Source organism: Pseudomonas sp. Sample_20, from assembly GCF_004307585.1.
Taxonomy (GTDB): Bacteria; Pseudomonadota; Gammaproteobacteria; order Pseudomonadales; family Pseudomonadaceae; genus Aquipseudomonas; species Aquipseudomonas atacamensis.
In genome coordinates this window covers 1-55,965 of sequence record NZ_RCOA01000082.1, presented here as the reverse complement: position 1 = coordinate 55,965, position 55,965 = coordinate 1, and the positions used below count along the sequence as shown (strand labels likewise).

Here is a 55,965-nt window from a genome sequence, read left to right as displayed (position 1 = left end):
CGGACAACCTGTTCGAAGCGCAGCCGGATCGGCATCAGATTCGCGGCCGCTTTATCGGCCGCTCAAAGGACGCGGCACTGGCCTTGACTTCGACTCAAGTGCTGGCGGTATCGGCAGTGATTGCCGTACTGGTGGGCGTGGTTCTATTACAGCTTTGATTGTTCCCCGGTTGGTCAGGGGTTGACGGATTTCAGTGCGCCAGCGGAGGGCTTGAGTTTTTCCTGCAGGTCGCGGGCAGTTTTTGCCTGTTTCTCGATGTCCGGCAACGCGGATTGGGCGAAAGCCTTGAGCTGCGGATTTTGTGATGACAGCGCTTCTTTCTTGAACAGCATCAGCTTTTGCTCAAGGGTTTCGGCCTGGCTGTCGATGTAAATGCGGTCGAAGGCGTCATCCCTTGATTCAAGGCGTAGCTGCTTGGCTTTGGATGCCACCGAGGGTTCGGTGGGAACCGCCATCTGCTGGCTTTGCCCCAGCTGCCTGATTTGTTTATCGAAGCGCTCATGGTCGGCGATCATTTGTCTGGCGAACGCTTTGACTTCGGGCAAGGTTGCCTTTTCCAAAGCGATGCGCGAACTGTTGTGCTGGAACAGGCTTTGCTGTGCCGCCTCTTCGATGAAGGCGTCGATGGTGTCTGCATGGCCTGGCTGGACGCTCATAGCCAAGACCGCAAGGCAGATCGCGGCGAGTGATTTCATGGCGCGTAACCTCCGCAGCATCGATGGATGGTGGCGGCCCGGGATAGGCTCATGGCTGCTGATAGTGGCCGGGGACGTTGTCGCCTTCGTCGGGCCTGGTGCGTTTCTGCACCTGGACGTCGCTCAGTGAAGCGGTCTTCAATTCGGCGAAAGCGGTCTTGACCAGGGTTTCAGCGAGACCCGGATCAAGGGTCTCGCCATCGTGGATCAGCGTGCGGCTTTGCGGCTGGTTGTCGACGATGAAACTGACGAGGTAGCGGTGCTCATGGGACATGGCTGAAATCCTTGGGTGCATGGCAGCAAAAATTGCAGTACATGCACCTTTGATGAACACCGCTGACAAGCATTCAAATAAACCCTTTGAAGGGCGACAGACGGTGCCGCTTTGCAGATGAAAAGGGCGTCGCTCAAATTTCCTTGATCGGCGTCTCGCCCTGTACGGCTTTGATCAGATTGATCACGTGCAGGCAATCAGCCTTGTTCACATACGATTCGCCACTGGCCACGGTCTCATGGTTGCGCGCGCGCAGACGCCAGCGCCATTGGCCTTTGCCAGTGCTCGGGGTGCCTCGGGTTTGTCGGTAGATTTCGAAATACATGGGGTTCGCTCCCTGCGATGGATGTGCGCGCCAACCGGTGTGGCGCATCGACGCAAGCCTAGCGCAGCGGGTTTTTTTGGCTATCGGGGATTTGTTTCCAATCGTTCGCGAATGTTTCTGAAAGACCCTGCCCAGAGCGCCGCGACTGCCCGGCGAATTGGCCGATATGACGCCGTGTCATGCTTGCACGTGCGTGCCTGCTACTGCTTAATACGGGACGGCTCATGGCCTCGAAAAACTTTCGATGACCGACAAACTATAAAAAGAGCACTCCTTTGACTGAGCACGGAACGCAACAGGCCGGGCAGGTGACGTTGTCGCTGGTGATCCCCGTTTTCAACGAGGCCGACAGCCTCGACAGCTTTCTTTCGCGCATCGACGAGGTCTTTCAGGCGCAGGCGCTGATCGATCTTGAACTGGTCTTCATCAACGATGGCAGCACCGACACGACCCTTGAGCGCTTGCTTGAACGGCAGCGGCAAGACTCGCGTCTGCGCATCGTCGACCTGAGTCGAAACTTTGGTAAGGAAGCGGCGTTGTCGGCCGGTCTGCAAATGGCCGGCGGGCAGATCGTGGTACCGATCGACGCCGATCTGCAGGACCCGCCGGAAGTCATCTTGCAAATGATCGAGCGCTGGCGTGAAGGTTACGAAGTGGTGCTGGGGCATCGCGTCAGCCGCCGCAGCGACACGTGGGCCAAGTCGACCTCGGCCCACTGGTTCTATCGCCTGCACAACCGCATCGCCGAACAGCCGTTGCCGGAGAACGTTGGCGACTTCCGCCTGATGGACCGCTGCGTGGTCGATGCGTTGCTGACCCTGCCTGAGTCGCGGCGCTTCATGAAAGGTCTGTTCGCCTGGGTCGGTTTTCGCACCACCCACGTCGACTACGAGCGCCCCGAGCGCGTGGCCGGGCAAAGCAAGTTCAATGGCTGGCGGCTGTGGAATTTCGCCCTCGAAGGCATCACCAGTTTCAGCACCGAGCCGCTGCGGGTCTGGACCTACCTGGGGGCGACGGTTTCGCTGGTGTCGTTTGCGTTCGCCATGTTCATTGTCCTGCGCACACTGATCCACGGCGTCGACTTGCCCGGTTATGCGTCGCTGATGGTCGCAGTCACGTTCCTTGGCGGTCTGCAATTGATCGGCATTGGCGTACTCGGCGAATACCTCGGCCGCACCTATATCGAATCCAAACGCCGACCGGTTTTTCTGGTGCGTCGCGTCTACGACCCCAAGGACTGACAGATGGATCTCAAGGAAACCGACATCCTCGGCGACAGTATCGATGAGCATTGGTATTACTGCTGCAAAGCGGCGGCGACCCGGCGATTGCTGGGTGACATGCCGATTCGGCGAATACTCGATGTCGGTGCCGGCTCGGGGTTTTTCTCGCACCATCTGCTGACCCACACCGACGCGCATGAGGCATGGTGCGTCGACATCAGTTACCCCGCCGATTCGAGCGCCACCAGCGCGTGCAAACCGGTGCATTACCGACGCGGCATCGACAGCATCGATGCCGATCTGGTGTTACTGATGGACGTGCTCGAGCATGTCGACGACGACCTCGGCCTGCTCAAAAGCTACGTCGATAAAGTGCCTTCGGGCAGTCGTTTTCTGATGACGGTGCCAGCGTTCCAGTTTCTCTGGAGCGGTCATGATGATTTTCTCGAGCACAAGCGCCGCTACACCCTCGCGCAATTCGAAACCCTGGCGGGCGATGCCGGTTTGACCGTGCAGCGCGGCGCCTACTATTTCGGTGCGGTGTTTCCTATCGCCGCTGCGTTGCGCCTGATGCCTCAAGGTTCGCAAACCGCAGAGCCACAGTCGCAACTCAAGCGTCATCACCCGTGGGTCAACAGCGTGCTCAAGACTCTGTGCCGGCTGGAATTGCCGTTGATGGGCAGAAACCGGCTGGCCGGTTTGAGCGTCTTCGTGCTGGCGCAGAAACCGTGATCGGCAGTGATCGTTCAGCGTTGGTCCGCCGTGGTCTGCGCTTTGCCCTGACCGGGCTGTTCGTCACTGCGCTGCATGCGCTGGTGGCTGTGCTGTTCATCCGCTTCATCGCGCCCGAACCGCCGCTGGCCAATGGTTTCGCCTTTGCCGTGGCGACCATTGTGTCTTATGTGATCAACACCACCTGGAGCTTTTCAGCTCGCCTGCACGGGCGCACGTTACTGCGCTTTGTGTCGGTCTCGGCGGGCGGTTTTCTATTGGCGATGCTGGTTGCCTGGGCGGCGCAAATGGCTGGGTTGCACTATCTGCTCGGGATCGGCGCCGTGGCCCTGACGGTGCCGGCATTTACTTTCGTTTTGCATAATTTCTGGACGTATCGATGAAGCCCTGGAACAGATCTTCAGCGTTGACGATTCTGCCGTTGCTGTTGGGCGTGCTTGCTTTTTTCATGGTGATCGGTCCGCGTGCACTCGATCCGCAGAACATTGCCTGGCTCAGCGAGGGCGATCCGGCTACGCATTATCTGGGCTGGGTTTTTTTCCGCCAGTCGCCGTGGACTTTTCCCCTCGGGCTCAACCCGTCGTACGGCATGGAGTTGGGCAGTGCGATCATCTTTTCTGACTCCAATCCGCTGCTGGCACTGCTGTTCAAACCGTTCAACGCCTGGCTGCCAGAGACGTTCCAGTATTTTGGCTTGTGGTTGCTCATCTGTTTCGTACTGCAAGCGTGGTTCGGCTGGAAACTGCTCGGCTTGATCACGGATAACGTCGTAATCCGGCTTCTGGCCACGGGACTGTTGCTGTTTTCCCCGCCGATGTTTGTTCGTGCCGGAGGACATCTGTCTCTGGCCGGGCACTTTCTGCTACTGGCGGCACTTTACCTGGCGCTGCATCCCGCGTTGCAACGGCGGCGGCTGGCCTGGGGCTGTCTGCTGGCGGCGACAGCTCTGGTGCATGCGTATCTGTTGGTCATGGTGGCGTTGATCTGGTTTGCCGATCTGCTCGGCAAAGTCATTTTTGACCGATTGACTCGCCGTCAGGGGCTGATCGAGTTCGGCGGTCTGTTCGCACTGGTCAGCGTGTGTTGCTGGCAGGCCGGATACTTCAGCATTGCCGACGGCGCCGGCAGTGGGGGGGTCGGTTTTTACCGGATGAATCTGCTGGCGCCATTCGATTCGGATGGCTGGTCGCAGGTATTGCCGGACATCCGCACCGGCGGCGGCGATTATGAAGGCTTCAATTATTTCGGCCTCGGTGTGCTGATGCTGTTACCACTGGCGGCGGTGGCAGGGTTGCGCGGCGGGATTTCGCCGAGGGCTGCGCTGGGCGATCGGTGGTGGCTGGTGTTCGCAATGATCGGCCTGACCCTGTTCGCGTTGTCCCATCACATCGGTGTCGGGACGCAGACTTTCAACTATCCTTTGCCGACATTCATCGAGCGGCTGGCCAGTATTTTTCGCGCTTCAGGGCGCATGTTCTGGCCGGTCTTTTATGCAATCGAACTGTTCCTCGTGTACCTGCTTGTGCGGGGCTTTCGCGCGCCAGTTGCCATAGGGTTACTCGCCTTGGCGCTGGTGGTGCAGGTGGCAGATACGCACAACGGCTGGGCGGGGCTGCGCGCATCAAGGATGGTAGCCCCCGCATCGGACTGGGTCAGTCCGATGCGCGACCCCTTCTGGAACAGCGCGGCCGGCCACTACGGGAATGTTCGCGGGTTGCTGCCGCAAAACCAGCCCGAACGCTGGCAAGCGATCGCTGATTTCGCTGGAGCACATGGTCTGAAAACCGACGCGGTGTACATGGGGCGCATGAGCATTTCGGCGCTCGACAAGGCGCAGCGCGTGGCTCGGCATCGGCTGCAAACCGGAGAGTACGAAGCCGATTCTCTATATATCCTGGACGATGAAGCGCAGGCTCTGGCGGCCAAAAGCGTTCACAGCGATAGCGATCTGCTGACCCGGGTCGATGACTTCGTTGTGCTTGCACCAGGCTGGAAGCGTTGTCAGCAATGTCTGCCGATGATCGATGAGGGGCGGGCGCTGGCATCCATCGCGCTGAGCCGTCCGGGCGTTGTCTACACATTCGATCGCAAGAGTCGACAACTGATCAAAGGCTGGGGGGCGCCGGAAGCGTGGGGCACCTGGAGTGAGGGCCATGACGCGGAAATGGCGCTGCGCGTGCCAGCGCGAGCTAAATCGATTTCGATCCAGGCGCTGGCGTTCGTCATGCCGCCAACTCTTGCTCAGCGAGTCATCGTCAGGCTCAACGGCGTTGAAGTTCTTTCGACTCGGCTGACAGCCTTTCAGGGCAATTCTCTGGAAATTCCGTTGAATGAACAGGTCAGGCAAACCCTGCCGGAGGATGGCGCGCTGAGACTTGAACTGCATTTGCCCGACGCCGTCAGCCCGCGCAGTCTCGGAATGAGCGATGACGCACGCATCATGGGCCTGGGCGTGAAATCCGTGAGTGTGCAGTAAACCGCGCAAACGTTGATGGACGCCGGGTCCCGGGCTTTTCTACACTGCCGCTATTCCGGGAGCAGGGGCAATGGATGAACCGCAATGAACTACGCAAGGCCGACATCAACCTGATGGTGGTGTTCGAGACCCTGATGCTCGAACGCAACGTGACCCGCGCGGCGGAGAAGCTGTTTCTTGGCCAGCCGACCATCAGTTCGGCACTCAACCGTTTGCGCACGATGCTCAATGATCCGCTGTTCATCCGCGTCGGCCATCGCATGGAACCGACGGCCCGCGCCGAAGACATTTATCGCCATCTCAAACCGGCACTGGATTCACTGTCGGCGGCGCTGAGCCTGACCCGCGATTTCGATCCCGCCACCAGCACCATGACCTTTCGCATCGGCCTGTCCGACGACGTCGAATTCGGCCTGCTGCCGCCGCTGTTGCGCGCGCTGCGCCAAGAGGCGCCGAGCGTGGTGTTCGTGGTGCAGCATGTCGATTACTGGCGCATTCCCGACCTGTTGGCCGCCGGCGATATCACCGTCGGCATCAGCCAGACCCGTGGCCTGCCGGCCAACGCCAAACGCAAACTGCTGCGGCACATCCAGCCGAGCATCCTGCGCGCCGATGCCTCTGATACGCCGCTGACCCTCGACGAATATTGCGCTCGCCCGCATGTGCTGGTGTCGCACACGGCGAATGTCAGTGGCTACGCCGATGAGTGGCTGGCGGAACTGGGCCGCACGCGGCAGGTGGTGTTGTCGGTACCGCAATACAGCGCATTGCCGGCGTTGCTGGCCGGCACCGACCTGATCGCCAGCCTGCCGGATTACACCGCAGCGGCGATGGCGGCGTCGGGGGCGCTGTTCCAGGAACCGTTTCCGTTCAAGACGCCGACGCTGGACCTGTCGATGGTCTGGCTCAGCCACGTCGACAGCGACCCGGCCGAACGCTGGCTGCGCTCGCGGCTCGAAGCGTTCATGAGTGAACGGCCGCTGATTCCGTCCTGACAAGCACCACACAACCCTGTGGGAGCGAGCCTGCTCGCGAAGCCGTTCGGCAGGCGCGGATGTGCAAACTGAAAGGACGCTTTCGCGAGCAGGCTCGCTCCCACAAATGACGCTGTGTGATTGTGGTATATGTACGCCCCCGCATCCGCCGCCTGGAGATCCGCAATGCCACACCTGCACATGGAATACACCGCCAACCTGACGCAGTTGAACGCTGACATCGCCCTGATCCGGCTCAACAACACGCTGGTCGGTTCCGGTCAGTTCGGCGCAGAGTTCGATATCAAGAGCCGCGCGGTCAAGATCGACAACTTCAAGGTCGGCACGGCGCAGGGCGAGCGCGCCTTCGTCCATGTGAAACTGGCCTTGCTCAGCGGGCGCTCGGCGGAGATCAAGAAGCAGCTCTCGCAAAGCCTGCTGGCGGTGTTGCAGGAACTCTGCGACTGGCCGGCCGGGCTCGAAGTGCAACTGTGTGTCGAACTGCTCGACATCGATCGCGAGTCCTACAGCAAAGCCGCGATCGGGGTCTGACGCTCAGGCGTTTTCCAGCTCGCTGCACACTTGAATCACTTGCTCGCGCAGCCAGACGTTGGCGCTGTCCTGATCGGCGTTCTGGCTCCACTGCATGTCGAGGGTGAAACCCGGCAAGCCATTGGGCGCCTCGCAGTGGTTGAACACCGCGTCGTTGGTCAACAGACGCTGGATACGCCGGGGCAGGGTGAGGATGAAATCGGTGCCGGTGATCATCTTCAACGCGGCGCTGTAGCTGTTCGAGCGCGCGACGATCTGGCGTTTCTGCGCCTGCCGCGCCAGCCAGCCGTCGACCATGTTGGTGCTTGAAGTCCACGGCGTCGGGAACACATGCCGACGTTCGGTGAATGCTTGCAGGCTCAACCGCGGTTCGAGTGGCGTGGCGCGTTTGTCGAAGACGCAGACCAGGTCATCTTCAAGCAGCATCCGTGATTTCAGATCCGCATGCTGGCGGTGAAAGTGCGGGCCGAAACTGATCACCAGATCGAGGCTGCCGTCGCGCAACTCTTCGGCCGGAACGTCGGTTTCAAACTTGTGCATGTTGACCATCACCGGCAAGTCATCGAAGTCGAAGCGCTTCAACAGGCGCGGCAGAATCAATTGCTCGAAGTATTCCGGTGCGCAGATGTTGAAAGTCACCGCCTGCCGACTCGGGTCGAAGGCCGGGGCACCGGCGTGGCAGAGGTTGATGCTTTCGATGATCTTCTGCACGTGGCCGTACATGCTGCAAGCCTTGTAGGTCGGGCGCATGCCGGTGCGGGTGTTGATGAACAGTTCGTCTTCGAAACTGGTGCGCAGTTTCTTCAGGCAATAACTGACGGTGGACTGGCTGACGAACAGGGTTTCCGAGACATCGGTGACACTGCTCTGCTCGTACACGGCGACGAATACCATCAAGTCCTGCATGTCGAGCTTGCGAAGCAAATTACTGTTCAGCATGAGTTCCGTCTCGCTGTGCCCCCTTGCGCAGAATTCGCGCAAACGTGTGCGTACGATCCTAACGGAACGATGGTGCCAGGAGAAACCCTTGTAGGACATTTCACGGACACATGTGGGACAGAAACTTTTAGCAACACGACGTTGCTGATTTCGTGCGGGAAAGATGGCCAGAGGCCTCTAGATTGCACTCTGGAAGTGGCGTGCGTAATGGCGAGGGTCGAAGCGCATCACCATCAGCAGCATGATCACCATCACCGCCGTCAACGCCCACCACGCGCCTTCGAAACTGCCCAGCCGATCGCGAATCATCCCTGCCAACAGTGGCGACAGTCCTGCGATCAGATAACCGATCCCCTGCACAAACGCGGTCAGGCCACCGGCGCGCTGCGGCTCGTCGCAGTGATCCAATGCAACGATCAGGCTCATCGGAAACAGACCGCCAATCCCCAGCCCCAACAGACAGGGCCATAACAAGGCCAGAGTTATCGGAGCGAGAATCAGCCCGCAGAAACCGCCGATGATCAGCAACAGCAGAACCGCCAATATCCCACGCCCGTCACGGCTGCGATTGGCGATCGCCGGCACTGCCAGGCCGGAAATGACCTCCATCGCTGTAAGAAAACCCAACAGCAGCCCGGCGTTCTGTTCACTCCAGCCTTTTTCCACGTAATACGGGGCAAGCCAGGCGAGGACACAGGTGTAGGACGCCGTACCGAGGCCAAAGAACATCGCCAGCAACCAGGCGCGAGGGCGCGTGATGAAAGACTCCCGCCTGGTCACTGTCGATATGGCTTGCGCGGGCTGCAAGCACCAGACCAGCAACGCGACCAGTGCCAACGCCGCCCAGATGGCCAGCCCCACGCGCCAACTGCCGGCCTGTACCATCACCAGCGGCGCGAAAGATGCGGCAATCGCAGCGCCGCCCATGATCGAAGTCACGTAGACGCCCATGCACAACGCCACGTTGTCAGCAAAGCGCGATTTGATTAGCGCCGGCATCAATGCCTGAATCAGGGCTATGCCAATGCCGGCCAGCATCGCGCTGACGATCAGCTCGGCCGCCGAATCGATAAACAGCCGTGACAGGCTCGCCAGCCCGATGATCAACAGCGACAGCAGCACCGTGCGTCGGTCGCCCAAGCGCTGGCTGATGCTCAGGCCGAAGAACATCGCCAGTCCCATGGCCATCACCGGCAGCATCGTCAGCAGAGAGGCAAGCGTGAAGCTCAACGGTATATCGCCACGGATCGCCGACAGCAGCGGCCCGATGGCTGCCATTGATGGGCGCAGATTAAGTGCGACAAGGATGATCGCGAGCATCAGCCAAGCGGCGGGGCGGGTGTGATTCATCAGCGGGCCTTCGAATGCAGGGGCTGATGATTACGCGTCGCGATGCGCGCATCGGCAAATCAGAAAACCCCGGGCCAGACCTAAAAACTCGATAACACCCCTGTCCCGATGTGGGAGCGAGCCTGCTCGCGAATGCGTCACTCCAGACAAACAGTTATTGACACTGCGCTTTCGCGAGCAGGCTCGCTCCCACAGAGGACAGTGCGAAGTGCCTGAAACTGAATAAAACCTGAACCATTCTCAAATACTCGCAAACTTTCACGTTCGTACTCCGAGGCAACTAATCATTAGCATCTTTTTCACGAAAAATTGATCCATGGCTGCCTAAAGTTTGGCATGCCTCGGTGAATGAAATTTTCACACTTGACGAGGCTCTTTTTTCAGGAACAGTCACTCATCATGTTGAAGTTAAAAGCCGTGCGCCCGGAATGGGTGACGTTGTTCGCCAGCGCCTTTTTGTTGCTCGGTTTCAATCTGGTGCTTTGGCAACATCTGTTCGAGATCACCGCCGCCGATGGTAAGGGCATCGCCATGCGCGTGGCGTTTGGCGTGATGATCTTTGCCGCGTTCAACATAGTCCTGACGTTATTCGCTTTCCGGCCACTGCTTAAACCACTATTGACCCTGTTGTTTTTAGTCAGCGCCGGCGTGGCTTACTTCATGAGCCAATATGGCGTGATGATCGATGCCGGCATGTTTCGCAACTTTGCCGAAACCAATGTGACGGAAGTGCGTGATCTGCTCTCGTTGAAGTTGTTCGCTTATATTCTCTTGCTGGGTATTTTGCCGTGTTTGTTGTTGTGGAAAGTACCGGTCAATTATCGGCGCTGGCATCGTGAGTTGTTCAGCAAAGTTATTGTCAGTGTTGCCTCGGCGGCGGTGATCGGCGTTGTGGCATTGGCCAACTATCAAGGTTTGTCGTCGCTGTTTCGCAATCACCACGAAATTCGCCTGATGCTGGTGCCGAGCAATTACATCGGCGCATCCATTGGTTATCTGCAAGAGCAAGTCGTCTCGGCGCAGCAGCCGTTCATCAAGATCGGCGAAGATGCCCAGCGCAATCCCGACCTGCAGCTACAGCCACGCAAATCCCTCACGGTGCTGGTGGTGGGGGAGAGTGCGCGGGCGCAGAACTTCGGCATTCTCGGTTATGACCGCGACACCACCCCGCAACTGGACAAAGAGGCTGGCCTGATCGCTTTTACTGACGTGCATTCCTGCGGCACGGAAACCGCAGTCTCGGTACCGTGCATGTTCTCCAACATGGGCCGCAAGGATTACAACGCCAGCAAGGCCAGGAATGAAGAAGGCTTGCTCGATGTGCTCAAGCGTGCCGGCATCGATGTGATCTGGCGCGATAACCAGTCCGGCTGCAAAGGCACTTGCGACCGCGTCACGGTGCAGGATGTCAGCAAGTTGCAGGACCCTGCGTTATGCGCCAACAGCGAGTGTCGCGATGAAATCCTCCTGCAAGGTCTGCAAAGTTTCATCGATCATCTGGACAAGGACACCGTGCTGGTTCTGCACCAGATGGGCAGTCATGGCCCGGACTACTTCAAGCGTTATCCCAAGGAGTACGAACACTTCACTCCGGTCTGTGAAAGTAACGCGCTGAACAATTGCAGCCGCGAAAGTATCGTCAACGGTTACGACAACACCTTGGTCTACACCGACCATGTGCTGGCGAGCCTGATCGATGTGCTGCGCAGCAATCAGGACAAAGTCGACACCGCCATGCTGTATCTGTCGGACCACGGCGAATCGCTGGGCGAGTACAACCTGTTCCTGCACGGCACGCCTTATATGCTGGCGCCTGAGCAACAAAAGCATGTAGCGATGCTGGCGTGGTTCTCCGACAGCTATCAGAAGGCCTATTCGGTCGACACCCATTGCCTGCAACTGAGCCGGGACAAACCGCTGAGCCAGGACAATCTGTTTCACTCGATGCTCGGCCTGCTGGAAGTGCGCAGCAGCGTGTATCAGCCGGCGCTGGACATGTTCGCCGGTTGTCGCGGCGCGGTGATCGACGGCGTGTTGGCCAAGCAGTGAAGCGTTTCCTGCCCGTCGCGCCAATGCGACGGGCCTTTCTGTTTCTGCTGTCAGACTATTCTTGCTGACAGGCAAGACATTTCCTTACAGCTCTTGCCCTTCAAAGGCGCGTAAATCGTCGGTGGCGATATATACTGCGCGCCATTCTTCAAGGGAGAGCCGTGTGGCTATCGATATTCACTGGATTCGCGACAACGAAAGCCTCGCGCAGTTTTGCGCCGAGTGGCAGCAACTGCCGTTCGTTGCCCTCGACACCGAATTCATGCGGGTCGACACCTTCTACCCGATTGCCGGCCTGTTGCAGATCGGCGACGGCAAACGCGCCTACCTGATCGACCCGCTGACCATCAACGCCTGGCAACCGCTGGCCGCGTTGCTGGAAAGCCCGGCGGTGCTCAAAGTTCTGCACGCCTGCAGCGAAGACCTCGAAGTGCTTCTGCGCCTGACCGGCAGCCTGCCGGCGCCGTTGTTCGACACACAACTGGCCGCCGCCTATCTGAACCTCGGTTTTTCGATGGGCTACTCGCGTCTGGTGCAGGAGGTGCTCGGCATCGACCTGCCCAAGGGCGAAACCCGCTCTGACTGGTTGCAGCGCCCGCTGTCCGAAACCCAGATCAGCTATGCCGCCGAAGACGCCGTGCATCTGGCCGAGGTATTCGTCGAGTTACGCCCCAAGCTGTCCGCCGACAAGTTCGCCTGGGTGCTGGAGGATGGCGCCGAACTGGTCGCCAACCTGCGCCGCGAGACCGATCCGTACGAGGTCTATCGCGAGGCGAAACTGGCGTGGAAGCTGTCCCGTGCGCAACTGGCCGTGCTGCGTGAGCTGTGCGCCTGGCGCGAAAAAGAAGCCCGCGCCCGCGACTTGCCGCGCAACCGCATCGTTCGGGAACACTCGCTGTGGCCCCTGGCCCGCACGCAGCCGGATAACCTCGCGGCGCTGGGCAAGATCGAAGACATGCACCCGCGTACCGTACGTCAGGACGGTCAGTTTCTGCTTGATCTGATCAAGCGCTCTGGCAGTGTGGGGCCGGATCAATGGCCGCCGGCAGTGCCCGAGCCGTTGCCGATCGAAGCCGCTGCGTTGATCAAACAACTGCGCGCGCTGGGTCAGGCCGAGGCCGAACGCCTGGGTATTGCCCCGGAACTGATGCTGCGCAAGAAAACCCTCGAAGCCCTGGTCAAAAGCGGCTTCCCCGAGGGTCCTTACCAATTGCCCGATTCGCTGCGTGGCTGGCGCCGCGAATTGCTCGGCCAGAAGCTGCTCGACAGCCTGGCCACCGCCGGAGAACAGCCTTGAAACGTATTTGCTCCATCTACCAAAGCTCCAAGCGCAGCGGCATGTATCTCTACGTGCTCAAGAGCGATGCGCTCGAGCGCGTGCCGGATGCGCTGATGACGGCTTTCGGCAAAGCGAAGCATTCCTTCGATCTGGTGCTGTCGCCCGAGCGCAAACTGGCCAGCGAAGACATCACCGTGGTTCTGGAAAACCTCGACAAGCAGGGCTATCACCTGCAAATGCCGCCGGCCGAGGACGAGTACATCGAGCACCTGCCCGAAGAGTTGCTGCGACGCAACGACCCGGTCTGACCCGCGAGGCCCTGTCCTGGGCCTCGGTTAACCCTGGAACTGTTTTTACCGCGATGGCCGGCCCCAACCCGGCGGCTGTCTGCACGGTTTGCGAAAGGTTTGAAGATGCGCGTTCTGATTGCTGAACACGACCACGCGATATACGCCCGCCTGCTGCGTCAGGCACTGCCCGAGCTTGAAGTCCTGACCAGCGGCGACTCCGCCGAACTGGCGCGGCAAGCCGCCGATTGCCCGGTGTGGCTGGGCCAGCCGGATCTGCTCGCGACCCTGCTGCGCCAGGGCCATCAACCGCAATGGCTGCAATCGACCTGGGCCGGCATCACGCCGCTGCTCGCCGACGGCCTGCGCCGCGACTATTGCCTGACGCGCGCCGTGGGGATTTTCGGTCAGGTCATGGCCGAATACGTGCTGACCTACATCCTCGGCCACGAACGCGAAGTGCTGGCGCGGCTGGTCAGCCAGGTCGAGCGCAAGTGGGACAACCGCAGCGGCCAGAGTCTGGTCGGGCGCAAGGTGCTGATCGTCGGCACCGGTGACATCGGCCAGAGCGTTGCGCAGTTTCTCCTGCCGTTCGGCGTCGAGCTTTATGGCATCGCCAGCAGCGCCCGCGAACAGGCGCCGTTTGTCGAAGTCGGCGCGCTGGCCGATCTTCCGCGTCTGGTGGGCGAGGTGGACTACGTGGTCAATCTGCTGCCGAACACCGAACACACCCACGATATCTACGACGCGGCGCTGTTCAAGCAATTCAAACCGACCGGACTGTTCATCAACGCTGGACGCGGTGTGGCAGTGGTCGATGCCGATCTGGTAGAAGCCTTGAAGGAAGGGCATCTGGCCGGCGCGGTGATCGACGTTTGCCGTCAGGAGCCATTGCCGCAACGCCATCCGTTCTGGACCGCGTGGGGCTTGCTGCTGACCGGGCACAGCTCGGCGCCGACCTCGCCGGCGCTGATGGTGGATTTGTTTGTGCAGAACCTGAAAGCGTACGAGGCGGGTGAGGCTTTGCGCGGCGAGGTGGATTTCACCCGCGGTTACTGACTCACCCGATTTCGCTGTGGGAGCGAGCCTGCTCGCGAAGAGGGCGTGTCAGTCGACAACAGCGTGTCTGACACAGCGCTTTCGCGAGCAGGCTCGCTCCCACATTGGTTTCAAAGGGTAGCCACCAGTTTGCTCAGTGGGCGGCGCTGGCGCTGACAAGCGGATTTACCGACAGTCGCCAGCGCTTGGCCCTTGCGCCCGCTGGCACTAGACTGGCGGCCTTTTCACCACCTTGATGTTGATGCTTGAGCCATGGCCGCCATAGTCGAACCGTTCTGGAAACGCAAAACCCTCGATCAACTCGATCACGAGGAATGGGAATCGCTGTGCGACGGCTGCGGTCTGTGCTGCCTGCAAAAGCTCGAGGACGAAGAAGACAATAGCGTCTATTACACGCGCATCGCCTGCAAACTGCTGGATCTGAAAACCTGCCAGTGCAGCGATTATCCGAACCGGATCAAGTTTGTCCCGGACTGCATTCAGCTCACGCCGGGTCAGGCGGAAGAATTCAAGTGGCTACCGCCGACCTGTGGTTATCGTCTGGTCAGCGAGGGCAAGGATCTGCCGTTATGGCATCACTTGGTGTGTGGCGACCGCGATGCGGTGCACCATGAGCGGATTTCCCAGTCCGGGCGCATGCTCGCCGAAGGCAGCGTGCCGGAGGATGACTGGGAAGATCATCTGATTTTTCGCGCGGGCGGATGAGGTGGTGGGTTGTTGAACCCGTAAAGATCAAAAGATCGCGGCCTTCGGCAGCTCAACAATGGAAAACGTGATTCCGTGTAGGAGCTGCCGAAGGCTGCGATCTTTTGCTTTAAAGCCTCAGACGCCGGCCTTCGGCGAGACCAGCGAATCATTGCCGGTAACGGTTGCCGTTTCGGTGGCCACTTCGGCATTGGTCTTCAGCTTGCTCAGCTCTTCCCCGGCGCGTTCGATCTTCGCCCGCACGTTGCTCATGTCCTGACGGCCTTTTTCCAGCAGACTTTTCGCCGAGCAGTGCCCGGTAATGCCACGGGCCACGGCCATGCCGCCGAGCGCCACTTGAATCAGGCCGAACACGCCGCCACGGCGCAGGCCCTTGCCGACCATCAGCACGCCGCCGGTCAACGAGCCGACGCGCTCCCAGCCATGCACGTTCTTGTGCGAAGGCGACTGGAACGGGGTGGATTCGATGCGTTCTACGCGTTTGAGCTCGCTCATGGTCTATCTCCAGGCAGGGTGCGATTGATAGATAAGCTGACTGCCGGGGCCGTCAGCTTGTTCCATCGAATGTGCGACGCTTCAGCGGAATTTCGGCCCGGAGCGGGTGTTCAGGCCTTTGGCCATGCGGTCGTAGAGCACGACGTTGACCGTGGCGGCGAGGTTCATGCAGCCGGTGGTCGGGATGTACACGACGTCTTCGCACCAGTCGCGAATCTCTTTATCCAGCGAACCGTCCTCGGGGCCGAAGATATACAGGGCTCGGTCGGGGTGGGTGTATTCGGGCAGCGGCCGGGCGCCGTCGACCAGCTCCACGGCGACGGGCACGCAGTTGAGCGGGAGGATTTTTTTCAGGTCGTCGATGCCGATCAGCGGGATGTCGTAGTGCACGCGCTTGGTGTCGGTGACGAAGTCGGCGGCGCGTTCATAACGCTTGCCGGTGTAGAACACCGACGCTACGCCGTAACAGCCTGCGGCGCGCATCACCGAACCGACGTTCTCCGGTGATTTGGGGTTATACAAACCAATGCAGCTGTACCGTTTATCTGCCACGAGCGGGGTGCCTTCGGGAAAAAGAGGGCGATTATACGGGGATTGGGGGAGGGCGGGCAGTTCGAGATTTGTGGTGCCTGGCCGGCCGCCTTCGCGAGCAGGCTCGCTCCCACAGGGGAACGCATTTCAACTGTGGGAGCGAGCCTGCTCGCGAAAGGGCCAGCTCAGGCGATGAAGATCTTCAATCTTCTTTTTTCATCAGGCCAGCCAGGGCAGCAAACGGGTTATGCGTGGCCTTGGCGATCTTCGGTGTGCTCAGCGAGCCGTCGCCGAAATACTGCTGATCGGTATAACGCGAGTGTTCGTTGTCGTGGCAATACAGGCACAACAGCTCCCAGTTCGAGCCGTCCTGCGGGTTGTTGTCGTGGTTGTGGTCGCGGTGGTGCACGGTCAGTTCGCTCAGGCGCTTGCCGGAAAACTCACGGGCGCAGCGGCCGCAGACGTGCGGGTACATTTTCAGGGCCTTGTCGCGGTAGCCCATTTCCTTGTCGCGCTGGTTGTCGGCGAGGATGCGGTCCAGCTTCGACGTGTTGGTGGGGGTGGACGAACTCATGGGTTCACCTTTGCAGAAAGACTGATGACGGTTATGCGCAGAGTTTAGCTCAGCCCTTGAGCTTCTCGGCAATCCAGATCGTGTGGCGGGTGCCCTTGTTGCCGTGGGCGAAGACCTGGACTTCTTCGGCCTTGAAGCCGGCCTTCTTCAATTTGTCGGAAAACTGCCGGTCGGCGCTGGCCGACCACACCGCGAGCACGCCTTTGGGGCGCAGGGCCTTGGCGCAGGCATTCAGACCAGCGGCGGAGTACAGCCAACTGTTGGCCTTCTGGGTCAGGCCTTCGGGGCCGTTGTCGACGTCGAGCATGATCGCGTCGAAACCGTTCGGCTCGCTTTGCAGGACGTTGGCCACATCTTCCATGCGGATCACCGTGCGCGGATCGAGCAATGGCCGACCGGATTTCTCCCCGAGCGGGCCGCGATTCCACTCGACCACGCCGGGCACCAGCTCAGCGACCACCACTTCGGCGGACTTGCCCAGGTGCTTGAGTGCCGAGGCGAGGGTGAAACCCATGCCCAGGCCGCCGATCAACACTCGCGAATTCGGCCGGCCGGCGACCTTGCGGCAGGGAATCTCCGCCAGTGCGTCCTCGGAACCGTGCATGCGCGTGTTCATCAATTGCCCGCCGTCGCCGCCCTGGATCTTGATGACGAAGTCCTCGCCATACTCGAACAGGCACAGGGCACCGCCGTTTTCAGGGATCGGGGTGGTGTCGAGCAGAACGAAACGTTTCATGGAAATCTCTGAAGGGGGGAAGGCAAGCAGGCGCGTTGGGAGTAGCCTGAGCACAGACTAAAGGCCAAACGGAGCCCTTGATGAAGCGCACCATTCTAACGGTCATTACCCTGGCCGCGCTCGCGATTACTGCGGTGCAGGCCCAGCAGAGCGTTCCAGTCAGCCCGACGCCGCAACCCGGTTCGCCCGGCACTGCGACGCCGACGCCGTATCCGCAGATCACCCCGATCACCCTGCCCAAGTCGGGCGCCGGCAGCGGCAGCCCGCCGCTGGTACCGATCGAAATGCCCAGCCCGCCGAGCAAGGATCAACCGGTGCCGGGCATCGAGCCGAACGGCAACAAGGTCAAATCCCCCGGCGGTTAAACCTGTTGCGCGGCGAGTTGGCCGTCGGCCATGCGCAGGCGTTTGGACAGCGAGACGGCGAGGGCGCGGATGATCTTTGCGGCGATTTTCGGTGCGTCGTTGAGCATTTTTTCCAGCGAGTCCTTGCCCAGATTGAGCAACTGACAGTTGCTCGCCGCGATACACGTGGCTGAACGGCGTTCACCATCAAGCACGGCCATTTCACCGAAGGCCCGGCCGCTGCGCAGGGTGGCCATGGTCATCACTTGGCCGTCGGCGCCGGTTTTCTGCACGGCGACCTGGCCGGTGTGGATGATGCACATGAAACTGCCGGCATCGCCCTCGCGAAAAATCGCCTCGCCCTCAGCCACGGTGCTGATACTGAAATAGCCGGAAGCGGCCGCAAAGTCGGCCAGTTGCAATTGATCGAACAGGCCACAGTCCATCAGCCAGTCGCGGATTTCATTGTTCAGAAAGGTCGGTTCAGACATGTCGATGCGGTCTTTTTGTTATCACATTTCAAGGCTATACACGGATCCCGCAGGAATGGGCTTTTGTGGCGAGGGGATTTATCCCCGCTCGGCTGCGCAGCAGTCGCAAATCCTGCCAACTCGGTGCTTCAGGAATACTGAGTTTGCAGGTTTTGGGGCCGCTTCGCAGCCCAACGGGGATAAATCCCCTCGCCACAAGGGTCTGCAGTTAAGACCCAAGCCACCCACAGAGTTCCTCAGGCAATCCCCAAAACCTTGAACACAAATTCATATTCGAGCGCTACGTCACGTAATCCCTGATAGCGCCCGCTCATGCCGCCATGCCCGGCGCCCAGTTCGGTCTTGAGCAGCAGCACGTTGTCATCGGTCTTGGTTGCGCGCAATTTCGCCACCCACTTGGCTGCCTCCCAATACTGCACACGGCTGTCGTTGTAGCCGGCGATCACCAGCAGTGGCGGATAAGCCTGCGCGGTGACGTTTTCGTACGGCGCGTAAGCCTTGATCCGATCATAGACGTCCGGTTCTTCCGGGTTGCCCCATTCGTCGTATTCGGTGACGGTCAGGGGCAGCTCGGGGTCGAGCATGGTGTTGAGCACGTCGACGAACGGCACTTCGGCAATCGCTACGCCGAACAGATCCGGGCGTTGATTGAGCACCGCGCCGATCAGCAAACCACCGGCGCTGCCGCCGCTGATCGCCAGTTTCTCCGCCGTGGTGATGCCGTTGAGGATCAGAAACTCGGCGCAGGCGATAAAGTCGCTGAAGGTGTTGTGTTTGTGTTCCTGCTTGCCGGCGCGATACCAGGCTTCGCCCAATTCACCACCACCGCGTACGTGAGCGATGGCGAAGGCCATGCCGCGATCGAGCAGGCTCAGGCGGGCGTGGGAAAACCATGGATCGAGGCTGGAACCGTAAGCGCCGTAACCGTACAGATACAGCGGCACCGGTTTACCGACCATCTCGCGCTTCATCACCAGACTGATCGGCACTTGCGTGCCGTCCGGCGCGGTGGCCCATAGACGTTGGCTGACATAGGCGTCGGCATCAAATTGGCCGAGTACCGGAGTTTCCTTGAGCACCGTTTGCTCGCCGCTGGCGAGGATCAACTGGCGCACCTGGGCCGGGCGATTCAACGCTTCGTAGCGCAAGCGAATGCGATCGCTCTCGAATTCCAGGCTGTTTTGCACATGCAGACTGTAGGCCGCATCGGGCAACTGCACGCGATACGACGCCTGGTCCTGCGGGTGAACCTCAATGATCGGCAGGCCACCTTCGCGCAGGCTCAAGGTCATCGCCTCTGCGTTGAGGCTGACGCCGTCGAGCATCACATCATCGTTGTGCGGGATCAGGTTCTGCCAGTCGGCTTCGCTCGGCGGCACGCCAGTGTCCGTGGCCTGATACAGGGCGAAGTTGATGCCGTCGCGGTTGGTGCGGATAAACCAGGTCCAGACGCCAGCGAGCAGGCCGTGGTCGACGTCGTATTCGTGATCTTCGACCCGTGGCGCCAGGCAACTGAATGGCAGATGCGGCTGATTGGCGTCCAGCGCCCAGACTTCACTGGTGGTCTTGCTGCCCAGCGACAGCAGCAATTGCTGTTCGGAGCTGGCGCGGTAGCAATGCAGGAAGAACCGCCCGTCCGGCTCGTGAAAAACCTCTTCAGCGGCAGTGCCGTCGAGGCGATAGCGGAACAGTTTATGCGGGCGATGGGTGTCGTCGAGCACACCGAAAAACAGGGTCAGGCTGTCGTTGGCCCAGGTCATGCTGCCGTCGCAGTCCTCGAATTCCAGTTCGCTGACCCTGTCGTTGGACAGCTCTTTGACGAACAGCGTGTAGACCTCGTCGCCCGAAGCATCGACGCTGTAGGCCAGGCGCTGGTGATCGGGGCTGATGCTGAAAGCGCCGAGCGAGAAGAAGCCGCCATTGGCCAGCGCATTCGGGTCGAGCAGCAGCTGCTCGCGGCTTTCATCGAGGGTCAGGCTGTCGTCGGCAGGACGCGGGCAGCGATAGTGCCGGGCGTATTCGTCACCGGCGGTGGTGCGCGTGTAATACAGATAAGGGCCCCAAGGCGAGGGCAGTGACAGATCAGTCTCGAGAATCCGCCCCTTGATCTCATTGAACAGGCTTTCACGCAGCTCGGCCTGATCGGCGGTTTGCGCTTCCTGATAAGCGTTTTCAGCCTTGAGGTAGTCGAGCACCGCGTCGGTGTCGCGCTCCTGCAGCCAGGCATACGGGTCGGCGCCGGGCGCCCGCTGGGCAATCGGGGCAGTCATGACATTGGCGGATTCGGGCATGGGAGGCTCTCGGACAATATTCGGATAAAGGTTTCGCGTATTTTGAAACCGCCGCAAAGCCCTGTGGGAGCGAGCTTGCTCGCGAAGGCGTCCTGGCAGATGACTTTTGCTGCAATGACACACCGCATTCGCGAGCAAGCTCGCTCCCACAGGGATAACAGTGGCCGTCTGGTATTGGGACAAGCCGCATGGGCGAAAAGTCGTTACTATAAGCGCCTATTTGCCTGCCTTGCCATGGACACCATGACCGAGAACGACTATCTGATCGCCTGGGGCCTTTACGCCTTTGCCGCCGTGGGCTGCCTGCTGGTATGGATGCGCCTGACCACCTGGATGTGGCGCTGGCTGCGCGAGCCGCTGCGTGTGCTGATGGCGGTGTTGCTGTTCAGCCCGACCATCGTCGATCCGGTGAAAGCCAAAGTGGCACCGGCCATCGCCATCACCGCCCTGGACATGCTGTTCAAGGTCGGCAACAACGCCTGGCGCGCGGTTTCCGATCTGTTCATGTACGGCATGATCGCCTTCGGGGTGTATCTGGTTTTCGTCTTGATCCGCCTGCCGATCGAGCGCGCCTCGACAGCCCGGCGTGAACGCGCCGAGGCCGCCAAGGCCGCGGCCCGTGCCGAAGAGCGCGACGATGATCAACCGTTCGGCGGCGCCGGTGATGACCGCTACGGTCGCCCGCCAGTGCCGAACAATCCGCAGCGCATGCGGGTCGAGCCGCGTCTGTAACCCGAGAGTCCGCACATGTGTGAATTACTGGGCATGAGTGCCAACGTGCCGACCGACATCGTGTTCAGCTTCACCGGCCTGATGCAGCGCGGCGGCCGCACCGGACCGCACCGCGACGGCTGGGGCATTGCCTTCTACGAAGGGCGCGGCTTGCGTCTGTTTCAGGACCCGGCGGCGAGCAGCGAGTCGGAAGTGGCCAATCTGGTGCAGCGCTATCCGATCAAGAGCGAAGTGGTCATCGGCCACATCCGCCAGGCCAATGTCGGCAAGGTCTGCCTTTCCAACACCCACCCGTTCGTCCGCGAACTGTGGGGGCGCAACTGGTGCTTCGCGCACAACGGCCAGCTCGCCGACTTCACTCCGATCAAGAGTTTCTACCGCCCGGTCGGCGATACCGACAGCGAAGCGGCATTCTGCGACCTGCTCAACCGGGTACGCGCAGCCTTCCCCGAACCGGTGGATATCGAAGTGCTGCTGCCGGATCTGGTCGCGGCTTGCGCTGAATATCGCAGCAAGGGCGTGTTCAATTGCCTGCTCAGCGACGGCGACTGGCTGTTCTGTTACTGCTCGACCAAACTCGCTCAGATCACCCGCCGCGCACCGTTCGGCCCGGCGCGGCTCAAGGATGTCGATGTGATCGTCGATTTCCAGGCCGAAACCACGCCCAACGACGTGGTCACGGTGATTGCCACCGAGCCTTTGACCGAAAACGAAACCTGGACCCGCTACGAACCGGGCCAATGGAGCCTTTGGCGACGCGGCGAATGCGTCAGCCAGGGCAAGACCGAATAAGGATTTGCACCCATGTTGCTCAGTTATCTACGGCTGGTGTTGTTTGCGGCGGGCCTGTTGATCGGTGTCCAGGTGCCGGGGTTCATCAACGATTACGCGCAACGTGTCGAAGCGCACCTGATCGAAGCGCAGACCGGTCTGCGTGGTTTCCAGGGCACGGCGGATCAGTTTTTCAAAGGCGATATGCAGGCGCTGGTCGCACATTACCGGGCCAGCGAAGACCCGATTTTCCGCAGCGATGCCGACAGCCTGAACACCTTGCTCACGCGCCAGGTCGCGCTGGACAAGCAATTCCAGGCGATGCAAGGCCCGTGGTATGTGCGCTTCCTGCAAGTGGTGCTGGCCGCCGATCCGGATATTCGCAAGGAAACCTGGAACGGTTACAGCTATCAGATCCTGCTGACGCCCGAGGCGATGATCTGGGGCATGAGCGGCGCATTGCTGCTGTCGTTCGGCATCGAATGCCTGTTCCGCCTGATCGACTGGGTCGTCCTCGGCGGCCGCCGCCTGCGTCAGAGCCGACCGATCGAAGATCGCGACGTCCGCGGTTTGTAAGACCTGCTCAATCCCCTCTGGCAACAGCGGCTTTATGGCATGGGGATTCTGTGGCGAGGCTCTGTGGTGGGTGGGTACTGAGGTGAGTGGGTTCTGTGGTGAATGGGCTATGGGGGAGTAAGTTCTGTGGTGAATGAGTTCTGTGGCGAGGGGATTTATCCCCGTTGGGCTGCGCAGCAGCCCCAAAACCTGCAAATGCGGTACCTCTGAAAGACCGCGTTGGCCCCAATCACGACTGCTGCGCAGCCGAGCGGGGATAAATCCCCTCGCCACTAATCATCCAGTGAGGGTGATGCAGTCCTTGCCGACCTTGTGCGCATACCCCGCTAGCACCTGCTGACACAACGTCACAATCTCCTCGACCCACTCAACCCCGACCCGCCACGACACCACCACCGGCAGATTCGCCGGCCGCTGCTCGATGTCGAGCAAGATCAATTCGCCACGCGCCAGTTCCTCGGCCACCAGCACCGGCGGCAGCGCGCCGATACCGAAGCCATCGCGCAACAACCGGGTGATCGCTGACACCGAATTCACGCAATTCAAGCGTGGCGCCATGACGCCGTTGGCCTGCATCAGGGCGACGATATCCTGATGCGGCCGTGAGTTTTTCGAGTAGGTGATGATCCGCTCCTGCGCCAGTTCGGCGAGGTCGGCGTAGTCGCGGTTGTAGATCGAATTGCTGGCGACGATCCAGCCCAGCGGATGGCTGGCCAACTCCAGGCTGCGCACGCTTTCGTGGCGGATCAGATCGGTTTGCAACACCAGATCGAGAAAGCCCTTTTGCAGCTGATCGCAGAGGTTCAGCGCAGTATCCGCGACCAGTTCGATTTCCACCCGTGGGTATAGATCGGTCATCTGCGCCACCAGTGGGCTCAGCCACGTATGAATCACTGTGTCCATCACGCCGATACGCACCCGGCCGACCTTGCTCGAACGGGTTTCGATCGATTGTTTCAGCGCCGCCATGGTGTCGAGCATCTGCTCGGCATAGTCGAGCACCTTCAAGCCTTCCGGGGTCAGGCTGACGCCGCGTGAATCGCGCAGAAACAGCTTCACGCCCAGTTCGCCTTCGAGCACCGCAATGCGGCTGGAAATCGACGCCTGGGTGGTGAACAGCTTGTCGGCGGTCAGGCGAAAACTCTTCAGGCGCGCGACCCAGACAAAGGTCTCGAGAAACTTCAGATTCATGGACAAGGCTCGGCTGACAAATTTTTCTTATGCCTAAGGCGGGTTTTTATTCGTTGGACGGCGCAGGGCAGGGCGACGAAAAATCGGCGCATCCGGTTCCCACGATAGGCGTCGTCGGAGCTTCGAACAAGACCAATAAAAGCCCTGCGGAGATTTGCCATGAGTGCTCCCGACACCCTCCCGTTATCCAAGCCTGTGACGCGCCCCGGGCCGTTCGACTGGTATCGCAACATCAACCAGCAGGAGCGCCGCACGTTCTGGAGCTGCAAGATCGGCTACGGTCTGGACGGCATGGACACGCAGATGCTCAGCTTCGTTGTGCCGACGCTGATCGCAATGTGGGGCATCACCACGGGCGAAGCGGGGCTGATTCACACCAGCACCCTGATCGCCTCGGCGATCGGCGGTTGGGTCGCCGGGATCCTCTCCGACCGCATCGGCCGCGTGCGCACCTTGCAACTGACGGTGCTGTGGTTCGCCTTCTTCACCTTCCTCTGCGGCTTCGCGCAAAACTACGAACAATTGCTGATCGCGCGCACCCTGATGGGCTTCGGTTTCGGCGGTGAATGGACCGCCGGCGCGGTGCTGATCGGTGAAGTGATCCGCGCCAAGGATCGCGGCAAAGCGGTGGGCATGGTGCAATCCGGCTGGGCGCTGGGCTGGGGCCTGACGGCGATTCTGTACGCGTTGCTGTTCTCGGTGCTGCCAGCGGAAGACGCCTGGCGCGCGCTGTTCATCCTTGGCATCGTGCCGGCGATATTCGTGATTTTTGTCCGTCGCCTAGTAAAAGATCCGGAAATCTATCGCGAAGCCAAAGCCGCACAAACACCAGAGAACCCGGCGAAGTTCTACGAGATCTTTGCCCCCGGCATGCTCTTCACCACGTTTCGCGCTTCCTTGCTGACCACCGGTGCGCTGGGCGGTTACTACGCGATCACCTCCTGGCTGCCGACTTTCCTCAAGAACGAACGTGGCTTGAGCGTGCTCGGCACCGGCGGTTATCTGGCGATGGTGATCGTCGGTTCCTACGTCGGCTATGTGATCAGCGCGTATCTGACCGACCTGCTCGGGCGGAAAAAGAATTTCATCTTGTTCGCGGTCGGCTCGTTCACCATCGTTCTGCTCTACACGCAGATGCCGGTCAGCAACGGCGTGATGCTGTGGCTGGGCTTTCCGCTGGGCTTCTTCGCCTCGGGGATTTTCAGCGGCATGGGCGCGTTTCTGACTGAATTGTTTCCTACGCGGATTCGCGGCTCGGGCCAAGGTTTCTGCTACAACATCGGCCGCGCACTGGCGGCGTTGTTCCCGCTGTTGATCGGCCTGCTCAGCCAGAAAGTCCCGCTGAGCATGGGCATCGGCGCCTTCGCGGCGGTGTCTTACGGCGTGGTGATTCTCGCGGCGCTGAGCCTGCCGGAAACCCGTGGCAAGCAACTCGACGCGCAGTAACTGGTACCCTGCGCAGAAGTCTCCTACAGATAAAAAGACCAGCAGCTACAGGAGTGTTCACCGTGAGCCGCCTGCTATTGAATTGCGACATTGGCGAGAGCTTCGGCAGCTGGACCATGGGTCTGGATGCCGAGGTCATGCCCTTCATCGATTGCGCCAACATCGCTTGCGGTTTCCATGCCGGCGACCCGAGCATCATGCGCAAAACCGTGGCGCTGGCGCTCGAACACGGCGTGCAGATTGGCGCGCACCCGGCCTATCAGGATCTGGTCGGATTCGGCCGGCGCTCCATGGCCTATTCCGCGCAAGAGCTGCAAGACATCCTGCATTACCAGATCGGCGCCCTTGACGGCGTCTGCAAGGCGCAGGGCGGGCGTGTGAGTTACGTCAAACCCCACGGCGCGATGTACAACGACATGATGGCCAACCCGGCGCAATTGCGCGCGGTGGTGCAGGCCGTGGCCGCGTATGACCGCAGCCTGCCGCTGATGTTGATGGCGACCCGGGACAACGCGGCCGCGCAGCAGATCGGCGATGAATACGGCGTAACTCTTTGGTTTGAAGCGTTCGCCGACCGTGCCTACGACAGCGCCGGCCGGCTGGTCTCCCGGCAATTGCCCGGTGCCGTGCATCACGATGCCGAAAAAATCATCGAGCAAGCGTTGACCATCGCCCGTGGCGGCGAACTCAGCGCCAGCGATGGCAGCGCCTTGATCCTGCGCGCCAACACCTTGTGCGTCCACGGCGACAACGCCAGTTCCGTGGCCGCCGTGCAGCGCATTCGCCAGGCCTTGCAACAGTCGAGTGCGTCATGAACCCACGGATTGAAGTGGTGGCGCTCGACTGCCTGATGTTGCGTCTGTTCGATGACATCGCCGAAGCCAACATGCCGTGGATGCTCGCCGCCAGCGAGCGCTTGCGCACGGCGTTTGGTGCACAACTGATCGATCTGGTGCCGTCCTACACGACGTTGATGGTGCATTACGATCTGACGCTGTTGAGTCCTGCTCAGGCGCGTGATTTGATCGCCGAAGCGCTGGTCGATCTGGCGCCGAATGCGCGAAGCGCTGGGCAGTGCCACGTCTTGCCGGTCTGGTACGACTTGAGTGTCGGCCCGGAACTGAGCCTGTTGGCCGAACGCAGCGGGCTGGCGGTGAAGGAGGTGATTCGTCGCCACAGCGCACGGGAATATCAGGTGTTCGCCCTTGGCTTTGCGCCGGGTTTTGCCTTCATGGGCCTGGTCGAAGAAATGCTCGCCGCGCCGCGCTTGAACACACCGCGCAAGAAAGTCGCGGCCGGCAGCGTCGGTATCGCCGAGCGGCAGACCGCAGCGTATCCGGTGGTCTCACCCGGTGGCTGGAACCTGATCGGGCGCACCCCGGCAAAACTCTTCGATCGCCATCGCGACGGCTACAGCTTGATGCAACCCGGCGACACGGTGCGCTTCGAAGCGGTCGACCACGCCGAATTCATACGCTTGGGCGGCGACGACACTCCACTGGAGGCGTTGCCATGAGTCGATTGACGATCGAAGCCAGCACGCCGCTGTGCCTGTTGCAGGACGCCGGGCGGTTTGGCGTGCGACATCTGGGCGTGACCCAGGGCGGCGCGGCGGATTGGTGTTCCATGAGCTGGGCCAATTGGCTGTTGGGTAATGAACTGGATGCGGCGGTGGTTGAAATCACCCTCGGCGGGTTTGCTGTGGTGGCTGAGGAGGATTGCCTGCTGGCGCTGGCAGGAGCGGATCTCGGCGCGCAGATCGACGGCCAGCCGCTGGCGCCGTGGCGCAGCTTCCGGTTGGCGAAAGGGCAGACATTGCGCTTCACCCAGCCGTTGCTCGGCGCACGGGCATATCTGGCCGCACCCGGTGGTTTTACTGCGCCCAAGGTACTGGGCAGCAGTGCCACGGTACTGCGAGAAGAATTGGGCGGACTTGATGGCATGGGCCTTCCGCTCGCCAAAGGGGCGGCGCTCGGTTACAGCGGCGAAGCGTCAGCGGTGCGCGAAATGCCTTCGGCGCTGCGGCCGGATTTCAAAGCGCATGCGCCTTTGGACTTGGTGCTCGGCGCACAGATCGGCCAGTTCAGCGGGCAGAGCCTGTTCGATGTCTTCAACAGCGCCTGGACCATCGACAGTCGCGCCGACCGCATGGGCATCCGCCTGCTCGGCGCGGCGCTGCAATATCAGGGTGCGCCGATGATCTCCGAGGGGATTCCGTTGGGCGCGGTGCAGGTGCCGCCCGATGGCCAACCGATCGTGTTGCTCAACGATCGCCAGACCATTGGCGGATACCCGCGCTTGGGCGCGTTGACGCCGCTGGCACTGGCACAATTGGCGCAATGCCTGCCGGGAGCGAAGGTGAGACTGAGGCCGGTAGTGCAGGACGTCGCGCACCGCGAGCATGTCGAGTATTTGCAGCGCTTTAAAGATCGCTAAAAGCTTCGCGAGCAGGCTCGCTCCCACAGGTAAAAGCATTCCAATGTGGGAGCGAGCCTGCTCGCGAAGGCGTTCGTCGTGTTAACGATTACTTGGAAAGAAACCGCATCCCTTCCTCAAGCCCGCGCAGCGTCAGCGGATACATCTGATCCTCGATCAGATCGCGGACGATGTTGGTCGACGAGGTATAGCCCCAGGTATCTTTCGGATACGGATTGATCCAGATGAGCTTCTTGTATTTCTCCATGAAGCGCTGCATCCACACGTAACCCGGCTCTTCGTTCCAGTGCTCGACGCTGCCGCCAGCCTGAGTAATTTCGTAGGGCGCCATGGCGGCGTCACCGATGAAAATCACTTTGTAGTCGGCGCCGTACTTGTGCAGCAGATCCTGAGTCGAAGTGCGTTCGGAAGTGCGGCGCATGTTGTTCTTCCACACTGATTCATAAATGAAGTTGTGAAAGTAGAAGTACTCCAGGTGCTTGAACTCGGTCTTGCAGGCCGAGAACAATTCCTCACAGATCTTCACGTGCGCGTCCATCGAGCCGCCGATGTCGAACAACAGCAGCAGCTTCACCGTGTTGCGCCGTTCCGGGCGCATCTGGATGTTCAGCAGGCCGGCGTCCTTGGCGGTGTGGTCGATGGTGCCGTCGATGTCGAGTTCTTCCGCCGCACCCTGGCGAGCGAACTTGCGCAGACGACGCAGGGCGACCTTGATATTGCGTGTGCCCAGTTCCACCGAATCGTCGAGGTTCTTGTACTCGCGTTGATCCCAGACCTTGACCGCTTTGCCCTGACGCTTGCCGGCGTCGCCAACCCGGATGCCTTCAGGGTTGAAACCGCCGGAGCCGAACGGGCTGGTGCCGCCGGTGCCGATCCATTTGTTGCCGCCGGCGTGGCGTTCTTTCTGTTCTTCCAGACGCTTCTTGAACTCTTCGATGAGCTTGTCCAGCCCACCGAGGGACTGGATCTGCGCGCGTTCTTCGTCGCTCAGCGAGCGCTCGAATTCCTTGCGCAGCCAGTCCTCGGGAATCAGCGCCTGCAAGTGATCGTCGAGTTTCTCCAGGCCATTGAAGTAGGCGCCGAACGCGCGGTCGAACTTGTCGAAATGGCGTTCGTCCTTCACCAGGATCGCCCGCGACAAGTAATAGAACTCGTCCATGTCGGCGAAGGTCACGCGCTGTTTCAGCGCGTTGATCAGGTCGAGCAGCTCGCGCACCGACACCGGTACCTTGGCTGCACGCATTTCGTTGAACAGGTTGAGCAACATGGCAGCAGCCTCTTAGCGGGTGCCGCGCCGGCTCATGAACGCCAGGCGCTCAAGCAGTTGCACGTCCTGTTCGTTTTTCACCAGTGCGCCTGCCAGCGGCGGAATGGCTTTGGTCGGATCGCGCTCGCGCAGCACCGCTTCGCCGATATTGTCGGCCATCAGCAGTTTCAGCCAGTCGACCAGCTCGGATGTCGAAGGCTTTTTCTTCAGGCCCGGTACCTTGCGCACGTCGAAGAACACATCGAGCGCTTCGCTGACCAGGTCCTTTTTGATGTCCGGGTAGTGCACGTCGACGATTTTCTGCAGGGTAGTGCGGTCGGGGAAAGCGATGTAGTGGAAGAAGCAGCGGCGCAGGAAGGCGTCCGGCAGCTCTTTCTCGTTGTTGGATGTAATGATGATGATCGGGCGCTTCTTGGCCTTGATGGTCTCGTCGATCTCGTAAACGTAGAACTCCATCTTGTCGAGTTCTTGCAACAGGTCGTTGGGGAACTCGATGTCGGCCTTGTCGATTTCGTCGATCAGCAGAATCACCCGCTCCTCGGACTCGAAGGCTTCCCAGAGCTTGCCTTTCTTCAAGTAGTTGCGCACGTCGTGGACTTTTTCATTGCCCAGCTGCGAGTCGCGCAAACGGCTGACGGCGTCGTACTCGTACAGACCCTGATGGGCCTTGGTGGTGGACTTGATGTGCCAGGTGATCAGCTTGGCACCGAACGACTCGGCCAGTTGCTCGGCGAGCATGGTCTTGCCGGTGCCCGGCTCACCCTTGACCAGCAGCGGCCGTTCCAGGGTGATGGCGGCGTTGACCGCCAGCTTCAGGTCATCGGTGGCGACGTAGGCCTGGGTGCCTTCGAACTTCATCTGCAAATCCTCGAACGGTAACGCTGACCTTACGGGCAGGGCGGGGCGAAATAATCGGATAGCCCGACTATAACGCGCACGCCGGTCGACTGTGAACGCAGACGGCTTATTCAGTCTCTGAATGGAGCGTCACATGTTGACTCAGTCTCGGCGGATGGCCAGCATTCCGGTATCGCCGATTTGGCGATAGCCTTTCTGGCTCGGTTAGTAAAAAGGCAGAAAATCGATGTTACCCATGAAACGGCCGCGTCTGCGATCTGCGCACGTCCTGCCGGATTTCAGGTTGGCGCTGACATTTATCAATGGTCAGGAACTGACAGTTGATTTGGGGACGGATATTCATACTTATCCAGGTTTGCGGCCACTGCTTGATCGCGAAGTCTTTGCGACTGCCGCAGTCGGGGACGAGGGTTGGATCGTTGAATGGATTGAACCCGACGTACAGATCGGTGCAGACACCTTGTATATGGATGCGCTAGCGCAAAATGCCCAGGATGAGAACACGCGCATTTTTATCGATTGGCGCGCCCGTACCGGACTTTCTCTCAATGATGCGGCCGAAGCGCTCGGTGTGAGCGCTCGCAGCATCAGCCGTTACAGCAATGGGCGTGAAGCAGTGCCACGTTCTTTGGCGTTGGCCTGTCTGGGCTGGGATTCGCTGCAACAGCGTTCATCGATAGCGGCCGAAGACACAGGTCGATATGTCGTCAACCGCAAAAATTAATCCTCATCTGGCTTCGGCCGTTCGTACCGCGCATTGAATGCCTGGATGAAGCCATTGCGCAAAATCTGCAAAAACGCTTCGAAGGCGTTGACGTTCTGCTGGTGAACATTGCCGCTGAGTTCGACGCGGGTGGCGAACTGGTTTTTGTTCTGGTTTTTCAGCACGGTCTCGGTGCCGCCGACCAGCGCTTCCCAGATTGAGCGGAACAGGCCTTTGTTCTTGTTTTCGACGTCTTGCTGCCAGTTGAATACATCGACGTCGCGCAGCAGGGGTTTGATGTAGCCGGTGAGTCGGGCTTTCTCTGCCTTGGCTTCGATAACCACATCGCCGTGGCCGGCGTTGAAATCGAATTTGCCGTAGGCGGCGGCGAAGTCGTTCATGCGTTTGAGCTCGATGTCACGGGCGCGCAGGCGGAATTCGAAGTCTTCGAAGTTGCTCAGTGGATCGAAGGTGGCGGTGGTTTCCAGCGGCGCGTGGCCCAGCAGCAACGCCTTGCCTTCAAAGCGCGCGTCGCGTTTGCCTTCCTTGTCGACCACATTGGTCAGGTTGTAGATGCTGGCGTTGACGTTGCTGGCGTTCATGTTCACCGGCGGCTTGGAATTGAAGTTGCGGAAGGTGATACGGCCGTCGTTGATCTGCACTTCATCGAGGGTGATCGGCAGCAGCTTGCCCAATTGTTCACGCCAGTCGGTGCCCTGACCGGTCTGCGAGTTCTGCTTGTTGGGGCCGCCGTCGACGAAATTGATTTCGGGGTTGAGGAATTGCACCTGCGCGACCACGGCATGGTCGTACCACAGCGAATGCCAGCTCACCGACAGGTCGATCAACGGCGCATCGACGAACGGCACCGGGACCTTGCCATCGACCTTGACGATTTTCAGGCCGTTGATTTTGTAGGCGCCGCGCCATAGCGCGAGATCGACATCGGTGATCTGTCCACGGTAATCGCCCATGTCCGCGAGCTTGTCATTGAGGTAGTCGCGTACCAGATAGGGCAGGGCGAAATGCAGGGCGACCAGCAGCACCACGACACCCGCCAGGGTCCAGAGCGGCCAGCTGTAACGACGTTTCATGCCATTGTTCCTTCAAGAGTGTTGCTTGACGATTCAAAGCGATTGACTCCGCGCGTTTGCAGACGTTCGACCCGACTGGACTGTGATCGGCAACGGGCTTACCTTGGAAGGCTGAATTCAACGCTGCATAAGGACCCAGCCATGAGCCGTATTTACGCTGACAACGCCCACTCCATCGGTAATACGCCGCTGGTCCAGATCAACCGCATCGCGCCGCGCGGGGTCACCATCCTGGCCAAGATCGAGGGGCGCAACCCCGGTTACTCGGTCAAATGCCGAATCGGCGCCAACATGATCTGGGACGCCGAAAGCAGCGGCAGACTCAAGCCGGGCATGACCATTGTCGAGCCGACTTCCGGTAACACCGGTATCGGTCTGGCCTTCGTTGCCGCTGCGCGTGGCTATAAATTGATGCTGACCATGCCGGCGTCGATGAGCATCGAGCGCCGCAAGGTTCTGAAAGCCTTGGGCGCGGAACTGGTGTTGACCGAGCCGGCCAAGGGCATGAAGGGCGCCATCGAGAAAGCTGCGGAAATCGTCGCCAGCGATGCCGACAAATACTTCATGCCGGCGCAGTTCGATAACCCGGCCAACCCGGCGATTCATGAGAAGACCACCGGCCCGGAAATCTGGAACGACACCGACGGCGCCGTGGATGTGCTGGTGGCTGGCGTAGGTACCGGTGGAACCATTACCGGTGTCTCGCGGTATATCAAGAACACCGCCGGGAAACCGATTCTGTCGGTGGCCGTCGAGCCGGCGTCTTCGCCAGTGATTACGCAAGCGTTGGCCGGTGCCGAGATCAAGCCGAGCCCGCACAAGATTCAGGGCATTGGCGCCGGTTTTGTGCCGAAGAATCTTGATCTGTCGATGGTCGATCGCGTCGAACAGGTGACCGATGAAGAATCCAAGGCCATGGCTTTGCGCCTGATGCAGGAAGAGGGGATTTTGTGCGGGATTTCCTGCGGTGCTGCCATGGCGGTGGCGGTGCGTCTGGCGGAGAAACCAGAGATGCAGGGCAAAACCATCGTCGTGGTGCTGCCGGATTCGGGCGAGCGTTATCTGTCGAGCATGCTGTTCAGTGACCTGTTTACCGAGCAGGAGAACCAGCAGTAAGCCTGTTGATTCAAGTCAGCCAAGGTTCAGGCGCTGCATGTTAATAAAGGCTTTGTTGCGTAATGCTTAACACTGAATCTTGTGTCAGGCGGGTTTTTCCCGGAGCCGGTAGTGTTTATCATGGCCGGCTGCCATGCCGGGAAAAGGGCATTGCGCAGCGTTGTCTTTATTCAAGGAGTCGTTGATGACCGTTTCGTTTGCCGCCAAGGCGTTTGTGCTGTTGCTGTTTCTGGGCAGCACGCTCTATGTGCATTTGCGCGGCAAGGCGCGTTTGCCGGTATTGCGCCAGTTCGTCAACCACTCCGCACTGTTTGCTCCGTACAACGCGTTGATGTACCTGTTTTCCGCAGTGCCATCCAGACCGTATCTGGATCGCAGCAAGTTTCCGGAGCTGGATGTACTGCGCGACAATTGGGAAACCATTCGCGACGAAGCTATGCACCTGTTCGACGAAGGCTACATTCGCGCCGCCGAGAAGAACAATGATGCGGGTTTCGGTTCGTTCTTCAAGAAGGGCTGGAAGCGGTTCTATCTGAAGTGGTACGACAAACCGCTGCCGTCGGCCGAAGCCCTTTGCCCGAAAACCGTGGCGCTGGTCAGTGCCATACCCAACGTCAAGGGCGCAATGTTCGCGCTGCTGCCGGGCGGCAGTCACCTCAATCCGCACCGTGACCCGTTCGCCGGCTCCCTGCGTTATCACCTCGGCCTGTCGACACCCAACTCCGATGATTGCCGGATCTTCGTCGACGGTCAGGTCTATGCCTGGCGCGACGGCGATGACGTGATGTTCGACGAGACTTACGTGCACTGGGTCAAGAATGAAACCGCTCAGACTCGAGTGATTCTGTTCTGTGACATCGAACGCCCGCTGAGCAACCGCCTGATGACCCGCATCAATCGCTTCATCAGCGGCTGGCTCGGCCGCGCCACCGCGCCGCAGAATCTTGATGATGAACGCGTTGGCGGCATCAACCAGGCTTATGCCTGGAGCAAGAACTTCAGCGACCGTTTCAGCGGCGTGGTCAAGCAGTGGAAGCGCCGGCATCCCAAGGCCTACAGGGTAATGCGCCCGGTGCTGGCGGTGTTGGTGCTGACGTTGCTGGGGTATTGGTTGTTTGGTTGACGCTGGCTCAGAAATAAAAAACCGCTCCTCAGGAGCGGTTTTTTCACAATCGGCCAGCGGCCAGCACCGAGGGCTCATCTTCGATACCGGTGATCAGCAGTTGCAACAGACGCCGTTGATTAGCGGTCAATTCATGATCAGCCAATCTTTTAGTTTTCAGCGATCTGACCAGTGCTTCGGGAGGTCTATGTTTCGCTTTTTTCATGTTGCCTCCCGCTTTGATCAGTGATTGATTGGCTTTCACAGTACTGGATTCTCCAAGGTTTTGACAAGGCGGCCTTCGATGTCGAAGCTGAAACCCAGCTTCTGATAAACGGGTATCGCACCGTCCAGCGGCTCTTGTATTTCGATAACATCGCAGCCAACGAAATGCGCGTATTGCTCAATTACCATCATCGCTAGTAGTCCTATGCGATTTTTCAAAGGATGTGTTCCGCCAGGACGCCCTTCCAATCTCACAACTCGTAATCTTCGTCGACTATTGTTCGGGTTTGCAAAACACAGGCCGCAGAGCTGCCCGGCGAACCAGATAGAAATGTCCAATGCGCGTGGCTCACGTGATTTCCACGCGATGACTTCATGCCAGAAAAAGCAGGGTTCTTCCCATGTTTCAAAAGCATGAAGCGCATGCCTGTTTATCGGTTCGAATTGAATTAGGGATACATCCATAATCGAAGCGTCGGCCGCCTTGAGTTGGCCTTGTAAGCCGGCAATCTGCGAAGCGGCCCGCTTCCTCGCCTCTGACCGATAAACCTGATACCGCAAATACGTCCGTTCCGTTGGCATGTGATCTCTTGCATTCCATGTCTCCTGACAATCCGTTGCCACGCCAATAACCCTAACCACCCGGCGCCGCACTGTCGCTACCGGCCCATTGCCCAAGTCATTGCAATCTGTGTCCCGGGCTGGTTATAGTCAGCCCGCTTGAGCGCCATGCTCACGCCTTCATTTCCTCAATAAAGATCAGCATCCATGCCTGCATCCCTCATCAACGCGGTAGTCGATTCAGCGGTCAACGCTGGCGTCGTGCCGTGCGGGAATCGGCAGTCTGTGCAGATCAGTCATTACCCTCCACCTGTCAGTAGCACGCCGGTGTGCGCAGTCGTTTCGCCGCCGGGCGTTGGTGTGCGGGGTTGATCGGCAGTTTCTGCTGACCCCTGCGCCCGCCAGAACAACCTACTGAATTTCAGCTTCGGCTGAGTTGGCTTCTTGCCTGACTACAGGTGGTATTCATGTTTGTCCTTTCGAAACAATCCGCGCTCGCGGCGACGTCGACGAGCCTGTTCGTTCTGCTGTGGAGCAGCGGGGCGATTTTCTCCAAGTGGGGCCTCGCCCATGCTTCGCCCTTTGCCTTTCTGCTGATTCGCTTCGCCATCGCCCTGTGCGGGCTGGTCTTGCTGGCGCCGTTGCTGAAATTGAAGTTGCCCAAGGGCGGCAAGCCGATGCTGTTCGCGATCGCCACGGGACTGGTGTTGCTCGGGGCCTATCAGATCTTTTATCTGCTGGCGCTGGATTGCAAAGTCACGCCGGGGGTAATGGCGACGATCATGGGCGTTCAGCCGATCCTCACCGTGGTCTTGATGGAACGGCAGCGTTCGGCGAGCCGCCTGTTCGGCCTGGCGCTGGGCCTGGCCGGGCTGGTCATGGTGGTTTATCAAGGGATCGGTCTGGCGGGAATGTCCTGGGCCGGCATGCTGTTCGGTTTGCTGGCGCTGGCGAGCATGACGCTCGGCTCGATCATGCAAAAACGCATCACCGACAATCCGCTCGGCACGCTGCCAGTGCAGTACCTGGCCGGCCTGTTGCTGTGCGCGATTTTCGTACCGTTCCAGCCGTTTCACTTCGAACACAGCGCAGGCTTCATTGTCCCGGTGTTATGGATGGGGCTGGTGGTTTCAGTGCTGGCGACGCTGTTGCTGTATCGACTGATCGCGCGGGGCAATCTGGTGAATGTCACCAGCCTGTTCTATCTGGTGCCGGCGGTGACGGCGGTGATGGATTACCTGATTTTCGGCAATCGGCTGGCGGCGTTGAGCGTGTTGGGAATGCTGCTGATTATTGTCGGGTTGGTATTTGTGTTCCGTAAAACCGGATAGCCGATAGGCAGGTGGCGCTTGTTGCGCCGCCTTTCGCGAGCAGGCTCGCTCCCACATTGGAATGTATTTTTCTGTGGGAGTGAGCCTGCTCGCGAATATCTGCGGCAGAAAATCTAACGGACTGACATCTTTGCAGGCTTCACCACCGCCGGCTTCAACACCAGCCACAACGCCGCCGCAATCAGCACCCCGCCGTAAATGTGCGCCATCGACAACGGCTCATCCAGCAACAACGCCCCCCACAACACGCCGAACGGCGGGATCATGAAGGTCACGGTCATCGATTTCACCGGGCCGATCGAGCTGAGCAGGCGGAAATAGATGATGTAGGCAAACGCCGTGCAACCCAGGCCCAGGCCGAGCAGTGACAGCCAGACCTGCCAGCCGCCCCAGCTGACCGGCGGCGCGGTGATGGTGCTGTAGGCGAACAGCGGCAGCAAAAACAACGTCGCCCCGAGCATGCTGCCCAGTGCCGACAAACGGCTGTCCAGCCCACCGGCCTGATCCAGCCAGCGCCGTGCGAGGAATCCGGCAAAGCCGTAGCAAGTGGTCGCCAGCAGGCAGGCGACCGCGCCCATCAGCAGTTGCAGATCGAAGGCTACGGGACCGGCACGCGTCAGCACACCGACGCCGAACAGACCGAGGAACACGCCGCTGAGCTTGGCCGCTGTGAGTTTTTCGCCGAAAAACAGGCCGCCAATCAGCACGCCCATCAGTGGCGTGGTGGCATTGAAGATCGCCGAGTAGCCGGCCGGCAATACTTGCGCCGCCACCGAATACAGCGTCGCCGGAATCCCCGAGTTGATTACGCCCAGCAGCATCACGGTCTTCAGCTTGCCCTTGAAATCCCAGCTGATGCGCATCAGCCCAAGGATCACCAGCAGCCCGGCAGCCGCGATCGACACGCGAAAGAACCCGGTCGGGATCGTGCCGATCACCGGGGCAATGATGCGCATGAACAGAAAACTCGCGCCCCAGATAGCGGCCAGCGACAACATACGGAAAATATCGACAGGGCTCACGGCGGGCTCCTTCCTTGATCGGGACGAGAGTGTTGCCGAGCGTCCGGATCATGGCAACCGCTATTCGGGCTTTTAATTCTGCCTTGGGATTAACCTGCGCGAGAAACACCGTCAACGGTCAGCGCTGTATCGGTTTTGGCAGAAATTGCGCTTTTCCTGCGAGCGCTTCCGTGACTAAGCTCAGACCAACCGAATTCCCGCCGAGGTTTCATTTATGTCGCAGCAATGGCCAGCCACCGAGATCGCCCGGATGATCCTCGCCGGCTTCGACGATTACCGCGAGCATTTTCGCCGCATCACCGATGGTGCGCGGGAACGCTTCGAACAGGCGCGCTGGCAAGAAGCCCAGGCCGCGTCGGCGGCGCGGATCAGTCTGTACGAAGAAAAGGTTGGCGAAACCGTCGTTCGCCTGCGCGAGTATTTCGACGAAGAGACCCTGATGAACGTCAGCTGCTGGCCGCTGGTGAAAAGCGCCTATATCAGTGTCATCGACCTGCGCTTCGACGATGAGCTGTCCGAAACCTGGTACAACTCGATTTTCTGCGGGCTGTTCAGCCACGACCTGATCAGCGACGGCTGCATGTTCATCCACACCACGCGCCCGAGCCTGCGCCGCGCCCGCGCCGCGCAAACCCGCACCTATAAGCCGCAGGGCCAACTGTCCGGGATGCTCGCCAGCATCTTCGCCGACTACCGCTTCAGCGAAGATTACGCCGATCTGCCTGGCGACCTGCTGCGGCTCGAAGCACAACTGCGCGAGAATCTGCCGGACTGGGTGTGCAAGGACCCGGAGCTGAGCGTCGAGCTATTTTCCTCGGTGCTCTACCGCAATAAAGGCGCGTATCTGGTCGGGCGCATTTACACCCGCGATGAGCAGTGGCCGTTGGTGATTCCGCTGTTGCACCGCGAAGGTCGGGGCATTCAGATCGATGCGTTGATCACCGACGAAGCCGATGTGTCGATAATCTTCTCTTTCACCCGTTCGTATTTCATGGTCGATGTACCGGTGCCGGCGGAGTTCATCGGTTTTCTGCGACGCATTCTGCCGGGCAAGCACATCGCCGAGCTGTACACCTCGATCGGCTTCTACAAGCACGGCAAGTCGGAGTTCTACCGCGCGCTGATCAATCACCTGGCCAACACCGACGATCAGTTCATCATGGCCCCGGGCGTGCGCGGCATGGTCATGAGCGTGTTTACCCTGCCGGGTTTCAACACCGTATTCAAAATCATCAAGGACCGCTTTTCGCCGTCGAAAAACGTCGACCGCGCCACGGTGATCGAAAAGTATCGGCTGGTGAAAAGCGTCGATCGGGTCGGGCGCATGGCCGATACCCAGGAATTTGCCGACTTTCGTTTTCCTCTGAGCAAGTTCGATCCGGCGTGTCTGGAGGAACTGCTAGAGGTCGCGCCGTCGACGGTTTCGGTCGAAGGCGAAACCGTGCTGATCCGCCACTGCTGGACCGAGCGGCGGATGACTCCGCTCAACCTGTATCTGGAAAACGCCAACGACGCGCAAGTGCGCGAAGCGCTGGAAGATTACGGTCTGGCGATCAAGCAATTGGCGGCGGCGAATATTTTTCCCGGCGACATGCTGCTGAAAAACTTCGGCGTCACCCGTCACGGGCGCGTGGTGTTTTACGACTACGACGAAATCTGCTTCCTGACCGAAGCCAACTTCCGCCACATCCCGCAACCGCGCACGCCGGAGGACGAAATGGCCTCCGAGCCGTGGTACTCGATCGGACCGCTGGACGTGTTTCCCGAAGAGTTTCCGCCGTTCCTGTTTGCCGATGCCGGGCAGCGGAAATTGTTCGATCAATTGCATGGCGAGTTGTACAACGCCGATTACTGGAAGGGCTTGCAGGAGGCGATTCGGGCGGGGAAGGTCATCGATGTCTTCCCATACCGGCGCAAGGGCCGCGATAACGAATAAATCCCCCTGAATACATTGTGGCGAGGGGATTTATCCCCGATGGGGTGCGAAGCACCCCCAAAACCATTCAACTAAGACGCTTCAGATCGACGTTGATATCCAGTCGGCGACTGCTGCGCAGCCGATCGGGGATAAATCCCCTCGCCACAAGAGCACCTCACAGTCGTGTTCGGTGCCGCAAATCTGCGACAATCCGCCCCCTGCATAAATAGACGACCGAATTGCCTACCCGATGACCGACGAATCGCCCTCCATCGACAAACTGCTGAAAAACCTCGATCACGCCATGCTCGCCGACCGTCACCGGCTGCGGCGGCAGTTGCTTGAGCTGCGCAAGAAACCCGACGAAGCCAAACTGGCCCAGTGGGTGGTGCGGATGCAGGCGTCCTGTGATCAGGTGCTGGCGCGTCGCGCGAGCCTGCCGGTGATTCGTTACGACGACAGTTTGCCGATCGCGGCCAAGCGCGACGAGATCAAAAAGGCCCTGGAGCAACATCAGGTGCTGATCATCGCCGGCGAAACCGGCTCGGGTAAAACCACCCAGTTGCCGAAGATCTGTCTGGAAATCGGTCGCGGCCAGCACGGTCTGATCGGCCATACCCAGCCGCGTCGGATCGCCGCGCGCAGTGTCGCCAGCCGTGTCGCCGAAGAACTCGGCACGCCGCTTGGAGCGCTGGTCGGCTATCAGGTGCGTTTCGAAGATCAAAGCGATGCCAACACCCTGATCAAACTGATGACCGACGGCATTCTGCTGGCGGAAACCCAGAACGACCGTTATCTGGAACGCTACGACACGATCATCGTCGACGAAGCCCACGAACGCAGCCTCAACATCGATTTCCTCCTCGGTTACCTGAAAACCCTGCTGCCACGCCGTCCCGACCTGAAGGTCATCATCACGTCGGCGACCATCGATCTGGAGCGCTTCTCCAAGCACTTCGATGACGCGCCGATCGTCGAAGTGTCGGGGCGTACTTTCCCGGTGGAAACCTGGTACCGGCCGCTGACGCTTGAGCAGGACGAGGAGGGCAACCGGGTCGAGGATGACCTGACCGTCGATCAGGCGATTCTCGCCACCCTCGACGAAATCGCCGCCTACGAGCGCAGCGAACGGCGCAGTCCCGGTGACGTACTGGTGTTTTTGCCCGGCGAGCGCGAGATTCGCGATGCTGCCGACATGCTGCGCAAGGCCCAGCTCAAGCACACTGAAATCCTGCCGCTGTACGCGCGCCTGTCGCCGGCTGAACAACAGCGCATCTTCCAGTCGCACCCGGGCCGTCGTGTGGTGCTGGCGACCAACGTCGCCGAAACCTCGTTGACCGTACCGGGCATTCGCTATGTGATCGACAGCGGCACCGCGCGCATCAGTCGCTACAGCTATCGGGCCAAGGTGCAGCGCTTGCCGATCGAAGCGATTTCCCAGGCCAGCGCCAATCAGCGTAAAGGTCGTTGCGGGCGGGTCGAGCCGGGCATCTGCGTGCGTTTGTACAGCGAAGAGGATTTCCTCGGCCGCCCGGAATTTACCGATCCGGAAATTCTGCGCACCAACCTCGCCGCCGTAATTTTGCAGATGCTCCATCTGCGCCTCGGCGAAATCACCGCGTTCCCGTTTATCGAACCGCCGGACGGCAAGGCGATCAGCGACGGTTTCAACCTGCTGCAAGAGCTTTCGGCAGTGGATCGCAACAGTCAGCTGACGCCGCTCGGTCGACAGTTGGCGCGCTTGCCGGTCGACCCGCGCATGGGCCGCATGCTGCTGGAAGCGGCCAGGCTTGGCAGTCTGCAGGAAGTGCTGATCGTCGCCAGCGCCATGTCGATTCAGGACCCGCGCGAGCGTCCACCGGAGCGTCAGCAAGCGGCGGATCAGGCCCATGCGCAATGGAAGGATCCGGATTCCGACTTCGCCGGCCTGGTCAATCTGTGGCGTGGTTTTGAAGAACAGCGCCAGGCGCTGACCGCCAATCCGCTGCGCAATTGGTGCCGGAAGAATTTCCTCAATTACCTGCGCTTGCGCGAGTGGCGTGACTCTCATCGCCAGTTGAGCCTGATCTGCCGCGACATGCAGCTGAGCCTGAACAAAGAGCCGGCGGATTATCCGAAGCTGCACAAAGCGGTGCTGGTCGGCTTGCTCAGCCAGATCGGCCAGAAAACCGAAGACGGCGATTACCTCGGCGCGCGGCAGCGGCGCTTCTGGATTCATCCGTCGTCGGGCATCGGCAAGAAGCGCCCGCAGTGGCTGATGACCGCCGAACTGGTGGAAACCACCAAGCTTTACGCGCGCATGGTCGCCAAGATCGATGCAGACTGGATCGAGCCGCTGGCCGGGCACCTGATCAAGAAGAACCACTTCGAGCCGCACTGGGAAAAGAAGCGCGGTCAGGTCGTCGCCTACGAGCAGATCACCCTGTTCGGCCTGATCGTCGTCGGTCGTCGCCCGGTGCATTACGGCCCGGTCGATCCGGTGGTATCCCGTGAGCTGTTTATCCGCGAAGGCTTGGTGCGCGGCGAGATTCAGTCGCGGGCCAAATGCCTGAGCGCCAATCAGAAACTGCTCGAGCAGCTCGACGAACTGGAGGCCAAGGCTCGCCGTCGCGATATTCTCGCCGACGAAGAAACCTTGTACGCCTTCTACGATGCACGTCTGCCGGCGGAGATCCACCAGACCGCGACCTTCGACAGTTGGTACAAGGTCAACAGCCAGAAAGACCCGCAACTGCTGATCATGCGCGAAGAAGACGTGTTGGCCCGCGAGGCCAGCGAAGTCACCGCCCGTGATTACCCGGATACGTTGCACATTGGCGATCTGGAACTGGCGCTGACTTATCATTTCGAGCCCAATCACCCGCGCGACGGCGTGACCTTGCGGGTGCCGGCGCCGTTGCTGCCGATGTTGCCGCCGGAGCGTCTGGAATGGCTGGTGCCGGGCTTGATTGAGGCCAAATGCATAGCCCTGGTGCGCAACCTGCCGAAAGCCCTGCGCAAGAACTTCGTGCCAGTGCCGGACTTCATCAAGGCCGCGTTGCAGCGCATGACTTTCGCCGAAGGTTCGCTGCCGCAAGCGCTCGGTCGCGAGCTGCTGCGCATGACCGGCGCGCGGGTCAGCGATGAAGCGTGGGCAGAAGCGGCGCAGCAGGTTGAGAGCCATCTGCGCATGAACCTGGAAATCGTCGATGGCCAGGGCAAGTTCCTTGGCGAAGGCCGCGATCTGGCTGAGTTGACTGCACGCTTCGCCGAAGCCAGCCAGGCCGCGCTGGCAGTGCCGCAGAGTGCGCAAAGTCAGCAACCGGTGGAGGCAAAAGTCTTTGCGCCGGTGGCGGAAAAGACCCAGCAGAAGATCGCCGGGCTGTCGATGACCGTGTACCCGGCGCTGGTGGAAGAGGGCGGCACGGTCAAGGAAGGGCGCTTCTCGACCCCGGCCGAAGCCGAGTTCCAGCACCGGCGCGCCTTGCAGCGTTTGCTGATGCAGCAACTGGCCGAGCCGGCGAAATTCCTGCGGGGCAAGTTGCCCGGGCAGACTGAATTGGGCTTGCTGTATCGCGAACTGGGCCGCGTCGATGCGCTGGTTGAAGACATTCTGTTGGCCAGCCTCGACAGCTGCATTCTCGAAGGTGAAGACCCGTTGCCCCGCGATGGCGCCGGATTGGCGGCATTGGCCGAACGCAAACGCGGCAACTGGACCGAGCACGCGGAGCGAGTCGCGCGGCTGACGCTGGAAATCCTCAAGATCTGGCACGGTCTGCAAAAACGCTTCAAGGGCAAGATCGATCTGGCGCAAGCGGTGGCACTCAACGACATCAAGCAGCAGATCGGCAATCTGGTCTATCCGGGTTTCGTCCGCGAAACGCCGATGCAGTGGCTCAAGGAGTTGCCGCGTTATCTGAAAGCGGTCGAGCAGCGTTTCGAGAAACTCGGCGCACAGGTGCAGAAGGATCGGGTCTGGAGCGGCGAACTCGCTGGCCTGTGGGCGCAATACCAGGCCCGCGCGGCCAAGCATGCGCAGGAAGGCAAGCGTGATCCGCAGCTGGAGTTGTACCGCTGGTGGCTGGAGGAATACCGCGTGTCGCTGTTCGCTCAACAGTTGGGCACCAAAGTGCCGATCTCCGACAAGCGCCTGAGCAAACAGTGGAGCCAGGTCGAGCCCTGACCTGCAGCCATACACAATCCCCCTGAGGAAGCGGTCTTTGTGGCGAGGGGATTTATCCCCGTTGGGTGGCGAAGCCGCCCCAAAACCTGCGAGCTCGGTTCATCGATCGTTCCCACGCTCTGCGTGGGAATGCCTCTGGGGACGCTCCGCGTCCAGTGACGCGGAGCGTCACGGGCTGCGTTCCCACGCGGAGCGTGGGAACGATCATCAAAAGATCGCAGCCTTCGGCAGCTCCTGCAGGGATCGAGTTGAGCAGGAGAAAGGCGCCAAAACCTCGGGTTTATGGCAAACTTCGCCACCATAACCCGCCGTTTCGCGACCCAGAGCCTTCGGCCGTGTCGCGCTGCGGAATAAAACGATGCCAGGTTTGCGTCCCCCGGATGGGAATAGACCCTTTGCGTGTTGGTACGACGGTTCCAGCACTTTCTGCCTGAACAGATTAGAGAAACGACCATGCATAACGTCGTCATCAGCGGCACCGGCCTGTACACACCGGCCAACAGCATCTCCAACGAAGAGCTGGTGCAGTCTTTCAATACCTACGTCGCCCAGTTCAACGCCGATAACGCCGAGGCCATTGCCAGCGGTGAAGTCCAGGCCCTGACCGAATCCAGCGCCGCGTTCATCGAAAAGGCCTCGGGCATCAAGAGCCGCTTTGTCATGGACAAGGACGGCATCCTCGATCCGCAACGCATGGCCCCGCGCCTGCCCGAGCGTTCCAACGATGAATGGTCGGTGCTCTGCCAGATGGCCGTTGGCGCTGCCGAACAAGCCCTGCAACGAGCCGGCAAAACCGCCGCCGACATCGACGGCGTGATCGTCGCCTGCTCCAACCTGCAACGCGCTTACCCGGCCATCGCCATCGAAGTCCAGGAAGCGCTGGGCATTGAAGGTTTCGGTTTCGACATGAACGTGGCGTGTTCTTCCGCCACATTCGGCATCCAGGCCGCCGCCAACAGCGTGCAACTGGGCCAGGCGCGGGCGATCCTGATGGTCAACCCGGAAGTCTGCACCGGGCACCTGAACTTCCGTGATCGCGACAGCCATTTCATCTTCGGCGATGCCGCGACTGCGGTGATCATCGAACGCGCGGATCTGGCGACCTCCGAGTACCAGTTCGACGTGGTCAGCACCAAACTGCTGACCAAGTTCTCCAACAACATCCGCAACAACTTCGGCTTCCTCAACCGAGCGGCGGAAGAGGGCATCGGTGCCCGCGACAAGCTGTTCGTGCAGGAAGGCCGCAAGGTGTTCAAGGATGTCTGCCCGATGGTCGCCGAACTGATCGGCGAGCACCTGGAAGAGAACCAGCTCAACGTCGGCGACGTGAAGCGATTCTGGCTGCATCAGGCCAACCTGAGCATGAACCACCTGATCGTGCGCAAGCTGCTCGGCCGCGAAGCCACCGAAGAAGAAGCGCCGGTGATTCTCGACAGCTACGCCAACACCAGCTCGGCCGGTTCGGTCATTGCCTTCCACAAATACCAGGATGATCTGGCCTCGGGTTCGCTGGCGGTGCTCAGCTCCTTCGGTGCCGGTTACTCGATTGGTAGCGTGTTGCTGCGCAAGCGCTGAAACAGGTTAATTTCCCCTTAATCGCGTCGATCTTTCCTACATCCGAAGCGATTGAAACGCTGTAATTTTTCGGACGTCGCGGCAGGTCAACACCTGCCGCGTTCATTTTCGAAGTCCGGACAAGGGGATTGATGGATGGCGGCTGACGACACCCAACTGCTCACGCGCCTGCTGGCGGGGGAGCAAAAGGCTTTCAAGGAACTGGTCACCACATATCAGAGCGCCATGCGCGCGGTGGCTTACGCGATTGTCGGCCAGCGTCATGTCGAGGAAGTGGTGCAGGATGCCTGGCTGTCGGTGGTGCGTCATCTAGCCAGTTTCGAAGGCCGGTCCAGCCTCAAGACCTGGTTGCTGACCATCACCGCCAATTCGGCCAAGAGTCGCTACAAGCTCAATCGCCGGGAAGTCCTGCTCGACGACCTGCCATCACCTCACGGCACCATCGGTGACGATCGATTTTCCTCGAGCGACGGTCACTGGCTGGTCGCGCCATTTGCCTGGCATCAGGACACCCCAGAGGCGCTGCTCACCGAAAACGAACTGCGCGAATGCCTCGAACACACGTTGCTGAGTCTGTCCGAGTTGCAGAGCAGTGTCCTGCTGTTGCGCGAGCGCCAGGGCCTGGAGCTGGAAGAGATCTGTAATCTTCTGGAGATCTCGCTCTCCAATGTCCGCGTGCTGCTGCACCGGGCACGCTTGAAGGTCTTCGCGACCGTGGAACATTTTGAGGAGACAGGAGAATGTTGACCTGCAAGGAGCAAGTGGCACGATCCAGCGATTATCTCGATGGCCAACTGAGCTTTCGCGAGACGCTGATGGTGCGTCATCACCTGTTGTTCTGCCGCAACTGCCGGCGCTTCATGCGGCAGATGCGCGTGATGCAGGCAACCCTGAAGGCGCTGCCGGACAAACCGGATGAGAACGTCGATGCGCTGGCTGAGCGTCTGGCCGAGCAACGACGAAAAGACAACCCCCTGTAGGAGCTGTCGAGTGAAACGAGGCTGCGATCTTTTGATCTTGTTTTCAGGATCAAGATCAAAAGATCGCAGCCTTCGGCAGCTCCTACAGGGGGTTTTTGCATCCTGCAGAAATAACCCGGTGCGGGTGAAACGAACGGATGATGGGGATCGTCCCGCCCGCACCGGGCTATTACTTTGTTAGAACTTCGCTTCAGCATCCAGCTGCAGGGTGTTGGCATCTGCATCGCGCTGGCTGCGGCTGGCGAAGTCGGCCTTGGTCAGGAAGTACGTGGCGCCGACGGCGAAGTTCTTGTCGATGTCGTAACCGACCTTGAACTTGTGCCCGCGCGAACCGGTGGTGCCGTTGGCGAAGTCGGAGTCGGTAAAGGCGCCGACCACGGCGTTGCGCTGCACGTCGCGATAGTTGTAGTCGAGGTTGAAGCCGAACACTTTCGACTTGGCGCCGAGCAACCATGCGGTGTCCTGATCGGTCACGGCATCGTTGTTCTTCACGTACTGGCCGTAGAACGACAGTGGCATTGGCAGGCCGCCGATGTCGATCTGGCTGAACCCTTCATACAGACGGAATTCGTTGTTCGCCGAGTTGCCGTTGACTGCCAGGGCGCACGGCGTCGAGGTGCCGGTGCAGCGGCTGTCATCGTCATTCTGGTAAGCGTAGACGCTGCCGCCGACGGTCATCTTCAGGTTGTCAGTGATGTTGAAACGGCTGCCCAACTGGCCAGCGGTCAGGCGCAGGTCGTGGCGGAATTGCACGCCGTCGCCGTCAACGTTGTCCTTGAGGTTGTAGTTACCCAGGCTGCCGAACAGTTCGGCGCTGCCGCCCAGTGGGTATTTGTAGGTAACGGCCAGACCTTCCGGGTTGATGTCGCTGTCCCAGATCACGTCGCCCATGCTTACCCATGGTTGCAGCATCTTGCCGCCGATCACGTGCAGGTTCTTGATCTGATCCGGGTGATAGTCGATGTAGCCGAGGTCGAGCCAGATCTGCTTCTTGTCGAAGTAGTTGTCCTGATCCTGGTTGGTCGAGCGCGCGTCGTCACCGCCGCCGGTGGCGATACGGATGCCGGTGTCGACTTGCGGGTTGATCTCGGTATAGGCGCCCAGACGCGCACGGATGCGCTGGCGGTCCTTGTCGCGGCCGCCGTTGTTCGGCTCGCCGTCGATCTTGATGGTTTCCTGACGGATACGGACGTCGCCCTTGAACTGGGTCTTGGCCGCCCAGGCCAGTTTCTGATCGAACAGGCTCTGTTCGTTGGTCTTCTTCGCGACCGCCGCCACTTGTTCGTTGGTTTCCTGCTGCGCCTGTTGGGCGATTTGCTGAGCCTTCTGATCCTTGGCCAGTTCTGTTTGCAGCTCGATGTACTGCGCCTGGGAAATCGACCCGTTGGCCTTGAGCATGTCGAGCAGTTTGGCGTCGACTGCAGCACTGGCCGGAACGCTCATGGCCAGCAACAAGCCGCCGCACAGGGCCGCTGCAGTTTTCGTGGAAGCAAGACGCATAGCAATCTCCGAAGATGAAGGGGATGGCTGAACCATCCTGGGCACAACCGGCCTGAAGGCCGGAAAACTGTGTCCGGGTTAGAACCCGGCGCTCTAAAAACAGGCGCCAGTATCGCGATGGTTTATGACAGAGCGGTGGCACAGTGATGGCAGGTTGATGACGATGCGTATCAGGCGTGAACTATCGAGTTAGAGCGCTGTCGGCCGATTGAGCGTGTGCAACGGGGTCGCGATCAGCGATACTCGCCGGGCTTTGTCGCCAAGCTGTGGAGTGCCAGTGAATGCCGTTGCAACGCCTGCAAGACCTGTCAGAAATCGCCCCGGCAAGCTGGGATGCGCTGGTGCCGGACAACCAGCCGTTCCTGCGCCACGCCTTCCTCAGCGCGCTGGAAGACAGCGGCAGTGTCGGCCCGCATACAGGCTGGCAGCCCGAACATTTACTGCACATCGAAGATGATCGACTGATCGCCGCACTGCCCAGTTATCGCAAGTGGCATTCGTACGGCGAGTACGTGTTCGACCATGGCTGGGCCGACGCCTGCGCCCGCGCCGGCATCGATTACTACCCCAAACTCCTGACCGCCGTGCCCTTCAGTCCGGTCAGCGGCCCGCGCTTGCTGGCGGCAACAGTGGAGGACGGTTTCGAACTGCTGAAAAGCCTGCCCGGCTATTTGCAGATCGAAGAACTGTCCAGCGCGCACATCAACTTCACCAATCCGTTTACCGATGCGGCGATGGCCGAGCAGCCGGGCTGGCTGCAGCGCATCGGCTGTCAATATCACTGGCAGAACCGTGGTTACCGCGACTTTCAGGATTTTCTCGACGCCCTCAGTTCGCGCAAGCGCAAGCAGATGCGCAAGGAACGCGAGCAGGTGGCGGGGCAGGGCTTCGAGTTCGAGTGGCTGGAGGGGCGAGAGCTGGGCGAGGCGCAGTGGGATTTCGTCTACGCCTGCTATGCCAACACTTATGCGGTGCGGCGTCAGGCGCCGTATCTGACGCGCGAGTTCTTCAGCCTGCTGGCCGAACGCATGCCCGAAGCGATTCGCGTGGTCTTGGCCAAACAGGGCTCCCGGCCGGTGGCGATGGCGTTCAGTCTGGTCGGTGGCGATAGTTTCTACGGGCGTTATTGGGGCTGCCTGGCCGAGTTTGATCGGCTGCATTTCGAGACGTGTTTTTATCAGGGCATGGATTACGCGATTGCCCAAGGCATCCAGCGTTTCGATGCCGGGGCGCAGGGCGAGCACAAGTTGATTCGCGGCTTTGAACCGGTGATCACCCATTCCTGGCATTACCTGCGCCATCCGGGGTTGAAAGCAGCGGTGAAGGATTTTCTCCAGCAGGAGCGCGCCGGGGTTCTGGCCTATGCCGAAGAGGCCCGCACCGCGTTGCCTTATCGCCAAACCTGACCATGATCGTTCCCACTCTCTGCGTGGGAATGCAGGCCGTGACGCTCCGCGTCACTGGACGCGGAGCGTCCCTTGAGGCATTCCCACGCGGAGCGTGGGAACGATCATATCGCGCGATCAGTCGATGCCGACAAAGCCTCCGGTCTGGTGCGCCCACAACCGTGCATACAGGCCACGATGGGCGAGCAGTTCGGCATGGGTGCCGCTCTCGGCGATCTTGCCGTTTTCCAGCACCACCAGGCGATCCATGCGCGCGATGGTCGAGAGACGGTGGGCGATGGCGATCACGGTTTTGCCCTGCATCAAGGTCTCGAGGCTTTCCTGAATCGCTGCTTCGACTTCCGAATCCAGTGCCGAGGTCGCTTCGTCCATGATCAGGATCGGCGCGTCCTTGAGCAGCACCCGCGCAATCGCGATGCGCTGGCGCTGACCGCCCGACAATTTCACCCCGCGCTCGCCGACATGCGCATCGAAACCGCTGCGGCCTTCAGCGTCGGACAGCAGTGGAATGAACTCATCGGCGCGAGCCTTGTGCACCGCCTCCCACAGTTCGGCGTCGGTGGCGTCGGGTTTGCCGTAGAGCAAGTTGTCGCGGATAGAGCGGTGCAACAGCGAGGTGTCCTGGGTGATCATGCCGATCCGCGCACGCAGGCTTTCCTGGCCGACTTCGGCGATGTTCTGCCCGTCGATCAGGATGCGCCCGCCCTCGACGTCGTACAGGCGCAGCAACAGGTTGACCAAGGTTGATTTGCCGGCGCCGGACGGGCCGATCAAGCCGATTTTCTCCCCCGGTTTTATCGTCAGATTGAGGTCGCCGATGATGCCTCTCTTCTTGCCGTAGTGAAAATCCACGTGCTCGAAACGCACTTCGCCCGAGGCCACGGCCAGCGGTTTGGCCTGCTCGCGGTCGGTGACGCTGACCGGTTGCGAGATGGTGCGCAGACCGTCCTGGACCATGCCGATGTTTTCGAAAATGCCGGTGACTACCCACATGATCCAGCCGGACATGTTGACGATACGAATCACCAGGCCGGTGGCCAGGGCAATCGCGCCGACGGTAATCAGCGACTGCGTCCACAGCCACAACGCCAGCGCCGTGGTGCCGACGATCAGCAGGCCGTTCATGGTGGTGATCGCCACGTCCATGCTGGTCACCACGCGACCGGCCATCTGCGCTTTGACGGTCTGTTCTTCGATGGCTTCCTTGGCGTAGTGCTGTTCGAAATTGGTGTGGGCAAACAATTTCAGCGTGGCGATGTTGGTGTAGCCGTCGACGATACGGCCCATCAGTTTCGAGCGCGCGTCGGAGGCTTCCACCGAGCGCTCCTTCACCCGTGGCACGAAGTAATACAGCGCGCCGATGTAGGCAACGATCCAGGTCAGCAACGGGATCATCAGGCGCCAGTCGGCCTCGGCGAACAGCACCAGCGAGCTGATCGCATAGATCACCACGTGCCACAGCGCGTCGACCGCTTGCACGGCAGAATCGCGCAGCGAGTTGCCGGTCTGCATGATGCGCTGGGCGATGCGCCCGGCGAAGTCGTTCTGGAAGAAATTCAGGCTCTGCTTGAGCACGTAGCTGTGGTTCTGCCAGCGGATCATGCTGGTCATGCCCGGGCTCAGGGTCTGATGCACCAGCAGGTCGTGCAGGGCAAAGAAGATCGGTCGCAGCACCAGAGCGACCACCAGCATCCAGGTCAATTCGAGGGCGTGGTCGCTGAAGAAATTCGGGTTGGGCGTGCCTTGCGCCAGGTCGATGATGCGGCTCAGGTAGCTGAACAGCGCTACTTCGATCAATGAGGCAAACAGGCCGATGACGAGCAGGGCAGCGAAACTCGGCCAGACCTGCTTCAGGTAATAGACGTAGAAGGGCCAGACGCGGTCCGGCGGTGATGCCGTCGGGGCGTCGCGGAAGATATCGATCAGTTGTTCGAAACGGCGATAGAGCATCAGATAAACGCCCGGAATCCGGGCTCTCCTTTTATCAGTGCGAGCGGTGCAGGCTCAGCCCCACGCCGCTCGATATGCCCGGCGAAACTCAGTCGATGCGCTTGGCCGACTTGATGATCACAGGGTCGACAGGCACGTTCTGCATGCCTTGTTTGGTGGTGGTCTGCGAGTTGACGATGATGTCCACGACATCCATGCCCTTGACCACTTTGGCGAACACCGCGTAACCAGCGTCACGGCCCGGATCGAGGAATGCGTTGTCGGCAACGTTGATGAAGAACTGGCTGGTCGCCGAATCAGGGTTGGAAGTACGCGCCATCGACAGGGTGCCACGAACGTTGTGCAGGCCATTGCTGGCCTCGTTCTTGATCGGCGCCTTGGTTTCTTTCTGTTGCATCTGCTGGGTGAAGCCGCCGCCCTGAGCCATGAAGCCCGGGATCACGCGGTGGAAAATGGTGTTGTTGTAGAAGCCGCTGTCGACGTATTCAAGGAAGTTCTTCGTGCTGATCGGTGCCTTGACCGGGTCCAGTTCGATTTCGATCTGGCCGTTGGTGGTGTCCAGCAGCACGTGAGGCGCCTTGGCCGGGGTAGCAGCCATCAGGTTGGCGGCAAACAGTACGGAGCCGGCGGCGAGGGCGAGTTTTTTCAGCATGGGTCAGTGATCCTGAGAGTGAAGGTCGGCTGTGGCGAGAAAATCCAGCAGCGTGTGATTGAAGCGTTCGGGTTGATCGAGCGGGGTGGCATGGCGCGAGTCGTCAATGACCACCAGCCGCGCATCCGGCAGCAGTTTTACATAGGTTTCCTTTAACGCCACCGGTGTGTAGTCACGGTCGGCGCTGATGACGAGCGTTGGACAGGACACCCGGGAAAGTCGTTCCTGAACGCCCCAGCCCACGATCGCATCGAAGCTGGCGAGATAAGCACGTTTGTCGTTTTTTGCCCAGCGTTCGGCCATTTTCCGTCGCAGATCGGCCTGTTCCGGCTTGGGAAAAAGTTTGCTGCCGAGGGCTTTGCCGATGGTTTCCAGGCTGAGCAGGCGCATCAGGCTCCAGCGTTTGAACCACTGCCAATAATCATCGCGGCTGCGCAATTTGACCTGTGGCGCGCTATTGACGATGGTCAGGCTCTTGAGCGCTTGCGGCTGATCGACAGCCAGCTGAAAACCGATCATCCCGCCCATCGACAGCCCGACGTAGTGCACCGGGCCGAGGCGCAGGTGTTCGATCAAGGCCAGCAGGTCGGCGCTGAACCCGGCGATGCTGTAGCGCTCGCGGGGTTTGTCCGAGCGCCCGTGGCCGCGAATGTCCGGGACGATCACCCGGAAGTGCGCGGCCAGCGCGGGGATCTGCATTTCCCAGTCCAGGGTGCTCGAGCCGAGCCCGTGGACCAGCAGCAACGGCGCACCGTGGCCATATTCCTCGTAATGCAGGTTGCAACCTTCGTGCTCGAAATACGCCATCGGTGAACTCCGTGTCAGGCTTGTTCAGGTGCGGCAAACGGTGCGTCCAGCGGCAAGGTGTCGAAGGTGCGCAGCAGTTCGATGAGGATCTGCGTGGCCGGGCCCAGGGGTTTGTCCTTGTTCGAATACAGATAGAAGCTCGAATTGCGGCTGCCGCCCCGATCCAACGGTAGCAGCTTGAGCGAACCATCCTTCAATTCGCGGTCGATCATGTGCCGCGGTAGCCAGGCAAATCCCAGGCCGCTGCTGACAAAGGTCGCGGCGGTGGCGAGGCTGCCGACGGTCCAGCGCTGCTCGGCGCCGAGCCAGCCGACATCGCGCGGCTGCTGGCGGCCGGAGTCGCGGATCACCACTTGCATCTGGGTTTCCAGATCCTGAAAGCTCAGTTCGCGGTTGAGCCGATGCAGCGGGTGGTCAGGGTGGGCGACGGCAACGAATTCGACATCACTCAATTCCGCACCGAGGTAACCGGGAATGCTCAGGCCGGTGATCGCCAGATCCGCCACGCCTTCGAGCAGCACTTCTTCGACCCCCGACAACACTTCCTCGCGCAGACGCACGCGGCAGCCGCGACTCTGCGGCATGAACGCGGTCAGGGCGCGGACGATCCGCGCGCTCGGGTAGGCCGCATCGACCACCAGCCGCACTTCCGCTTCCCAGCCTTGCTCCATGTGATGGGCAAGGTCTTCGAGTTGGCTGGCCTGTTTGACCAATTGCCGCGAACGGCGCAGCAATACCCCGCCGGCCTCGGTGAGCACGGCTTTGCGCCCGTCGATGCGCAGCAACGGCACGCCGAGCTGATCCTGCATGCGGGCGACGGTGTAGCTCACCGACGATTGCGAGCGGTGCAGGGCCTCGGCGGCCTGGGCGAATCCGCCGTGGTCGACCACGGCCTGCAACGTTCGCCATTGATCAAGGGTCACGCGGGGCGCTTTCATCAATAGCTCCTCTTGTCCTAAGCTGGCCGTCCCTCATGGAGACTGCCGAATGAAAAAATTCTGTTGTGTGGTGCTGGCGCTGCTGCCGTTGACCGCGTTTGCCTATCCGATCGATGTGCAAAAGGATCTCAACGGCATGAAGATCGACTACGAGACGTACGACACGGACAATGACATCGGCTCGATCCGTGTGGCCAATTACGGTGATGTCGACGCGACCTGCCGTGCGGTGTTCAGCAACGGCCCGGAAGCACCGCGCACGCGCAGCATCGATGTGCCGGCGGGCAAGCATAAAAACGCCACGGCCAAGTTCACCCGCGAGATCATCAAGCTGCGCATCAAACTGACCTGCACCCCGAAATAACGCTATTTCCCTGTGGAGCGAGCCTGCTCGCGAAGACGGAGTGTCATCCAGAGATGATGTGACTGACATTCCGCTTTCGCGAGCAGGCTCGCTCCCACAGGGGATATGGGTCTAGCTTATAAACGAATTTATCGATGGGTTACAGCGGATATTTGCGCTTTTTCATCGATTCGACTCTGTTTAACCTTCACTCCATCGACTTACAACATATTCGGATGGAGGCTACACACCATGTCCCGCGTTCTGATCATCGAAAGCAGTGCCCGCCAGCAAGACTCGGTTTCCCGTCAACTGACCCAGACCTTCATCGCTCAGTGGAAAGCCGCGCACCCTGCCGATCAGATCACCGTGCGTGACCTCGCCGCGAACCCGGTGCCGCATCTGGACGCCAACTTGCTCGGTGGCTGGATGAAGCCCGCCGAACAGCGCAACGACAGCGAACAGGCGTCCCTGGACCGCTCCAACCAATTGACTGATGAGCTGCTCGCCGCCGACGTGCTGGTGATGGCTGCACCGATGTACAACTTTGCGATCCCGAGCACGCTCAAGGCCTGGCTTGACCATGTGCTGCGCGCCGGGGTGACCTTCAAGTACACCGAAACCGGTCCGCAGGGGCTGCTCGGCGGCAAGCGCGCCTTTGTCCTGACTGCTCGCGGTGGTGTGTATGCCGGTGGCCCGGCGGATCACCAGGAACCGTACCTGCGCCAGGTGATGGGTTTCATCGGCATCAACGACGTGACCTTTATCCATGCAGAGGGCATGAACCTGGGCGGTGACTTCCAGGAGAAGGGCCTGAATCAGGCCAACGCCAAACTGTCTCAGGTCGCTTGATCGGTTAATCGCCAGATAATCGCCGATTGTTTAAGTGACCTGGCGCAACCCCTTCAAGGTTCCACGCGCATCGAACCTCCCTTTGCACTTTTGCTCCTGAGTGCTGTAGCCCGATTGAACGCTTTAGCGAGATCGGGCTTTTTTTTGTCTGCGATTTTTCTGAACACTGCACATCCGAATTTCACATAAGTCCCTGTGGGAGCGGGCTTGCCCGCGATGGCGGAGTGTCAGTCGACAAATACTTGCCTGACCCTCCCTCATCGCGGGCAAGCCCGCTCCCACAGGGATTTGTGCTGTTCGAGGGTTCGCGGTCTGGCGCAAAACCCGCTATCGTCGCCGCCATTCGATTTTCGAGGCGAGCATGGGCTATCTACTTTTTGTCACGCTGATCCAGGCGTTTTCCTTCAGTCTGATCGGCGAGTACCTGGCAGGGCATGTCGACAGTTACTTCGCGGTGCTGGTGCGCGTGGTGCTGGCCGGGCTGGTGTTTATTCCGTTGACACGCTGGCGTTCGGTGGAGCCGGCGTTCATGCGTGGCATGTTGCTGATCGGCGCGTTGCAGTTCGGTGTGACTTACGTCTGCCTGTACCTGAGCTTCCGCGTGCTGACGGTGCCGGAGGTGTTGCTGTTCACCATTCTCACGCCGCTGCACGTGACGTTGATCGAAGACGCGCTGAACCGCCGCTTCAACCCGTGGGCATTGATTGCTGCGCTGGTGGCAGTCGGCGGTGCGGCGGTGATTCGCTTCGACAGCATCAGTCCCGACTTCTTCATGGGCTTCCTGCTGCTGCAACTGGCCAACTTCACCTACGCCGCCGGGCAAGTGTTGTACAAGCACCTGGTGGCGAAGCATCCGAGCGATCTGCCGCATTACCGCCGCTTCGGTTATTTCTACCTGGGCGCATTGGCGGTTGTGCTGCCAGCGTTCCTGTTGTTCGGCAAGTCGAACTTTCTGCCGGAAGCGCCGCTGCAATGGGGCGTGTTGCTGTTTCTCGGGCTGGTCTCGACTGCATTGGGTCTGTACTGGTGGAACAAGGGCGCGTGCATGGTCAATGGCGGCACACTTGCGGTGATGAATAACCTGCATGTGCCGGTGGGGCTGCTGTTGAATTTGCTGATCTGGAATCAGCATGAGGAACTGGGGCGGTTGTTCCTTGGTGGGGGTGTGATTCTGGCAGCGGTGTGGATCAGTCGGTTGGGCATTAAACGCACTGCGTAACCCGTGTAGGAGCTGCCGAAGGCTGCGATCTTTTGATCTTGAACATCAGAAAATCGCAGCCTTCGGCAGCTCCTACATGTGATTAGTAAGTTACATCAGGTGTTTTTCCGGCTCCGGAATACTCGCCGAGCCCAGCACCGCCGGCAGCAAGCCTGCGCGCAAATCCCCGCCACTCGGCTGTTGATACAGACTCAAGCCAAACTCCGGCAACACCGCCAGCAGGTAATCGAAAATATCCCCCTGAATCCGCTCGTAATCGGCCCACACCGTGGTGCGGGTGAAGCAGTAGATTTCCAGCGGAATGCCCTGCGCGGTGGTTTGCATCTGCCGGACCATGCAGGTCATGTTCGGCTGAATCTCCGGGTGACTCTTCAGATACGCCAGCGCGTAGGCGCGGAAGGTGCCGATGTTGGTCATGCGGCGGCGGTTGGCCGACATTGCCGCGACATTGCCCTGGGCCTCATTCCAGGCCTTGAGCTCGGCTTTCTTGCGGCCCATGTAGTCGGTCAGCAGGTGCACCTGGGAAAGCTTTTCTTCCTCGTCGTCGCGGATGAAGCGCACGCCGCTGGCATCGATGAACAGGCTGCGTTTGATCCGCCGACCGCCGGACTGCTGCATGCCGCGCCAGTTCTTGAACGACTCGGACATCAGCCGCCAGGTCGGGATCGAGACGATCGTCTTGTCGAAGTTCTGCACCTTGACCGTGTGCAGCGTGATGTCGACCACGTCGCCATCGGCACCGACTTGCGGCATCTCGATCCAGTCGCCGACGCGCAACATGTCGTTGCTGGTCAGTTGCACGCTGGCGACGAACGACAGCAGGGTGTCCTTGTAGACCAACAGAATCACCG

Annotated in this window: 57 protein-coding genes (1 of these 57 only partly in view); 33 read left to right on the top strand and 24 right to left on the bottom strand. The window is 60.2% G+C overall.

Annotated features, from left to right (window positions below):
- A protein-coding gene (locus D8U70_RS17665; protein ID WP_130929409.1) for an SDR family oxidoreductase crosses the window boundary here: on the top strand, nt 1–158 show its 3' end. It extends 820 nt beyond the left edge of the window; the window shows 158 of its 978 coding nt (coding positions 821–978); its start codon lies beyond the left edge, outside the window; it ends in the stop codon at nt 156–158.
- Nucleotides 159–173: 15 nt separating this feature from the next.
- Here the strand turns inward: D8U70_RS17665 and D8U70_RS17660 are convergent, their stop codons facing one another.
- From D8U70_RS17660 to D8U70_RS17650, 3 genes are all read right to left on the bottom strand, one after another.
- Nucleotides 174–695, bottom strand: coding sequence for a DUF4142 domain-containing protein (locus D8U70_RS17660; RefSeq protein WP_206663050.1), 522 nt, complete (start codon nt 693–695; stop codon nt 174–176).
- A 49-nt stretch (nt 696–744) separates the two neighbouring features.
- A complete protein-coding gene (locus tag D8U70_RS17655) occupies nt 745–969 on the bottom strand; it encodes a hypothetical protein (RefSeq protein ID WP_071174681.1) in 225 nt (74 codons plus the stop codon).
- Nucleotides 970–1,102: 133 nt separating this feature from the next.
- Nucleotides 1,103–1,294: a DUF1508 domain-containing protein gene (locus tag D8U70_RS17650; RefSeq protein ID WP_016771242.1), complete on the bottom strand. Its 192-nt coding sequence runs from the start codon at nt 1,292–1,294 to the stop codon at nt 1,103–1,105.
- A 275-nt stretch (nt 1,295–1,569) separates the two neighbouring features.
- Between D8U70_RS17650 and D8U70_RS17645 the strand changes: the two genes are divergently transcribed.
- From D8U70_RS17645 to D8U70_RS17620, 6 genes are all read left to right on the top strand, one after another.
- Entirely contained in the window at nt 1,570–2,535 is a 966-nt protein-coding gene (locus tag D8U70_RS17645; protein ID WP_122505861.1) for a glycosyltransferase family 2 protein, read from the top strand.
- A 3-nt stretch (nt 2,536–2,538) separates the two neighbouring features.
- Nucleotides 2,539–3,249 (top strand): class I SAM-dependent methyltransferase, encoded by a 711-nt coding sequence (locus D8U70_RS17640; protein WP_130929407.1) that lies wholly within the window; start codon nt 2,539–2,541, stop codon nt 3,247–3,249.
- Complete coding sequence (locus D8U70_RS17635; protein WP_130929406.1) at nt 3,246–3,632, top strand: GtrA family protein; 387 nt, start codon at nt 3,246–3,248, stop codon at nt 3,630–3,632. The genes D8U70_RS17640 and D8U70_RS17635 overlap by 4 nt, the downstream gene beginning before the upstream one ends.
- The gene (locus D8U70_RS17630; protein WP_130929405.1) at nt 3,629–5,725 is read left to right on the top strand and encodes a DUF6311 domain-containing protein; all 2,097 of its coding nucleotides are present in this window, start codon (nt 3,629–3,631) and stop codon (nt 5,723–5,725) included. Before D8U70_RS17635 ends, D8U70_RS17630 begins: the two co-directional genes overlap by 4 nt.
- A 74-nt stretch (nt 5,726–5,799) precedes the next feature.
- On the top strand, nt 5,800–6,720 hold the full coding sequence (locus D8U70_RS17625) for a LysR substrate-binding domain-containing protein (protein WP_024012013.1): 921 nt from the start codon (nt 5,800–5,802) through the stop codon (nt 6,718–6,720).
- Between the two features lie 165 nt (nt 6,721–6,885).
- Nucleotides 6,886–7,251: a 5-carboxymethyl-2-hydroxymuconate Delta-isomerase gene (locus D8U70_RS17620; RefSeq protein WP_122704807.1), complete on the top strand. Its 366-nt coding sequence runs from the start codon at nt 6,886–6,888 to the stop codon at nt 7,249–7,251.
- 3 nt (nt 7,252–7,254) lie between these two features.
- Here the strand turns inward: D8U70_RS17620 and D8U70_RS17615 are convergent, their stop codons facing one another.
- Complete coding sequence (locus D8U70_RS17615) at nt 7,255–8,190, bottom strand: LysR family transcriptional regulator (protein WP_073472928.1); 936 nt, start codon at nt 8,188–8,190, stop codon at nt 7,255–7,257.
- A 177-nt stretch (nt 8,191–8,367) separates the two neighbouring features.
- On the bottom strand, nt 8,368–9,540 hold the full coding sequence (locus D8U70_RS17610) for a cyanate transporter (protein WP_130929404.1): 1,173 nt from the start codon (nt 9,538–9,540) through the stop codon (nt 8,368–8,370).
- 399 nt (nt 9,541–9,939) lie between these two features.
- On the opposite strand from D8U70_RS17610, the gene D8U70_RS17605 reads away from it, so the two are divergent.
- The 5 genes from D8U70_RS17605 to D8U70_RS17585 all read left to right on the top strand — a co-directional run bounded on the left by D8U70_RS17605 (nt 9,940) and on the right by D8U70_RS17585 (nt 14,919).
- Nucleotides 9,940–11,589 (top strand): phosphoethanolamine--lipid A transferase, encoded by a 1,650-nt coding sequence (locus D8U70_RS17605; protein ID WP_122746544.1) that lies wholly within the window; start codon nt 9,940–9,942, stop codon nt 11,587–11,589.
- 163 nt (nt 11,590–11,752) lie between these two features.
- On the top strand, nt 11,753–12,886 hold the full coding sequence (gene rnd, locus D8U70_RS17600) for a ribonuclease D (protein ID WP_130929403.1): 1,134 nt from the start codon (nt 11,753–11,755) through the stop codon (nt 12,884–12,886).
- Nucleotides 12,883–13,176, top strand: a complete 294-nt coding sequence (locus D8U70_RS17595; RefSeq protein ID WP_016771234.1) for a YcgL domain-containing protein — start codon at nt 12,883–12,885, stop codon at nt 13,174–13,176. The genes rnd and D8U70_RS17595 overlap by 4 nt, the downstream gene beginning before the upstream one ends.
- A gap of 105 nt (nt 13,177–13,281) precedes the next feature.
- Entirely contained in the window at nt 13,282–14,214 is a 933-nt protein-coding gene (locus D8U70_RS17590) for a D-2-hydroxyacid dehydrogenase (RefSeq protein WP_122704803.1), read from the top strand.
- Between the two features lie 252 nt (nt 14,215–14,466).
- Nucleotides 14,467–14,919, top strand: a complete 453-nt coding sequence (locus D8U70_RS17585; RefSeq protein ID WP_122746543.1) for a YcgN family cysteine cluster protein — start codon at nt 14,467–14,469, stop codon at nt 14,917–14,919.
- Between the two features lie 117 nt (nt 14,920–15,036).
- On the opposite strand, the gene D8U70_RS17580 is transcribed toward D8U70_RS17585, so the two are convergent.
- The 4 genes from D8U70_RS17580 to D8U70_RS17565 form a co-directional block, all read right to left on the bottom strand.
- The gene (locus D8U70_RS17580; protein WP_016771231.1) at nt 15,037–15,414 is read right to left on the bottom strand and encodes a DUF2892 domain-containing protein; all 378 of its coding nucleotides are present in this window, start codon (nt 15,412–15,414) and stop codon (nt 15,037–15,039) included.
- Between the two features lie 81 nt (nt 15,415–15,495).
- A complete protein-coding gene (locus D8U70_RS17575) occupies nt 15,496–15,966 on the bottom strand; it encodes an RNA methyltransferase (RefSeq protein WP_046816778.1) in 471 nt (156 codons plus the stop codon).
- 181 nt (nt 15,967–16,147) lie between these two features.
- Complete coding sequence (locus D8U70_RS17570) at nt 16,148–16,519, bottom strand: YajD family HNH nuclease (protein WP_003222612.1); 372 nt, start codon at nt 16,517–16,519, stop codon at nt 16,148–16,150.
- A gap of 49 nt (nt 16,520–16,568) precedes the next feature.
- A complete protein-coding gene (locus D8U70_RS17565) occupies nt 16,569–17,255 on the bottom strand; it encodes an MnmC family methyltransferase (RefSeq protein WP_016771229.1) in 687 nt (228 codons plus the stop codon).
- A gap of 80 nt (nt 17,256–17,335) precedes the next feature.
- Between D8U70_RS17565 and D8U70_RS17560 the strand changes: the two genes are divergently transcribed.
- Nucleotides 17,336–17,620: a hypothetical protein gene (locus tag D8U70_RS17560; protein ID WP_016771228.1), complete on the top strand. Its 285-nt coding sequence runs from the start codon at nt 17,336–17,338 to the stop codon at nt 17,618–17,620.
- On the opposite strand, the gene D8U70_RS17555 is transcribed toward D8U70_RS17560, so the two are convergent.
- Both D8U70_RS17555 and D8U70_RS17545 read right to left on the bottom strand, forming a co-directional pair.
- Nucleotides 17,617–18,090, bottom strand: coding sequence for a cyclic nucleotide-binding domain-containing protein (locus D8U70_RS17555; protein WP_130929402.1), 474 nt, complete (start codon nt 18,088–18,090; stop codon nt 17,617–17,619). The genes D8U70_RS17560 and D8U70_RS17555 overlap by 4 nt on opposite strands.
- 236 nt (nt 18,091–18,326) lie before the next feature.
- Nucleotides 18,327–20,381, bottom strand: coding sequence for a S9 family peptidase (locus D8U70_RS17545; RefSeq protein ID WP_130929401.1), 2,055 nt, complete (start codon nt 20,379–20,381; stop codon nt 18,327–18,329).
- Between the two features lie 234 nt (nt 20,382–20,615).
- On the opposite strand from D8U70_RS17545, the gene D8U70_RS17540 reads away from it, so the two are divergent.
- From D8U70_RS17540 to D8U70_RS17530, 3 genes are read left to right on the top strand one after another with little or no spacing between them, the layout of a single operon-like run.
- Nucleotides 20,616–21,113, top strand: a complete 498-nt coding sequence (locus D8U70_RS17540; protein ID WP_016771225.1) for a hypothetical protein — start codon at nt 20,616–20,618, stop codon at nt 21,111–21,113.
- A 15-nt stretch (nt 21,114–21,128) separates the two neighbouring features.
- Nucleotides 21,129–21,905: a class II glutamine amidotransferase gene (locus tag D8U70_RS17535; protein ID WP_024012022.1), complete on the top strand. Its 777-nt coding sequence runs from the start codon at nt 21,129–21,131 to the stop codon at nt 21,903–21,905.
- A 12-nt stretch (nt 21,906–21,917) separates the two neighbouring features.
- On the top strand, nt 21,918–22,460 hold the full coding sequence (locus D8U70_RS17530) for a DUF2937 family protein (protein ID WP_016771223.1): 543 nt from the start codon (nt 21,918–21,920) through the stop codon (nt 22,458–22,460).
- 276 nt (nt 22,461–22,736) lie between these two features.
- On the opposite strand, the gene D8U70_RS17525 is transcribed toward D8U70_RS17530, so the two are convergent.
- Complete coding sequence (locus tag D8U70_RS17525) at nt 22,737–23,651, bottom strand: LysR family transcriptional regulator (RefSeq protein WP_071174694.1); 915 nt, start codon at nt 23,649–23,651, stop codon at nt 22,737–22,739.
- 159 nt (nt 23,652–23,810) lie between these two features.
- On the opposite strand from D8U70_RS17525, the gene D8U70_RS17520 reads away from it, so the two are divergent.
- From D8U70_RS17520 to D8U70_RS17505, 4 genes are all read left to right on the top strand, one after another.
- Entirely contained in the window at nt 23,811–25,097 is a 1,287-nt protein-coding gene (locus D8U70_RS17520) for an MFS transporter (protein WP_071174695.1), read from the top strand.
- A gap of 62 nt (nt 25,098–25,159) precedes the next feature.
- Complete coding sequence (locus tag D8U70_RS17515) at nt 25,160–25,912, top strand: 5-oxoprolinase subunit PxpA (protein WP_130929400.1); 753 nt, start codon at nt 25,160–25,162, stop codon at nt 25,910–25,912.
- Nucleotides 25,909–26,613 (top strand): allophanate hydrolase subunit 1, encoded by a 705-nt coding sequence (locus D8U70_RS17510; RefSeq protein WP_130929399.1) that lies wholly within the window; start codon nt 25,909–25,911, stop codon nt 26,611–26,613. The genes D8U70_RS17515 and D8U70_RS17510 overlap by 4 nt, the downstream gene beginning before the upstream one ends.
- Nucleotides 26,610–27,533, top strand: a complete 924-nt coding sequence (locus D8U70_RS17505; RefSeq protein WP_130929398.1) for a biotin-dependent carboxyltransferase family protein — start codon at nt 26,610–26,612, stop codon at nt 27,531–27,533. Before D8U70_RS17510 ends, D8U70_RS17505 begins: the two co-directional genes overlap by 4 nt.
- An 88-nt stretch (nt 27,534–27,621) precedes the next feature.
- Here the strand turns inward: D8U70_RS17505 and D8U70_RS17500 are convergent, their stop codons facing one another.
- Both D8U70_RS17500 and D8U70_RS17495 read right to left on the bottom strand, forming a co-directional pair.
- Nucleotides 27,622–28,800: a VWA domain-containing protein gene (locus tag D8U70_RS17500; protein ID WP_016771218.1), complete on the bottom strand. Its 1,179-nt coding sequence runs from the start codon at nt 28,798–28,800 to the stop codon at nt 27,622–27,624.
- Between the two features lie 12 nt (nt 28,801–28,812).
- Nucleotides 28,813–29,658, bottom strand: coding sequence for a MoxR family ATPase (locus tag D8U70_RS17495; RefSeq protein WP_007911294.1), 846 nt, complete (start codon nt 29,656–29,658; stop codon nt 28,813–28,815).
- A 226-nt stretch (nt 29,659–29,884) separates the two neighbouring features.
- Here D8U70_RS17495 and D8U70_RS17490 point away from each other — a divergent pair, with 226 nt between their 5' ends.
- Nucleotides 29,885–30,382 carry a helix-turn-helix domain-containing protein gene (locus tag D8U70_RS17490; protein ID WP_110645012.1) on the top strand — a complete coding sequence of 166 codons (498 nt, stop codon included), beginning with the start codon at nt 29,885–29,887 and terminating at the stop codon, nt 30,380–30,382.
- On the opposite strand, the gene D8U70_RS17485 is transcribed toward D8U70_RS17490, so the two are convergent.
- Entirely contained in the window at nt 30,379–31,455 is a 1,077-nt protein-coding gene (locus D8U70_RS17485; protein WP_016771215.1) for a DUF748 domain-containing protein, read from the bottom strand. The genes D8U70_RS17490 and D8U70_RS17485 overlap by 4 nt on opposite strands.
- Nucleotides 31,456–31,596: 141 nt before the next feature.
- Between D8U70_RS17485 and cysK the strand changes: the two genes are divergently transcribed.
- On the top strand, nt 31,597–32,571 hold the full coding sequence (gene cysK / locus D8U70_RS17480; protein ID WP_016771214.1) for a cysteine synthase A: 975 nt from the start codon (nt 31,597–31,599) through the stop codon (nt 32,569–32,571).
- Nucleotides 32,572–32,755: 184 nt separating this feature from the next.
- Nucleotides 32,756–33,694 carry an aspartyl/asparaginyl beta-hydroxylase domain-containing protein gene (locus D8U70_RS17475; protein WP_041478836.1) on the top strand — a complete coding sequence of 313 codons (939 nt, stop codon included), beginning with the start codon at nt 32,756–32,758 and terminating at the stop codon, nt 33,692–33,694.
- Between the two features lie 43 nt (nt 33,695–33,737).
- On the opposite strand, the gene D8U70_RS17470 is transcribed toward D8U70_RS17475, so the two are convergent.
- Nucleotides 33,738–33,938: a hypothetical protein gene (locus D8U70_RS17470; RefSeq protein WP_071174699.1), complete on the bottom strand. Its 201-nt coding sequence runs from the start codon at nt 33,936–33,938 to the stop codon at nt 33,738–33,740.
- On the bottom strand, nt 33,935–34,480 hold the full coding sequence (locus D8U70_RS17465) for a hypothetical protein (protein WP_130929397.1): 546 nt from the start codon (nt 34,478–34,480) through the stop codon (nt 33,935–33,937). The genes D8U70_RS17470 and D8U70_RS17465 overlap by 4 nt, the downstream gene beginning before the upstream one ends.
- A gap of 446 nt (nt 34,481–34,926) precedes the next feature.
- On the opposite strand from D8U70_RS17465, the gene D8U70_RS17460 reads away from it, so the two are divergent.
- Complete coding sequence (locus tag D8U70_RS17460; protein WP_071174701.1) at nt 34,927–35,790, top strand: DMT family transporter; 864 nt, start codon at nt 34,927–34,929, stop codon at nt 35,788–35,790.
- Between the two features lie 113 nt (nt 35,791–35,903).
- Here D8U70_RS17460 and D8U70_RS17455 read toward each other — a convergent pair whose 3' ends face one another.
- Nucleotides 35,904–36,812 (bottom strand): DMT family transporter, encoded by a 909-nt coding sequence (locus D8U70_RS17455; RefSeq protein WP_110645017.1) that lies wholly within the window; start codon nt 36,810–36,812, stop codon nt 35,904–35,906.
- 214 nt (nt 36,813–37,026) lie between these two features.
- Here D8U70_RS17455 and aceK point away from each other — a divergent pair, with 214 nt between their 5' ends.
- The 5 genes from aceK (at nt 37,027) to D8U70_RS17430 (ending at nt 45,447) form a co-directional block, all read left to right on the top strand.
- Nucleotides 37,027–38,748 (top strand): bifunctional isocitrate dehydrogenase kinase/phosphatase, encoded by a 1,722-nt coding sequence (gene aceK, locus D8U70_RS17450; RefSeq protein ID WP_130929396.1) that lies wholly within the window; start codon nt 37,027–37,029, stop codon nt 38,746–38,748.
- 232 nt (nt 38,749–38,980) lie between these two features.
- The gene (gene hrpA, locus D8U70_RS17445; protein WP_130929395.1) at nt 38,981–42,892 is read left to right on the top strand and encodes an ATP-dependent RNA helicase HrpA; all 3,912 of its coding nucleotides are present in this window, start codon (nt 38,981–38,983) and stop codon (nt 42,890–42,892) included.
- 453 nt (nt 42,893–43,345) lie between these two features.
- Nucleotides 43,346–44,467: a beta-ketoacyl-ACP synthase III gene (locus D8U70_RS17440; RefSeq protein ID WP_076566474.1), complete on the top strand. Its 1,122-nt coding sequence runs from the start codon at nt 43,346–43,348 to the stop codon at nt 44,465–44,467.
- A gap of 135 nt (nt 44,468–44,602) precedes the next feature.
- Complete coding sequence (locus tag D8U70_RS17435; RefSeq protein ID WP_041478829.1) at nt 44,603–45,214, top strand: sigma-70 family RNA polymerase sigma factor; 612 nt, start codon at nt 44,603–44,605, stop codon at nt 45,212–45,214.
- A complete protein-coding gene (locus D8U70_RS17430) occupies nt 45,208–45,447 on the top strand; it encodes a zf-HC2 domain-containing protein (protein ID WP_130929394.1) in 240 nt (79 codons plus the stop codon). The genes D8U70_RS17435 and D8U70_RS17430 overlap by 7 nt, the downstream gene beginning before the upstream one ends.
- Before the next feature lie 177 nt (nt 45,448–45,624).
- Here the strand turns inward: D8U70_RS17430 and D8U70_RS17425 are convergent, their stop codons facing one another.
- Entirely contained in the window at nt 45,625–46,947 is a 1,323-nt protein-coding gene (locus D8U70_RS17425; RefSeq protein ID WP_073472890.1) for a putative porin, read from the bottom strand.
- A 281-nt stretch (nt 46,948–47,228) separates the two neighbouring features.
- On the opposite strand from D8U70_RS17425, the gene D8U70_RS17420 reads away from it, so the two are divergent.
- Nucleotides 47,229–48,353, top strand: coding sequence for a GNAT family N-acetyltransferase (locus D8U70_RS17420; protein WP_130929393.1), 1,125 nt, complete (start codon nt 47,229–47,231; stop codon nt 48,351–48,353).
- A 117-nt stretch (nt 48,354–48,470) separates the two neighbouring features.
- Here the strand turns inward: D8U70_RS17420 and D8U70_RS17415 are convergent, their stop codons facing one another.
- From D8U70_RS17415 to D8U70_RS17400, 4 genes are all read right to left on the bottom strand, one after another.
- A complete protein-coding gene (locus D8U70_RS17415; protein WP_071174707.1) occupies nt 48,471–50,303 on the bottom strand; it encodes an ABC transporter ATP-binding protein in 1,833 nt (610 codons plus the stop codon).
- An 88-nt stretch (nt 50,304–50,391) separates the two neighbouring features.
- A complete protein-coding gene (locus D8U70_RS17410; protein ID WP_016771201.1) occupies nt 50,392–50,955 on the bottom strand; it encodes a peptidylprolyl isomerase in 564 nt (187 codons plus the stop codon).
- 3 nt (nt 50,956–50,958) lie between these two features.
- Nucleotides 50,959–51,762 carry an alpha/beta hydrolase gene (locus tag D8U70_RS17405; protein WP_130929392.1) on the bottom strand — a complete coding sequence of 268 codons (804 nt, stop codon included), beginning with the start codon at nt 51,760–51,762 and terminating at the stop codon, nt 50,959–50,961.
- A 14-nt stretch (nt 51,763–51,776) separates the two neighbouring features.
- Nucleotides 51,777–52,700 carry a LysR family transcriptional regulator gene (locus D8U70_RS17400; protein WP_016771199.1) on the bottom strand — a complete coding sequence of 308 codons (924 nt, stop codon included), beginning with the start codon at nt 52,698–52,700 and terminating at the stop codon, nt 51,777–51,779.
- 49 nt (nt 52,701–52,749) lie between these two features.
- Here D8U70_RS17400 and D8U70_RS17395 point away from each other — a divergent pair, with 49 nt between their 5' ends.
- The 3 genes from D8U70_RS17395 (at nt 52,750) to D8U70_RS17385 (ending at nt 55,114) form a co-directional block, all read left to right on the top strand.
- The gene (locus tag D8U70_RS17395) at nt 52,750–53,064 is read left to right on the top strand and encodes a hypothetical protein (RefSeq protein WP_016771198.1); all 315 of its coding nucleotides are present in this window, start codon (nt 52,750–52,752) and stop codon (nt 53,062–53,064) included.
- A 231-nt stretch (nt 53,065–53,295) separates the two neighbouring features.
- Nucleotides 53,296–53,895 (top strand): FMN-dependent NADH-azoreductase, encoded by a 600-nt coding sequence (locus D8U70_RS17390; RefSeq protein WP_130929391.1) that lies wholly within the window; start codon nt 53,296–53,298, stop codon nt 53,893–53,895.
- A 361-nt stretch (nt 53,896–54,256) separates the two neighbouring features.
- Nucleotides 54,257–55,114, top strand: a complete 858-nt coding sequence (locus tag D8U70_RS17385) for a carboxylate/amino acid/amine transporter (protein ID WP_041478821.1) — start codon at nt 54,257–54,259, stop codon at nt 55,112–55,114.
- 90 nt (nt 55,115–55,204) lie between these two features.
- Here the strand turns inward: D8U70_RS17385 and D8U70_RS17380 are convergent.
- Nucleotides 55,205–55,965: mechanosensitive ion channel family protein (locus D8U70_RS17380; protein ID WP_130929390.1), on the bottom strand; the 761-nt coding region annotated here is incomplete at its 5' end.

Coding starts and splice junctions, on each gene's coding strand:
- D8U70_RS17660 (WP_206663050.1), bottom strand. CDS start 695: ATGAAATCACTCGCCGCGATCTGCCTTGCGGTCTTGGCTATGAGCGTC.
- D8U70_RS17655 (WP_071174681.1), bottom strand. CDS start 969: ATGTCCCATGAGCACCGCTACCTCGTCAGTTTCATCGTCGACAACCAG.
- D8U70_RS17650 (WP_016771242.1), bottom strand. CDS start 1,294: ATGTATTTCGAAATCTACCGACAAACCCGAGGCACCCCGAGCACTGGC.
- D8U70_RS17640 (WP_130929407.1), top strand. CDS start 2,539: ATGGATCTCAAGGAAACCGACATCCTCGGCGACAGTATCGATGAGCAT.
- D8U70_RS17630 (WP_130929405.1), top strand. CDS start 3,629: ATGAAGCCCTGGAACAGATCTTCAGCGTTGACGATTCTGCCGTTGCTG.
- D8U70_RS17625 (WP_024012013.1), top strand. CDS start 5,800: ATGAACCGCAATGAACTACGCAAGGCCGACATCAACCTGATGGTGGTG.
- D8U70_RS17620 (WP_122704807.1), top strand. CDS start 6,886: ATGCCACACCTGCACATGGAATACACCGCCAACCTGACGCAGTTGAAC.
- D8U70_RS17615 (WP_073472928.1), bottom strand. CDS start 8,190: ATGCTGAACAGTAATTTGCTTCGCAAGCTCGACATGCAGGACTTGATG.
- D8U70_RS17610 (WP_130929404.1), bottom strand. CDS start 9,540: ATGAATCACACCCGCCCCGCCGCTTGGCTGATGCTCGCGATCATCCTT.
- D8U70_RS17605 (WP_122746544.1), top strand. CDS start 9,940: ATGTTGAAGTTAAAAGCCGTGCGCCCGGAATGGGTGACGTTGTTCGCC.
- D8U70_RS17590 (WP_122704803.1), top strand. CDS start 13,282: ATGCGCGTTCTGATTGCTGAACACGACCACGCGATATACGCCCGCCTG.
- D8U70_RS17585 (WP_122746543.1), top strand. CDS start 14,467: ATGGCCGCCATAGTCGAACCGTTCTGGAAACGCAAAACCCTCGATCAA.
- D8U70_RS17580 (WP_016771231.1), bottom strand. CDS start 15,414: ATGAGCGAGCTCAAACGCGTAGAACGCATCGAATCCACCCCGTTCCAG.
- D8U70_RS17570 (WP_003222612.1), bottom strand. CDS start 16,519: ATGAGTTCGTCCACCCCCACCAACACGTCGAAGCTGGACCGCATCCTC.
- D8U70_RS17565 (WP_016771229.1), bottom strand. CDS start 17,255: ATGAAACGTTTCGTTCTGCTCGACACCACCCCGATCCCTGAAAACGGC.
- D8U70_RS17560 (WP_016771228.1), top strand. CDS start 17,336: ATGAAGCGCACCATTCTAACGGTCATTACCCTGGCCGCGCTCGCGATT.
- D8U70_RS17555 (WP_130929402.1), bottom strand. CDS start 18,090: ATGTCTGAACCGACCTTTCTGAACAATGAAATCCGCGACTGGCTGATG.
- D8U70_RS17545 (WP_130929401.1), bottom strand. CDS start 20,381: ATGCCCGAATCCGCCAATGTCATGACTGCCCCGATTGCCCAGCGGGCG.
- D8U70_RS17540 (WP_016771225.1), top strand. CDS start 20,616: ATGGACACCATGACCGAGAACGACTATCTGATCGCCTGGGGCCTTTAC.
- D8U70_RS17535 (WP_024012022.1), top strand. CDS start 21,129: ATGTGTGAATTACTGGGCATGAGTGCCAACGTGCCGACCGACATCGTG.
- D8U70_RS17530 (WP_016771223.1), top strand. CDS start 21,918: ATGTTGCTCAGTTATCTACGGCTGGTGTTGTTTGCGGCGGGCCTGTTG.
- D8U70_RS17525 (WP_071174694.1), bottom strand. CDS start 23,651: ATGAATCTGAAGTTTCTCGAGACCTTTGTCTGGGTCGCGCGCCTGAAG.
- D8U70_RS17520 (WP_071174695.1), top strand. CDS start 23,811: ATGAGTGCTCCCGACACCCTCCCGTTATCCAAGCCTGTGACGCGCCCC.
- D8U70_RS17510 (WP_130929399.1), top strand. CDS start 25,909: ATGAACCCACGGATTGAAGTGGTGGCGCTCGACTGCCTGATGTTGCGT.
- D8U70_RS17505 (WP_130929398.1), top strand. CDS start 26,610: ATGAGTCGATTGACGATCGAAGCCAGCACGCCGCTGTGCCTGTTGCAG.
- D8U70_RS17500 (WP_016771218.1), bottom strand. CDS start 28,800: ATGTTGCTCAACCTGTTCAACGAAATGCGTGCAGCCAAGGTACCGGTG.
- D8U70_RS17495 (WP_007911294.1), bottom strand. CDS start 29,658: ATGAAGTTCGAAGGCACCCAGGCCTACGTCGCCACCGATGACCTGAAG.
- D8U70_RS17490 (WP_110645012.1), top strand. CDS start 29,885: ATGTTACCCATGAAACGGCCGCGTCTGCGATCTGCGCACGTCCTGCCG.
- D8U70_RS17485 (WP_016771215.1), bottom strand. CDS start 31,455: ATGAAACGTCGTTACAGCTGGCCGCTCTGGACCCTGGCGGGTGTCGTG.
- cysK (WP_016771214.1), top strand. CDS start 31,597: ATGAGCCGTATTTACGCTGACAACGCCCACTCCATCGGTAATACGCCG.
- D8U70_RS17475 (WP_041478836.1), top strand. CDS start 32,756: ATGACCGTTTCGTTTGCCGCCAAGGCGTTTGTGCTGTTGCTGTTTCTG.
- D8U70_RS17465 (WP_130929397.1), bottom strand. CDS start 34,480: ATGCCAACGGAACGGACGTATTTGCGGTATCAGGTTTATCGGTCAGAG.
- D8U70_RS17460 (WP_071174701.1), top strand. CDS start 34,927: ATGTTTGTCCTTTCGAAACAATCCGCGCTCGCGGCGACGTCGACGAGC.
- aceK (WP_130929396.1), top strand. CDS start 37,027: ATGTCGCAGCAATGGCCAGCCACCGAGATCGCCCGGATGATCCTCGCC.
- hrpA (WP_130929395.1), top strand. CDS start 38,981: ATGACCGACGAATCGCCCTCCATCGACAAACTGCTGAAAAACCTCGAT.
- D8U70_RS17440 (WP_076566474.1), top strand. CDS start 43,346: ATGCATAACGTCGTCATCAGCGGCACCGGCCTGTACACACCGGCCAAC.
- D8U70_RS17435 (WP_041478829.1), top strand. CDS start 44,603: ATGGCGGCTGACGACACCCAACTGCTCACGCGCCTGCTGGCGGGGGAG.
- D8U70_RS17430 (WP_130929394.1), top strand. CDS start 45,208: ATGTTGACCTGCAAGGAGCAAGTGGCACGATCCAGCGATTATCTCGAT.
- D8U70_RS17425 (WP_073472890.1), bottom strand. CDS start 46,947: ATGCGTCTTGCTTCCACGAAAACTGCAGCGGCCCTGTGCGGCGGCTTG.
- D8U70_RS17420 (WP_130929393.1), top strand. CDS start 47,229: ATGCCGTTGCAACGCCTGCAAGACCTGTCAGAAATCGCCCCGGCAAGC.
- D8U70_RS17415 (WP_071174707.1), bottom strand. CDS start 50,303: ATGCTCTATCGCCGTTTCGAACAACTGATCGATATCTTCCGCGACGCC.
- D8U70_RS17410 (WP_016771201.1), bottom strand. CDS start 50,955: ATGCTGAAAAAACTCGCCCTCGCCGCCGGCTCCGTACTGTTTGCCGCC.
- D8U70_RS17405 (WP_130929392.1), bottom strand. CDS start 51,762: ATGGCGTATTTCGAGCACGAAGGTTGCAACCTGCATTACGAGGAATAT.
- D8U70_RS17400 (WP_016771199.1), bottom strand. CDS start 52,700: ATGAAAGCGCCCCGCGTGACCCTTGATCAATGGCGAACGTTGCAGGCC.
- D8U70_RS17395 (WP_016771198.1), top strand. CDS start 52,750: ATGAAAAAATTCTGTTGTGTGGTGCTGGCGCTGCTGCCGTTGACCGCG.
- D8U70_RS17390 (WP_130929391.1), top strand. CDS start 53,296: ATGTCCCGCGTTCTGATCATCGAAAGCAGTGCCCGCCAGCAAGACTCG.
- D8U70_RS17385 (WP_041478821.1), top strand. CDS start 54,257: ATGGGCTATCTACTTTTTGTCACGCTGATCCAGGCGTTTTCCTTCAGT.